The sequence below is a fragment of the Bifidobacterium santillanense genome, from assembly GCF_018555385.1.
GTDB classification, from domain to species: domain Bacteria; phylum Actinomycetota; class Actinomycetes; order Actinomycetales; family Bifidobacteriaceae; genus Bifidobacterium; species Bifidobacterium santillanense.
Map to the genome: position 1 here is coordinate 57672 of NZ_JAFEJS010000007.1, position 57671 is coordinate 115342.

Sequence of the window (57671 nt, forward strand, 5' to 3'; positions counted from 1 at the left end):
GACACCGCCGGGCATGTTATTGATGACACCAGTGGTCACGTAACGGGCATCGCCTTGTTCCGGAAGCTGCTCATAGCCTTCATACCCCACGTAGGGATTCTTCGGGAACAGCTTGTTGGCGTTACCGGCGACCACGTAGTCATAGATACCCGTGGAAGTGATATCGCCGAGGGTACGTCCCGCGTACTCCACATGGAAGTTGACCGACTTGAAGTTGTAGCTGTCCACGCCGGAGATGAAACGGAGATTGTACCTACCGGTCTTGGTGCCCGGAGCCACCTGCACGCCAGTGACCTTGATGGTCTCGTCGCTGACGAAGTGCGGGTACAGAGAGCCCGTGTACTTGTCGGTGCTCACGACCACGGTCTGGCCGTAGGTGCCGTCGAAGGTCTCGTCGGACGGGTTCCAGTTGTGGTGCCTCTCGTCGGACGTGGACGCCTGAAGAGCGTCCTCCTTCTCGAACGCGGACTGGCTGGTGTACCAGCCGGCGAAGAGCTTGGAGGTCTGGGTCGGGGCGTCGCCGTCGGTGCTGTACTTGCCGACCCACGGGAGGCCGTACAGGGTGACGGTACCGGCGGTGCTGTTCTTCACGGCCTCGAACGGGGAGCCCGAAGCGGTGATCACGTGGCGGCCGTAGACGGCGCGGCCGTCGGCGTTCACGTCCTCGAGGTAGGCGGCGGAAAGGCCGTTCTCCGACGAGTAGGTGGACTGGGACAGCTTGGCGGCGGCCGGGGTGGAGCCCGCGGTCTCGGCCTTCACCAGCGCGGCGAGCTGGGCCAGGGTGTTGTCGGTCTTGGCGGCGCCGCTGCTCCACAGCTCGTAGGAGCTGGTGTCCTCACCGGCGACGGAGGCGTTGGCGTTCACCTTGGCGGCGAACTTGGCGCCGCTCTTCTGGGCTTCCCGAATCCAGTAGGACTGGTTCGCGATCTTCACATCGCCGGCTTCGGTGCCACCAGCGAGGATGTTGATCTTGGAACCGGCCTCGGACTCGATGACCTTCGGGGAGTTGGTGTGCAGGGTGTCGTTGATGCTGCCGGCGGTGATGTTGGCCGTGGCCGAACTGCGGAGCTCGAGAGCCCAGCTGTCGGTGGAGGCGGCCTGTGCGTCGGTATCGTTCTCGACTACCTGATCCAGCTGCGCCTTCGGGTTGTCGAGGTTCAGCGTACCGGTGGTGTTGGAGCCATTGTGGTTCTTGTCAACGCCGTTGCCGATCTTGACGCTGCTGATCTTCACGTTGTTGCCACCGGTGATGTTCACCGTCGCGGACGAGGAGACGGCACCGTTGAGATAAGTCTTGCCGAGAACTTCCTTATCCTTCTGGTTGGAGTAGATGCCGTTCGTGATGTTGATGGTCGCATCAGTCACACCCGGCTCCGAATACACAGCCGCATCACGACCCCACACGGTCGGGTAAGCCGCGGTACGCTTGATAGTCAACGCCCCCAGCAAATCATTAAGGGCCTTGACAATCAAGTTACTATCACTAAGTCCCGGAAGAACCTGAATATCCAGTCCTGCTTGCTCGGAACGCTTGTATTCACCAGAGCTGTTCAGATTAACAATGGACTGTCCCGCAGTTACGGCAATCGCGCGCTGCTGATTCAATGCATTCTTAGCACCAGCAGCCACGTGAGCAGTGTCTTCGAGATTCAAAGTACCACCGGCCACATTAATGGCAGTCGGAATGCCCTTGACTCCACCCACCAGATTCAGAAGTCCCTGCAGGCCCAGAAGACCCAGTAGATTCGTGCCGGTAAGGTTGATGTCATCGAGGACGATGGTTCCCGCGAGTGTCAACGTCTGATTCTGGGGAACAGTAAAGATCACATTGCGCAGAATCGCGGAAGAACCTTCACCCGTGATCGTCACGGAATGATCGAGAGTATATTCCACAGGCGTGCCATAGCTATCCGCCAAATCCGTTTCGCCGCCAAAGGCAAGTCCAAGATCGATCAGTGCCTTACCGGCGTTGAACTTGATGGTCTTGTTGACGGTGATGTTGCTGGCGCCGCTGGTGATGCAGGTGTTGAACGTATCCTGATCGGATGCAGCACACGTGCCGTCCGCGGCGTTCGCGGGGGCGATGGCGAAGGTCGACAGGAGCATCGCGGCGGAGGCCACGATGGCGGCCGCGACGGTGCCCTTCGTACGTAGTTTCTTCATACTTTCTCCTTCGTGGGCGCGGCCGTCATGACCGTGCTTTCGAACGATTGTCGGACCCCCGTGCTCAGACCCCGAATGCGAAACTTCCACGATTCCGCGAACCGCTACAAGGCCTACTCACGTATGGAATCCTTTCGGTTGACTAAGATAGCGACACCCCCCCTACCACCCCTGAGACCGATACCACCAATCGGACCGCTTTCACCATCGATACACAGGTGACACTGCGTCAATAAATGCGACATAGTTGCCTAGAATTGCCGAAATTCCAAGCTTTCCGCACCTTCACAACGAGTTCATCGAATCGTAACCTCCCCCGCGAAACGCCGGGGTCTCCGCACGTCCCGCATAACACCGTGGACCGATCATGGTGATTCCGCAGGACCCGTTCCAACCCCGATTTCCGAGCCGTACGCTGCGCTGACGCGAGGTTGAAGTCTCCCATCACCCACCGCGCGCGAGGACTCGCGGGGGCTTCGTCCACATCGGCCGTACGGGTGGAGCGGACGCGGGCGGGTCCCCTACCGTGGCGGCATGATCACCTACGGCTCCATCGAAGACGATGCGGCATCAGCCGCCACCACTCCCCCACCGGGCGCGATGTACGCGTCCGAGCTCGCGCAGCCCACCGCGCAATCGCCCTCCATGCTCGTCTCGCTCGACCAGCGCAGACGCGACGCGATCCGACGCTGCACCGACGCGGCGCGATCGGCCGGCACGCAGCTGCTGTTCGGCATGACCACATCACTCGCCCTGCAATCCGCGCCGATCCCGGACGGATGCGACCTCGACCCGACGCTCCTGCACACGGTGTCCAGCGACCGGACGAAACGCGTGCGGTCGGGCGCGACCGTCACGCACCTGTGGCGGGCGCTGCCGCAGAACGGCAACGTGCGCGTCAACCGGAACGTCTACGCGCTCGACCTGTTCCACACGTGGGCGCAGCTCGCCGACCACCTGCCACTCGAATCGCTGATCGTCCTCGGCGACGCGATCATCACCGCGACGGCGAGACAGCGGGCGCTCGCACGCGGACGGGATGCGGCCGGCGTGCATCGCGACCTGCTCGCGTTCGCCGAGACGCTGCCGCGGTTCAAGGGCAAACGCGCGTGCCTGTCGTCCATCCAACTCATCCGGCCGGGCGCCGACTCGCCGCCGGAGTCGCGCGAACGGCTGTCATTGCTGCGTCACGGACTGCCGGACATGGCGTTGAACCACACGGTGCCGGACGTCGCGTTCCGCTCCGGCGCGGCGATGACGCTGGACATGGCGTGGCCGCAGTGGCGGGTGGCGGTCGAGTACGACGGCGACCAGCATCGCACGGACAAGGCGCAGTGGCGGCGGGACACGGAGAAACGCGACCTGCTGCGCGGGCGCGATTGGGTCATCTTCGTCGCGACCGGGGCGACGCTGGCGGATGCGGGCGCGAGGGCGGAATTCGCGTTCCGTGTGGCGCGGGTGCTGACGATGCGTGGGGCGGAGTTCATGTTCCGGGTGGCCGAGGCGCCGATCGAGACCGTGATTCGGGAGGTGCGGAGGCGGGGATAGATGCGGGCGCGGGGCGAGGCGGGATGCGTCGTTCCGTCCCCGGCACATGTGAAGGTTACCGGGCAAGGGCCGATGCGTTGAAGCCTCCAGCGAGGCTTACACAGGACGGACCGCGCGGGACTCAGCGACGAATTGGCCGGCAGCATCGAATACCGCATCCGGTGGGACTCGATGCGCTCGCAGCCGTGTTTTGTGCTGGATGCCACGGATTCGCGGGATTCAGTGCGTTTGCGGCCGGATTTTGTGCTGGACACGACGGATTCGCGGGACTCGGCATCGGAATCGGACGTGAACACCACGAGCCCCTCGCGCAGGCGGCCTTACGCGCTTTCGACGCGGTCTGGTTCGTCGGGAAATGGCCGATTTGACAATGCGCTGATACTGGCGGAGACCGCGCGAACGAGTGCGGCGTGGTACTCAGCGTCGAGATCAGGCGCGGATGTGCCGAATACCCCATCCGGGGGTACTCAGCGACGAAACCGGGCCGGAATACGCTGAGTACCACGATTCCGCGGGACTCAGCATGCTTTCCGGCTGTTTTTGCACTGAGTACCACGGGCTCCCTGCGCGGGCGGTCTTGCATGCCGGCAACACGATTGCGCTTCGTTGGAAAATAGCCGATTTGACGATGCGTCAATAATGGCGGAGGCCGCGTGCGCGTGGACGTCGTGGTACTCAGCGTCAAAATCGAACCGAAATCCACTGAGTACCCCCGATTCGTGGGACTCGGCATCAGAATCGGGCGAAACCTCACTGAGTACCACGGATTGGGCACGGGGCACGTGAGGCCACGCGGCACATCGCATCGCCCGCGTTCTTACTCCGGGAATTCAACGGAAAAGTGATGCAATCCCCGGAGTGAACCGTGAGAATCCCGGAGCACGATGACAGGAATCCCGAAGTTGGCAGGGGAATCCAGAGCACTATGCAAGGAACCGGGGCCGCATTCCCTCCTCCGGGAATTCCACGGATTACTCCGGGAATTCATACGGAAAAGTGATGCAATTCCCGGAGCGAACGGTGAGAAGCCCGGAGCGAACCACGGGGCCGAGGGATTCTGAGCGAGACGCGGGGCCGACGCCGAGCAATACCGCGCTCCATCCCGGGACTCCTGCGCCTTACTCCGGGAATTCATACGGAAAAGTGATGCAATTCCCGGAGCGAACCGTGGGAATCCCGCAGCACGATGACAGGAATCCCGAAGTTGGCAGGGGAGTCCCGGAGCACTATGCAAGGCACCGGGGCCGCATTCCTCCTCCGGGAATTTCACGGATTACTCCGGGAATTCATACGGAAAAGTGACGCAATCCCCGGAGTGGACGGTGAGAATCCCGGAGTAGACGGCGGGAATCCCGGAGTAAGTGGGGACGACAACCACGGAAGTCGGCGTATGCGTCCCGACCGAGGTGGAGCTCAGCAACGAGGACTGACATGGGAGGGTTATGCCAAGCTAGACCAGACCCAAAGGGTTATGCCAAGCTAGACCAGACCCAAAGGGTTATGCCAAGCTAGGCCAGACCCAAAGGGTTATGCCAGGCTAGGCCAGACCGGGTGCGGGAGGCTAGGCCAGGCCGAAGAGGGTGAGGGCGATGAGGAGGACGTTGAGGGCCACGATCAGGGCGGCGACGGCGATGAAGATCACGTGCTTGACGGTGCCATCGACGTATTCGCCCATGAGCTTGCGGTCGTGGGTGTAGCGCAGGAGCGGGATGATCGCGAACGGGATGCCGATCGAGAGGATCACCTGGCCGATGACCAGCGCCTCGGTGGGGTTCGGCGCGAACCACAGGACGATCAGTCCCGGCACGAGCGTGACCACGCGGCACGCCCACATCGGGGCCTTGATGCGCAGCAGTCCGTGCATGATCTCGGAGCCGGCGTACGTGCCGACCGAAGTCGAGCTCAGCGACGAGGCCAGCAGGCCGACCGAGAAGATCGTGCCGATGACCGGGCCGAGCACGCTCACGATCGCATGCTGCGCGCCCTCGATCGAATCGGTGCCCTTCATGCCGTACAGCGAGTTCGCGGCGAGGATGAGCAGCGCGAGGTTCACGGTGCCGGCGAGCACCAGCGCCCAGAACACGTCGATCTTCGAACCGTGCAGCAGCTCGCGCGTGGTGGGCCGTTCCTCGCCGCCCGCGTAATGATCGTTGACGAGCGTCGAATGCAGGTAGATCGCGTGCGGCATGACCGTCGCGCCGAGCATCGAGGCGGCCATCAGCACGGAATCACGGTTCGAGAACCGCGGCACCAGACCGCCGAGCACGTCGCCTGGCGCGGGAGGCGCGATGAAGAGCCCCGCGATGAACCCGAACGTGATGACCAGCAGCAGCGCGATCACCATCTTCTCGAACAGACGGTGCGTGCGCCCGCCCTCGAACATGAGCAGCACGGTCGAAACCGCGCCGATGACCACGCCGCCGACGAACAGCGGCAGGCCGAACAGCAGGTTCAGGGCGATCGCCCCGCCGATCAGCTCCGCGAGATCGGTCGCGATGGCGATGACCTCCGCCTGCATGAAGAACATGAACCGGCCCGCATCGCTCATGCGCTCGCCGAGCAGCTCCGGCAGGGATTTGCCGGTGACGATGCCGAGCTTGGCGGACTGGTACTGGATGAGCACGCTCATCGCGTTCGCGACGACCAGCACCCACATGAGCATGTACCCGTACCGGGCGCCGGAGGTCACGTTCGCGGCCACGTTGCCCGGGTCGACGTAGGCGACGGCCGCCACGAACGCGGGGCCGAGGATGCTCGCCAGCGAATGTCCGTGCCGCACGACGCCGGCCTCGTGGCGCGCGGCCTGACGTTCCTTCTCGATCTCGGACGCGACGCGTTCCGGTCCGCCCTCGAGCACGAACTCGCGATGCTTCTGGATGCTGTGCCGGCGGCCATAGCCCTTGCCGGCCGCGGTGCCGGGCGTGACGCGCACCGCATGCCCGCGCCCGTAGCCGGGCCCCTGCCGCCGCGGGTTCGCGACGGTCGGATCGTGCGTCGAACTCGCACCGTCGACGACGCGATCGTCGTTCAGCGACTGACGGGACGTCCGGTGGTCCCGGTCGGACCGATGGCTCTCGTCGTTGCCGTTGCCGGCCGCCGGGCCGCCTCCGGCGGTCATGCCGTCCGCATTCGTGACGTTTGCGTTTTCTGCGTTCGTATCCTCTGTCTGCATGCTTCCCCCCGCGTGAATCCACGCAAAGGTATAGCGCGTTCGTGTTACCCGCGCCAGTCGTGGACCGCAGGCGCAAACTCAGCTCTTGGGGAGGTTGGGCGGGGCAGGTGTGGAGGACGGCGAGCATCGCGTCCTTCTCGGCCGACGTGACGGCCAGGGAGCATTTGGTCTTGACACCGATCTGGCGGGCGACGTACTCGCAGCGGTAGGCGGAGTTCGTCGGCAGCCAGTAGGCGGCGGACGCGGAGCCCTTGTCCTGATTGGCGGGACCGTCGACGGCAAGCAGATTGTACGGGTCATTGCCGAATTGGCGCGAAATCGCTCATGAAATAGTGGAATCGGACGAAAAGTCGCTCATGAAATCGCGAATCTTCCGGAAAACTCGCTCATGAAATGTGCAAATCCATGAAAAAGTCGCTCATAAAATCGTATAATCATTGTATTTCCAACGTTTTCAGGAACCACCACAGGAGATGGCGATCATGGTATATCTCAAACGCAAGGCGGACGATTTCCTCACGGCATGGAAAGCCGACCCCGACCGCAAGCCGCTGATCGTCAAGGGACCACGACAGGTCGGTAAGACGGAGACCATCAGAAGGTTCGCCGCGGGTGCCTACGCGAACGTCGTGGAGATCAACTTCGTGGAGGAACCGAAGTACCGTGCGATCACGACGGACGGATACGGCGCCGACGCGATCATCCGCAACATCTCGCTGCTCGACCCGTCCAAGCGGTTCATCCCCGGCGAGACGCTGCTGTTCTTCGACGAGATCCAGTCCCATCCGGACATCGCCACCGCGCTGAAGTTCCTCAGGATCGACGGCCGGTTCGACGTCATCTGCAGCGGATCGATGCTGGGCATCAGCTATCGGGAGATCGAGAGCAACAGCGTCGGCTACAAGACCGACTACGAGATGTACTCGATGGATTTCGAGGAGTTCCTGTGGGCCAAGGGGTACGGCGAGGACGTCGCGGACGGCATGCTGGAGCATCTGACGCAAGCCAGGCCGTTCTCGCAGGTGGAGATGGACGTCTATTCGTCCGCGTTTCTGGACTACTGCGTACTGGGCGGCATGCCGGCGGTGGTCACGCCGTACATCGAATCGGGCACGTTCAGCGGAACGCTGCAGACGCAGCGGCAGCTGGTGGCCGACTATCAGGAGGACATCCGCAAATACGCGACCGGGCTGGATCAGGCGCGCATCCTGAACGTGTTCAGGCACATCCCGGTGCAGCTCGCCCGCGAGAACAAGAAGTTCCAGATCAGCAAGGTCGCCAGCGGCGCAAGGTTCAAGGACTACCGGGGATGCGTCGAATGGCTGGAGACGTCGGGCATGGCGAACGTGTGCCGATGCCTCACGTATCCGGAACTGCCGCTGCGGGGCAACTACGACGAGAACAAGTTCAAGATCTACTTCGGGGACACGGGACTGTTCGTGGCGATGCTCGACGACGAGGCCAGCGACGATCTGCGCGCGAACCGGAACCTCGGCGTGTACAAGGGGGCGATGTACGAGAGCATCGTGGCGGAGGCGCTGCGCAAGGCAGGATACGAGTTGTACTACTACAAGAAGGAGGATTCCACGCTGGAGCAGGACTTCTTCGTGCGCACGCGCGAATGGCTGGTGCCGATTGAGGTGAAGGCGCGCAAGGGCACGGCGAAGTCGATGCGCACGCTCATCGCGTCGGACTCGTACCCGGAGATCCGGTTCGGAATCAAACTGTCCGCGGGCAACATCGGCAGCAGCGAGCATGTGTTCAGCGCGCCGTACTTCACGACGTTCCTGATGCGACGGCTGTTGCGCGCGTACGACGAGGGCGATGCGCCGTTGCTCGACAACCCGGAGCGGTGAGACCGATCGAGGCGAATCCCCGGGAATCGCGTCGATCCCGTCCTCAGCTTTCGGGGAGTTGTTGGGCGGGGCAGGTGTGGAGGACGGCGAGCATCGCGTCCTTTTCGGCCGACGTGACGGTCAGGGAGTATTTGGTCTTGACACCGATCTGGCGGGCGACGTACTCGCAGCGGTAGGCGGAGTTCGTCGGCAGCCAGTAGGCGGCGGACGCGGAGCCCTTGTCCTGATTGGCGGGACCGTCGACGGCAAGCAGATTGTACGGGTCATTGCCGAATTGGCGCCGGCGCGCGGAATCCCAGGAGCTCGTGCCGGACTGCCACGCGTTCTCGAGGGCGACCACGTGGTCGATCTGCACGGCGGTGGAAGTCTCGACGCCGCGCGTGAAGTGGATCGTCTTGCCGGTGTACGGGTCGTCGAGCGTGCCGGATTTGACCTGGCATGAGCCGTGACCGGTCACGGACTTGTAGGTCACGTCTTTGAGGTCGCGGGCGAGGATGTCCTCGCGGATGTCGCAGCCGTTGCCGTCGTCGTCGGTCTCGCGGTAGCCGAACGCGTCGCGGTCGTAGCCGCGGCCGGACTGGGAGTCATCGACCGTGAGCTTGGCGAGCGCGTCGGCGGCGGGGCCGGACGCGGTGGTCTCGCCGGTGACCTTGCCGATCTCGGGACTCAGATTCGGCAGGCCGACACCCGCGCCGACGCCGCCCAGCGCGACGACGACCAGCAGGAGCAGGATGCGTTCGAGCGGGGTCGCGGCGGACGCGCGGCGCTTCGAAAAGCGGGTGGACTTGCCACGGGACTTCGATGGCTTGCGGGACATGCGGTACCATGCTCCTCTCTGGCGTCTGGAATCGGGGGCCATCCGGAAGGTTCGCCTCCATGGACCATAGAGAAAGAGCTCTCCCGGGGGAGAGCCCGTATGGAGGCAACGATGCCGGATCAGGCGTAGGTGAAGGTCAGCGGGTCGTGGCCGGCGCGGGTGGGGCCGTCGAGCTCGTCGATCGCGGCATGCTCGGCCGGGTCGAGGACGAATCCGAACAGGTCGAGGTTCTCCTTCTGACGGTCGGCGTGGACGGACTTGGGGATGATGATCGTGCCGTTCTCGATGTGCCAGCGCAGGATCACCTGGGCCGGGGTGACGCCGTGGACGGCGGCGATGCGCTCGATCGTGCCGTCGCCGGCGTTGAGGTCGGCGCCGCGGGCCATCGGCGAGTACGCCTCGACGGCGATGCCGTGCGCCTTGCAGAACGCGACGACCTCGCGCTGCTGCCACGTGGGGTGCAGCTCGATCTGGTCGACCGCCGGCCATTCGCCGGTCTCCTCGTGCAGGCGCTCCAAGTGCTCGGGCAGGAAGTTGCACACGCCGAGGGTCTTCACGCGGCCCTCCTCGCGCAGCTTGACGAACGCCTTCCAGGTCTCGCCGCTGCGCCAGTCGAACGGGGTGGGCCAGTGGATCATGTACATGTCGACGTAGTCGACCTGCAGCTTGGCGAGGGAGTCGTCGAACGCCCTGAGGGCGGAGTCGTAGCCCTGCTGGGAGTCGCGCAGCTTGGTCGTGAGCCACAGGGATTCGCGGGCCTTGCCGGTGTTGAAGCCGGTGACGGCGAGCGCGCGGCCCACGCCGGCCTCGTTGTTGTAGCCGGCGGCACCGTCGATGTGGCGGTAGCCGGCGGCGAGCGCGTTCTCGACGACGGGCACGACGCCCTCGTCGTCGATGCGCAGCACGCCGAGACCGATCTGCGGGATGAGATGGCCGTCGTTCAAGGTGATGGCGGGGATGTGGATGGTGGGCTTGGTTGCGTTGGTCATGTGGGCTCCTTCGTTGCTATCACAGCACTGTACACGGTGATCGAAGAGGTTTCGAGGCTTGTCGGGGACCGGCGTCGGGCATGGGCGGCGCCTGCGCGGGCACGGTGCCGAAGGAGCGCCGCGCCGGCCAAGGGGGTACCGTGCCACCCGTCTTTTCAGCGGGTGGAGGCGCGCGGGATGACGCGGGATTCGGTGGTGAGCAGTTCGGGGAGGATCACCGGGGATTGCGGTCGTCCGGATTCACCGGGGCCGTGGCCGGCGGGGGCCGCCGATCCGGCGGCGGCACGGCGCGCGTCGATGCGCGTGAGGATGCGGTCGACGGCGGTGGGGGCGGTCCAGTCGAGGCGCGAATCCATCGTGGTCAGGGGGATCTGGAGGTATTCGGCCTCCTCGATGTTGTCGAAGCCGATGACCTGCACCTGGCCGGGGATCGCGATGCCGGCGGCGCGCAGGGCGGCGATCGCACCGATGGCGAGCTGGTCGTTGAGGGCGACGACGCCGTCGAACGGGACGCCGGAGTCGATGAGGCGCTGGGTGACGCGGGCGCCAGCGCCGATCGTCCAGTCCTGGCTGGTGGCGCCGATCAGACGCGGGTCGAGCGTGAGGCCGCGGCGGCGGCTTTCCTCGATGATGCCGCGCATGCGCAGCTGGGCGTTGCCCTCGATCGCGTTCAGGAGGACGGTCTCGTCGTACGCGCCGCGCGCGCCGACCACGGCCAGGCGCGTGGAGCCGCGGTCGTAGAGGTAGCCGGCGGCGGTCGCGGCGGCGGCGACGTCGTCGGGGGTGACGTGATCGGCCTTGCCCCACGTGGTGCGGGCGCCGACCACGACGAGCGGGAAGTCGACGTCGAGGTCCTCGGGGGCGATGGTCTCGACCTCGCTCATCGACAGAATCATGCCGTCGGAGACGGTGGAGTTGAACTTCTGCAGCAGATCGCGCGCGCCCTTCGCGGAGCCCTCCGCGTACGTGGTGACGTAGACCGCGTAGCCGCGGGCACGGGCGGCGTCGATCGTGCGGTTGGCGAGCTCGGCGAGGTAGGGCGGTGTGAGCGAGGGCACGGCGAGCGTGATGAAGCCGGTGTGGTCGCGGCTCAGGTTGCGGGCGGCCACGTTGACCCGGTAGCCGAGGTCCCTGATGACCCTCTCGACCTTCGCGCGGGTCTCGGGGGTCATGCGCCCGGAGCCGTTGATGACGTTCGACGCGGTCTTGAGGGAGACGCCGGCGGTCTCGGCCACCTCGCGCAAGGTGACGCGACGCGGTTTCGCTTCGGGCATCGGCTGCTCCCCCTCTCGTGCGGACGTCTCGGACGTGGTTTTCGACGTCACCATCTTACCCATCCGACGACGTGCCGCCCTCCGCACTCCCCTTGTGGAGGCCCATCCGCGTTACGAGGGGTATTTCCGGGGCTTTGCAGACGTCAAACCGCGTTACGAGGGGTACGTGCTCGTCGATATCCGGGGTATTCCGGTCTCCGGTCCAACGCCGTCAAGCCGTTCTCCGGGCGGGATACCCCGCCCTGGTACCCCTCGTAACGCGGTTTGATGTCTGCGAGGCCCCGGAAATACCCCTCGTAACGGAGTTAGGCGGTTTTCAGCGCACGAGTCTGGTGACGAGGATCGCGTTGCGGCCGAGGGTGTAGGCGGCGCCCGATTGCCCCGAGTGCGACGGCAGGGGGTCGCATTGGTGGGCGATGATCGGCTCGCCTGAGACGCCCTCGAGTTCGACGGCGCGCTTCGAGCGGTTCATGTAGAAGTCGAAGCGGGTCGCGCCGTCGGCGGAGACGCGCACGGTGTGGAGGATGCTCGGGTCGAGACCGCGGGACGCGGCGGCACCGGCACCGGCGGCCATGCCGGGCTCCGGGGCGGCACCGGCGCGGCCCTCGGGGACGGCCGACAGCGCCGTGATGAGGCGTGCGAGGTCGTGGCGGTCGAGGTCGCAGCCGACGTAGACGCCCTCGCCTTCGCCGTAGGGGTGACAGGTGATCGCAGGGGTGCCGCCGAGCTCCCAGTCGGCGGCGGCCGGGCCGTGGTAGGCGGCGAGGACCGTGGTGTCGGGGGCGGTCGAGGTCACGTCAGTCTGCCACAGGCGGGTGGTGAGCTCGCACGCGCCCGCGCCGCCCTGCAGGGTCAGCGCGATCTCCGTGGGATCGCCCTCGCCGGTGTCGCCGAGGATGTTGAACTCCTCGCCTCGGACGCCGAGGACCTCGCGCAGGAGGCCGTCGCCGGCACCCGGGTAGCCGCCGAGCCACGTGCGGAAGTGCTCGTCGACCAGTCCGGTGGCGTAGCCGACGACGACGCGGCCGCCGGATGCCGCGAAGTCGGCGAGGCGGCGTGCGTCCGCGGCGGAGAGCACGAGGACGGTGGGCAGAACGACGGTGCGGTAGGCGGACCAGTCGTAGGCGAGCGGGACCACGTCGGCGCGCTCCCCCGCCTCGAGGAAGGTGCGGTACCAGTCGCGCACGTCGTGCCAGTGGTTGAGCCGCATGCTCGGCAGGGTCTGGGAGCGCGTGGCCCACTCGGATTCGGCGGAGAAGAGAATCGCGGTGTCGGCGCGTTCGAGCTCGGTGCCCTGCACGCCGGCGGCGGACAGGGTCTCGAGGGCCTCGCCGAGCTCGCACACGCCGCGGAAGACCTTGGAGTCCTCCCCCGCGTGCGGGACCATCGCGGAGTGGAACGCCTCGGCGCCGGAGGCGGACTGGCGCCACTGGAAGAAGTTGATCGCGTCGGCGCCCAGGGCCACGTGGGCCAGGGAGTCGCGCAGCAGCTCGCCGTGGCGCTTGCGCGCGTTGAGCGGCTTCCACTGGACGGCGGACGTGGAGTGCTCCATCACGTACCACGGGCGGCCGGCGGCGAGGGACGACATGAGCGCGTCCGAGCAGGCGAGCTCGTCGAGGTGCGACTCGCCCTCGTGGAAGTAGTGGTCGTTGGAGACGAAGTCGACCTCGGACGCCCACTGCGCGTAGTCCATGCAGCACTGGTCGGTGGAGACCATGAAGTTCGTGGTGAACGGCTTGTCCGGGCAGATCGCCTCGATCGCGTCGCGCTCGGCCCTGTAGAAGTCGAGGAGCATGTCGTTGCCGAAACGCTCGTAGTCGAGCTGCTGGGCGGGGTTGACCATCGCATCGCCGCCCATGTGACGCGGCAGGAGGACCTCGTTGAACGAGTTGACGTGCTGCGACCAGAAGGCGGTGCCCCACGCGTCGTTGAGCGCGTCGATGGTCCGGTACTTCCGTTCGCACCACGCGCGGAAGGCGGCGAGGGCGTTGTCGGAATAGTCGTAGCGGTTGTTCCAGCCGTACTCGTTGCCCATGTGCCACGCGGTGACATACGGGTTGTCCTTGTAGTGCTCGGCGAGCGCGCGGCACAGGCGCAGCGCGTACTCCTTGAACACGGGGCTCGTCGGCTGCCAGGACTGGCGGGAGCCGGCGTTGACCGTGTGGCCATATTTGTCGACCGGGAGCACCTCGGGGTGCCTCTCGTACAGCCACAGCGGGGCGGCGGCGGTCGCGGAGGCGAGGTCGACGGCGATGCCGGCGGCGCCGAGGCGATCGATGACGGAGTCGAGCCAGTCGAACGTGTACTCGCCCTCGCGCGGTTCGATCCGGTCCCAGCTGAAGATGGCGAGGGCGACGGTGTTGACGTGCGCCTCGCGCATCAGGCGGATGTCGTCGTCGACGACCTCGTCCGGCCACTGGTCGGGGTTGTAGTCGCCGCCGTACGCGATGCCGCGGCCGTTCGGCGTCAGGAGGGCCGGCCAACGGAATGGTCTACGAGTAGTCATGTTCGAATCCTTATTCAAATGATGGGAAAGCGGTCGCGCCGGCGGGAGGGGAACCTGTCACGCCCGGCACACCGCGTCATGCGACAAACAGCGAAAGCGGAGGGGCTCTGAAGTATTCGATTCATACGCAACATCGCGGCGCAACGGAGGGGCGTGAACGGATATGTCATGTCCGACCGTAGGACTTGGCCGAGCGGCCCGGAGCGTGTCGGATATGACATATCCGTTCACGCCCCGGGCACCGCACGAAACCATGTTCCACGGTCATATGTGGCGGCCGATCACTCCTTGACGGCGCCTGCGGCGAGGCCGGACTGCCAGTACTTCTGCAGGCACAGGAACGCGATGATCAGCGGGATGATCGTGATCAGCGAGCCGGTGATGACCAGGTTCTGGATCGCCTGGCCGCCCGCGGTGGACGCCTGGTCCTTCCACTGGTTCAGGCCGATCGTCAGCGGGTACCAGTTCGCGTCCTTCAACATGATCAACGGCAGGAAGTAGTTGTTCCACGTCGCCACGATGGAGAAGAGCGCGGTGGTGACGATGCCGGGGGCGAGGAGCGGCAGCGAGATGGTCCAGAACGTGCGCCATTCGGAGGCGCCGTCGACGCGCGCGGCCTCGAGCAGCTCGGTGGGCACCGCCTGCTCGCTGAAGATCCACATCAAGTACAGGCCGAAGGTGGACACGAGGCTCGGGATGATCATGGCCCACGGGGTGTTGGTGAGTCCCAGCTTGGCGAAGAGCAGGAACTGCGGGACGGCCAGGGCGATGCCGGGCACGGAGATCGCGCCGATGATGATCGCGAAGACCAGCTTGCGGCCCGGGAAGCGGAACTTGGCGAGCGCGTAGCCGCCCATGATCGCGAGGAGCGTGGCGCCGCCGGCGCCCACGACGACATAGAGGATCGTGTTGATGAACCAGCGGCCGAAGATGCCGTCCTGATAGGTGAACACGGTGACGATGTTGTCCCACAGGGCGAAGGTCCTGCCGAAGCCGAGACCGAAGGTCGAGGTGAAGTCGGCCTGGGTCTTGGTGGCGTTGATCATCAGGTAGACGAACGGGAACAGGCAGTAGACGGCGAAGATCGCGCACAGGAAGGTCAGGGCGACGGACCTGCGCGGGTTGTTGACGTTCGCGAATCCGGCCTTCTCGGCGCGGCGGCGCTCGGCGGCCTCGTCGCGGGCGATGCGCTTCTGGCGCTCCTTCTCGGCCCTGCGGGCGGCCCTCTCCTGCTCGCGCAGCGACTGCGCGGAAGTTGTTGCGGCACTCATTTCACAGCTCCTTACCCATCGGGATGGTCATCGACTTGATCGTCACGGCGTACGTCACTTCATCTGCTCCTTCATGCTGTTGAGCTGGACCGCGTACGCGATCGCCATCGTGATGACCGCCATCGTGATCGCCAGCGCGGCGGCGTAGTTCGACTGGTTGCCGGAGAACGACAGGTTGTAGGCGTACATGTTCGGCGTGTAGTACGTCGTGATCGCATTGCCCGGGACCATGTTCTGCAGGATGGACGGCTCGTTGAACAGCTGGAACGAACCGATGATCGAGAAGATGACGGTGATCGCGAGGCTGCCCTTCAACTCCGGAAGCTTGATGGACTTGACGATCTGCCACTCCGAGGCGCCGTCGATAGACGCGGCCTCGTACAGGGAGTGCGGGATCGTGGACAGGGAGCTGTAGAAGATCAGCATGTTGTAGCCCGTGAACTCCCACGTCACGATGTTGCCGATCGAGGCGAGGAGGATGTTCGGCGCGAACAGGTCGAGGTTGGTGCCCAGCACGTCGTTGAGCGAACCCACGAGGCCGTACTTGGCGCCATAGACGAAGCCCCAGATCAACGTCGAGACCACCGCGGGCACCGCGTAGGGCAGGAAGGTCGAGATGCGGAAGAACTTGGTGCCGTGCAGCTTCATCGAATCGAGCGCGAGGGCCATCATGGCGGCGAGGAAGAGCATGATCGGGACCTGCACGCAGGTGAACAGCGCCACGCGGCCGACGGACGACCAGAACTGGGTGTCGCCGAGGAGGCGGGCGTAGTTCTCGAAGCCGACGAACTTCGTGCCGCCGATCATCTGCTTCTTGAAGAAGGAGATGTAGATCGCGTAGCAGATCGGGATGATGAAGACGAAGATGAAGACGAGGGCGAACGGCCACATGAACTTCCAGCCGCGCCAGTCGGCCTTGTGCTTGTTGACGCGGGCCGTGGCCGAATGACGGACGTCGGGGCCCGTCACGCCTGCGGTGGTTGCGGATGATGCTGACATGATGGATCGGGCTTCCTTTCAGATGGGTTGGGGTTGATGTGGCCTTCGGGCATGCAAAGAGCGGGGACGCCGGGGCATCCCCGCTCCGTGATGCGAAAGAGGTGGAATGAGGCGAGAGGCTACTTGACGGTGACGGTGTAGCCCTGCTGCTCACCCTGCTCGGCGAGCTTCTTGCCGTAGTTGGTCAGCGCCTGCTCGAGGGTGATCTCCTTGGTGTAGGCCTTGGAGACCTCGTCGCCGTAGGTGGACTGGGCGTACGGGTTGTACGGCAGGTACTGGAACTTCTCGGTCGGGCGCTGCGCGGCCTCGGCGAGGACCTCGTTGACGTTCTGGCCGCCGAAGTAGTCGTTGGTCTTCTTGTTGCCCTCGGTGGTCGGGTCGGTGAAGGAGTCGGACTGGAGGATCTTCTTCAGGGACGGGAAGGTGCCGGTGTCGGCCATCTCCTGGGCGCCGTCGCCATGGGTCATGTACTCGACGAACTTGTACGCGGCGGCCTGGTTCTTGGAGAGCTTGACGACGGCGAGCGCGGAGCCGCCGTCCTCGGCGGAGACCTGCTGGCCCTCCTCCCACTGCGGCAGCTGGGCGACGCGCCAGTTGCCGGCCTGGTCAGGGGCGCCGGTCATGAGGTTGATCGGCATCCACGCGCCGATGGTCAGGGAGGCGATGGTGCCGTCGTTGAGCTCGCGGTTCCAGTCGTCGGACCAGTTCGGGGTCTTGGTGTCGACGAGGTCCTCGTCGATGAGCTTCTGGACGAACTTGATGTAGCGCTGCATGCCCGCGTCCTTGGTCATGTTGATGGTGATCTTCTCGCCGTCGACCTTCCACGGCTGGGCGCCGGCCTGCCAGATCTGCGCGGTGAACGGTTGGTAGTCGCCGGAGGTGCCGGCGAGGTTGGTGATGTAGGAGCCGGTGGCGCGGATCTTCTTGGCGGCCTCGTAGTAGTCGTCCCACGTCTTGATGGATTCGCCGTCGACGCCGGCCTTGTCGAACACGGCCTTGTTGTAGAAGAACATCTCCGGGCCGGAGTCGATCGGCAGGGCGTACGGCTTGTTGTTGTACTGCAGCTTGTTCCACGGGCCGGCGGCGAAGTCGTCGGCGAGCTTGTCGGCGCCGAACTCGGAGAGGTCGACGAGGCCGTCGGTGACGGCGAACTGGGTGACGGTCGGGTCCTCGAGCATGACGACGTCCGGGGCGCCGTTGCCGGCGGCGATCGCGTTGGAGAGGGCGGTGGAGGTCTTCTCGGCGGTGCCGGTGTTGTTGAACTTGACGGTGATGCCGGGGTTGGCCTTCTCGAAGTTGGCGATGATCTGCTTCATCGAGTTGCCGGAGTCCCAGCCCCAGAACACGAGCTCGGCCTTGTCGGCGTCGCCCTTGTTCGCGCTCGAGTCGTTGCTGCTGGAGCCGCAGGCCGCGAGTCCGACGAGCGTGGCAACGGCGGCGGTGGCCGCGACGATCCTCTTGATGTTTCGCATGATGTCTCCTCCTGGACTGGGGTCGGAGCTCCTCCTCCGGCCGACGATGTCCTGTTTCCTGATGCCTGGTTGATACAACCGTGTACCAAGCACAGTTACGATGATACACCCGTGTACCACGACGTCGTCACCGCGTGTCGCGGACGGGCATGTCCGCATGTGCGCGCTCACATACGCGTGGACGCCTCTGCCACAAACGGCCCGGATGCGGCTACTATGGCAGATATCCCCCAGAGCTGCATTGAGAGGAAGAAGCATATGGCGGGCCTGTTTCAGGCGGATTCGAAACAGCGAAACCCTTTGGGAACGAGCATCCGTACGCAGGGTTCGGGCAAATACACGTTCGGACTGGCGCTGAGCGCCGGTCTCGCGGGACTGCTGTACGGGTACGACACCGTCTCCATCTCCGGAGCGATCGAGTTCCTGCGCACCAGATACGGACTCGACACGATGATGGAGGGACTCGTCATCTCGTCCATCATGATCGGCGCGATCATCGGCGCCGCGGTGGCCGGATTCCTGTCCGACCGGTTCGGACGACGCAGGATCCTCGTCATCGGCGGCGCGTTCTTCCTCGTCTCCGCGGTCTGGAGCGCGCTGACCTTCGATCCGTTCACGCTGATCGCCGCGCGCATCATCGGCGGCTTCGGCATCGGCCTGGCCGCGGCGCTCGCGGTGACCTACATCACCGAGTCCGCGCCGACCAACATCCGCGGTCTCCTCTCCTTCTCCTACCAGATGCTCGCCGTGTGCGGCATCTTCCTGACGAACGTCATCAACTACGTCATCGCCTCCTACGGCACGAACGGCTGGGACGTCTCCACCGGCTGGCGGTGGATGCTCGGCCTCGGCGCCGTGCCGGCCGCCGCCTTCCTGGTGGCGATGCTGCGCGCGCCGGAGAGCCCCCGGTTCCTCATCCAGACCGGACGGACCGAGGAGGGATTCGAGGTGCTCGAGCACATCCTCGGCACCGAGAAGGCGCGTCTGCGCACCGACGACATCCGCGCGTCGGTCAAGCTCGAGAACGAGATGTCCGAGGAGTTCCACGACCTGTTCCGCCCGGGTCTGCGCCGCCCGCTCGCCGTCGGCATCTTCCTGGCGATCTTCAACCAGTTCGTCGGCATGAACGCGATCTCATACTACGGCCCGGTCATGTTCGCCGACATGGGCTTCAGCGGCGACACCGAGTTCCTCGCGGCCGCGTCCGTCGGCGGCATCGAGCTCGTGTTCACGGTCATCGGCATGTACCTGATCGACACGTTCGGCCGCAAGCGACTCATGGCGATCGGCACCGGGCTCATGTGCCTGTTCGCGCTGTGCATCTCCGCCGCGTACGCGATGGGCAGCTCGCTGCTCATGCTCGTGTTCGTGATGATGTTCGCCGCGTCGTTCGCGTTCTCGATGGGCCCGATCCCGTGGATCGTCATCCCCGAGCTGTTCCCCACCTACCTGCGTGGCCGCGCGACCGGCCTGTGCGTGACGTGTCTGCTGTGCGCGAACTTCATGATCGGCATGTTCTCCCCGATGATGATCGACGGGTTCGGCGGCGGGTTCACGTTCGCGCTCTTCGGCATCCTCGACCTCGTCGGACTGATCGGCATCATCGCGATCGTGCCCGAGACGATGGGACGCACGCTCGAGGAGATCGAGCACCTGTGGCGGCCGAACACCGAGCTGGCGGCCGCGAAGTACGCGCTGAGCTCCGCGGACGCGAACATCCGCCACGCGGAGGCGACGATGATGCGCGTGGAGAACGAGCGGCTGCAGGCGATGGGCATCATGTCCGCCGCGGAGCGCGCGCGGGTCGCGGCGCAGAAGCGGATCTTCGAGATCGAGGCGGAGCAGCGGGCCGCGGCCGAACGGGCCGCCGCGCAGAAGGCCGCCGAGGAGGCGCGCCTGGCCGCCTACACACGCAACGCCTCGGCGTACGCGACGCCGGCCGAATCCGCCGCGGTGGATCTCGCGACCGAGTTCGCGCGTCTGTGGCCCGCCGGCGTGCACGCCGCCCTGCATGCGTCGCGTCTGCACGGCGAGGATGCGACGGCGGTCGAATCGATCGAGGTCGCCGGCGCGGCCCCGGCGCCCGCCGCCGACCCGCGACGCGACGTGGACGACGAGGAACGTCCGGTCGTGCTGCCGGACTTCGAATCGCTGCGCGCGGACGCCGCGAGGGACCGCGAGCGGCCGCGCGTGCTGGAGTACGGCGAGGCGACCCCGCCGCGGCCGATCACGCCCGATCCGGAGCTCTCGCGCGGCGTGCTGCTGCCGCGCGCGGACGACGCCGCATCGGCGCGTGCCGCCGACCTGCTGCGCGCCAAGGCCTTCGACCCGTCCGGCGCATACGATCCGGACGAGGACAGACGCGAGGCGCAGGCCATCGACCGCGCGCTCGACTCGCTCGACGCGCTGATCAAGGCGTAGGCGCCCGGGGCGCGACCCGGCGCGCTAGAACGAACGCACCTCGTCGGCGATGCGCATCGCGGATTCGCGGTGGGAGACGAGCACGACGGCGCGGTCCCCGTCCGCTAGCGCGCGGATCGAACGGAGGATGACGGCCTCGTTGAGGGCGTCGAGGCGACTGGTCGGCTCGTCGAAGAGGACGAGGTCGGCGTCGCGCAGGAACACGCGGGCCAGGCCGATGCGCTGGCGCTCGCCTTCGGACAGGCGATCGCCGAGCTCGCCGACGGGGGTATCGAGTCCGTCGGGCAGCGAATCGATCAGGTCGAGGACGGAGGCCCTGCGGCACGCCTCGCGCAGGACGTCGTCGGACGGGGCGTCCGACGTCTCGGGCAGGGCGATCAGGAGGTTGTCGCGGATCGTGCCGTCGAACAGGTGGGTCTCCTGACCCATCAGGGCCTGAACGCGACGGCGGTGGTGCGCGTCGACCTCGGGCAGCGGTGTGCCGGAGAGCGTGACCTCGCCGTCCTGCGGGTCCCAGTAGCGCATGAGGAGCTTGAGCGTGGTGGATTTGCCGCGGCCGGACGGCCCCTGAATGCCGAGGATGCCGGCGCGCGGCACGTCGAGGGAGCAGTCGTCGAGCACGGGCGTGCGGGAGGCGGTGGCCGGGTCGCGGTCGTCCGCGGCGTCGGCCGGGTAGGCGAAGACGACGTGGTCGAGGCACATGCCGGCGTAGTCGGGCTTCGCCGTGCCGGTCTCGGTGACGGCCGGCGTCTCGTCCATCAGAGCGAAGAGACGACGGGCGGAGGCGAAGGTCTGCGTGAGGTTCGCGGGCAGCGCGCTCAGAGCCATCGTGGGGCCGAAGGAACTGGCGAACAGGACGAACGCGACGACGATCGGACTGGAGTAGGCGCCGGCCGCGCCGAACACGGCGAGCAGAACGCCGGCGGTCGTCAGGAGGAGGACCAGCAGGCCGCCGATCGCGGCGAACCGGCCGTTCACGCGGCTCAGGTCGGCGTGACGGCGCCACAGTTCGCGCGTGCGCGAGACGATCACGGCGACGCGGTCCTCGCCGCGGCCGAAGCGGATGATCTCGTCGAGGCCGCGCATGTCGTCGAGCATCACGTCGTCGAGGGCGGAGGCCTGACGGCGGATCGCGGGGCCGAGGCTGCGCACGCCGGTGGCGAAGAAGCGCGGCACGAGGACGCCGATCACGAGGTGCGCGGCGACGAGCAGCGCGGCCATCGACGGGTCGAGCGTCAGGAGCGCGAGCGCGTAGGCGATCGAAGTGACGACGGCGATCGCGACCGGGCTGATCGTGTGCGCGAAGAAGATCTCGAGCAGTTCGACGTCGGTGGTGATCAGGGCGATGAGGTCGCCCTTGCCGTGGGACGCGAGCTTGGCGGGCGCGAGGCGGCGCAGCGCGGCGAACGCCTTCGAGCGGAACAGGGCGAGCAGGTGGAACGCGACGTTGTGGTTCAGGTACTGCTCGACGTAGCGCATGACGCCGCGCAGGAGGGCGCACACGGCCATCGCGGCGACAGCCGGGGCGACGCCCATCCCCCACACCGGGCGGCCGGCGAGCGCGAACGCGGCGATCATGCCGAAGACCGGCAGGAAGGTCGCGGCGAGGTGGCCGATCGCGCCGGTGACGGAGGCCGCGGCCATCAGGGGTGCGAGGGGTTTGGCCTCGTCAAGGAGTCGGGCGATGAGCTGCGGGGTGGTCATCGGCTTGGGGGCAGCGGGTGCGGAGGTAGTGCGGGCGGCCGGAGCGGCGACGGAATCCGGGGAGGTCGTGCTCTCTGCGGACTCGGCGACGGAGACGCGCTGCGTCGACACCGCGGTGGCCGCGGCCGCGCGGGAGACGGGTCGTTCCGCGGATCGGGAGGCGGCGCGGGCGGCGCGACGGTCGCGCTCGGAGACGCGGTGGCCATGGTGGCCACGGTGACCATGATGGCCGTGACGCGTATGGGTCTCGGTGGGGGACTCGTCACGCCCGTCCGGGGTCTCGCCGGACGCTCCCCCGATGGCCTCGATATCGGCTTGGGTGCGGAAGAGCTCGGCGTAGCGGCCGCCGCGGGCGATGAGGTCGGCGTGGGTGCCGGATTCGACGGTCTCGCCGTGGTCGAGGACGACGACGCGGTCGGCGTGCGCGGCGTTGGCCATGCGGTGCGTGATCATGATGACCGTCCTGCCGTGGGTGCGGGCGAGGTCGCGGATCGCGTCGAGGATGAGCGTTTCGCTGTCGACGTCGACGCTGCTGGTGGCCTCGTCGAAGACGACGATCGGCGCGTCGTGCAGGAGCGCACGGGCGATGGCGATGCGCTGGCGCTGGCCGCCGGAGAGGTTGGCGGCGTCCTGTTCGATGGTCATGTCGAGTCCGGCGGGCTGGTCGCGCACGAAGTCGGCGATGCGCGCCTGCTCGAGGGCGCGCCACAGCCGCTCGTCGACGTCGCGACCGGAGTCATCGGCGGGCAGAGCCATCATCAGGTTGTCGCGCAGGGTGCCGGCGAACAGGTGGCTGCGCGCGCCGATCAGCGTGACCGCGCGCGAGAGCGAGTCGGCGGCGAGGCGCGAGACCTCGACGGCGGCGTCGGTCTCGAGGTTCTCGAGCGTGATCGAGCCGGTGTATCCGGCGATCGTGCCGGCGAGGAGCGCGGCGGCGGTCGACTTGCCGGAGCCGGACAGGCCGACGATCGCGGTGACGTGGCCGGGCGTCGCGGTCAGGGACGCGTCGCACAGGGCGGGGGCGGCCTTGCCGGACGCGGCGTCGGACGGGTAGGCGAAGCCGACGTGGCACAGGTTCACGGCGAGCGCGCGGGCGCCGGCGGGCAGGACCTCGCCGCCGTGCGGCGGTTCGGGCGCGTCGAGGAGCGCGAAGATGCGCTTCGTCGAGGTCATGCCGTTCATCGCGACGTGGAAATATGAGCCGAGCTGGCGCAGCGGGATGAAGAAGTCGGCGGACAGCAGGACGACGAGCAGCAGTCCGGAGAGCGTGATCGAGCCGCCGAGACCGAACGGGAAGACGTAGGAGATCAGGTAGCCGACGTACGCGAGGGGGCCGGGCAGGGTGCCGGCCCACGCGACGAGCGAGACGCCGGGCGCCGGACGGCCGGACGCCGAGGCGTACTGCCACAGGGCCGTGCCGATGCCGGCCGCGGTGCCGCCGTACGCGACGATGTCCATCGCGGACAGGGAGCGCAGCTGGATCTGCAGGACGCGCATCGTCATGACGCGGAAGTTCTCGGCCTTCTCGTCCATCTCGCGGGCGGCGCGCTCGTCGGCGTCGAACGCCTTCAGGGTCTCGAGGCCCTGCAGGTCGTCGAGGAAGGCGGCGCCCATGTCGGTGTAGCGGCCCCAGTATTTCTTGAACACGCGGGCGGCGCTCATCGCGACGAGACCGACGATCACGACGATCAGCGGCGCGCACACGAGCAGCGTGAGCGAGGTGGGCAGGTTGATCGGGGCGATCACGAGGAACAGGGTGAGCGGCGCGAGGACAGCGTAGAACAGCTGCGGGAGGAACAGCTCGAAGAAGCTCTGGATCTGCTCAATGCCCTCGCCGGCGGACTGGACGACGTCGGCGGTCCTCACGCGCGACGAGTAGGAGGGGCCGAGCGCGAGCATCTTGCGGTAGAGCCGCTCGCGCAGGGCGAGCTTGACGCGTTCGGACGCCTCGGTGCCCAGGCGTGCGGCGAGCGTGGTCATCGCGAACCGCACGACCGCGCATACAGCGATCATCGCGAGGTAGAAGAGGAGGTCGCCGGCCATCGGGGCGCTCGCGGCCGTGGCCTGTGCGAGCGCGTCGGACAGCAGGGCGACGAGGGCGATCATGAAGCCGATGTTGGCGGCGAGCGCCACCCACAGGCAGGCGACCTTGCCCGCCACGAGCCGGCCGATGCCGGGCGCCAGCTGGAACAGTCGTTTGTCGAACATGAATCCCCTTCTCTATGCCGTCAGAACCTTTCCAACCGTAGTCGAAAGGCGGCTCACACGCCAGAGACGCCGATCTCGCGCGCAGAGACGCCCCTGCGCGCGAGGTCGGCGACGTGGGGCACGCGTATCGGGTCCGCGGCGAACGCGACCTCGGGCGCGGGGCCGTCGAGGCCGATGATGCGCGCGTTGGTCTCGGTCGCGGCGCGCCAGGTCTCGGCGCGGGTCAGTCCGCAGGATTCGAGCGCGTCGAGCTCCTCGAGGTTGCGTCCGAACAGGTACGGCGTGCAGTAGTCGGTGCCGACGCCGATCGTCACGCCGGCGTCGCGGGCGAGGGCGACCGCGCGCGGGTGCGCGTCGGCGGCCCGGGCGGCGCGCTCGGAGACGACCGCGGGCACGTCGAGTCCGCCGGGGCCGGCCTGGGCGCGGTCGGCGAGGATGCGGTAGATGTTGACCGTGGGGACGAGCGGGATGCGCGCGGCGGCGAGGCGCTCGGCCTGCGCGCCGGTCAGGTACACGCCGTGCTCGACGGTGTCGACGCCCGCGTCGATGGCCCAGTCGAGCGCCGAACCGCCCCACACGTGCGCCATGGCCCGGCGGCCGGAGGCGTGGATGCGGGCGATGATCGCGCGGATGGTCTCGCGCGTCATGAGCGGGTCGAGCACGTGTTCGGGCGGCGCGCCCATGCCGCCGGTGAGGAACAGCTTGACCCATGGGGCGGCGGGCGGCCGGGTGCCGAGTGTCAACGCGGACGGGTCGCCCATGGACGACGGTCGGGCCGACGACGGAGCGGCGGCCGGTCTGGTGCCGACGGAGAGCGCCGGTCTGGTGCCGACGGAGAGCGCGGAAAGAGTCGCATCGAGCGAGGCCCGGTCCCGCGCCTCGGCGGCGCCGATCATCGCGGCGCAGCCGACGACGGTCAGGCCCGGAATGCGTGACGGGTCGCTCGCGCCGCCGGCGTCGCGCATCGCGGTGAAGCCGCACGCGCGCATGAGCCGGGCCTGTTCGGCGATGAGCCGCACGGTGTCCTCGGGCGTGCGGCGCCCGCGGTCGGCGGCGTCGAAGTCGGTCCAGGAGATGTGCGCGTGCGCGTCGATCAGGCCGGGCGATCGCCAGATCATGCCGCACCTCCGGGCAGGGCGACGGACCGGGCGGCGTCGAGGAGTTCGCCGGAGTAGCCGGCGAGCGGGCTGTGGAAGAACGTCGCGGCCGGGCCGTTGGCGACGATCTCGCCGCCGCGCATGACGGCGACCTCGTCGCAGATCTCGTTCACGACGCCGAGGTCGTGGGTGATGAGCATGAGCGTGAGCCCGCGCGTGCGGCGCAGCGTGGCGAGCAGGTCGAGGACGTCGCGCTGGACCGACACGTCGAGCGCGCTGGTCGGCTCGTCGGCGATGAGCACGTCCGGTTCGACGGCGAGCGCGCGGGCGATGGCGATGCGCTGGCGTTGGCCGCCGGAGAACGCGTGCGGACGGCGGTCGAGGATGTCGTCGAGGTCGGCTCGGGGCGCGAGGTCGGCGGGGCCGAGTCCGAAGCCGGCCGCGACCGCGGTTCCGAGCCCGTCGGACTCCCCCAGCCCGACCATGTGCAGGAGCTCGCGGCAGCGCGCGTCGACGCGTTCGTGCGAAGGATGCGGGCCGAGCGTGCCGTGCAGGAGCATGCCCTCGGCGAGGATGCGTCGGACGGTGTGGCTCGGGTTGAGCGAGGAGTCGGGGTTCTGGAAGACCATCTGGATGCGCCGGCGCTGGGCTCGCGTGCGGCGGATCGGCGCGATCGGCATGCCGTCGAGCAGGATCTCGGCGCGGGGCGCGGGGTCGCGGTCCGGACCCACGCCGTGGCGATCCGAGCCCATGCCGCGGTAGCCCGAACCCGTGCCGGGCCGGGCCGACCCCGTGCCGGGCGCGGTCGGGGCGATAAGTCCGGCGGCGACGCGGGCGAGGGTCGACTTACCGGCGCCGGATTCGCCGACGATGCCGAGCGCGACGCCCTTGGGCAGGGCGAGCGAGACGTCGTCGACGGCGGTGAAGTCGCCGTAGCGCACGGTGATGTGGCGCAGTTCGAGGATGGGGGTGGGTTCGTCGATCATCGCGCCTCCCTGTCGATGGTTCGGCCGGCGTCGGGCCGGGGGTCAACGGTCCGACGGTCTTCGGACTGAGAGCCGTCGGACCGGGGGTCGTCAGGCGAACGACCGTCGAGCCGGGGGTCGGACGACGGCCGTCCGGCCGGGGCGTGCACGGCGGAGGGGACCGCCTCCCCGGCCGATTGCGCGGATGGTTCCGCGGCGACGCCCGGGATGGGCAGGATCGCGTCGATGAGTCGCTTGGTGTACGCGTCGTGCGGGTCGGCGAGGACGCGCGCGGTCGGGCCGGTCTCGACGACGCGGCCGTGGCGCATGACGACGAGCCGGTCGCACAGGTGCGCGGCGACGCCGAGGTTGTGGGTGACGAACAGCATGGTGAGTCCGAGCCGGGCGCGCAGGTCCGCGAGCAGGTCGAGGATCTGGCGTTGGACGGTTACGTCGAGCGCGGTGGTCGGCTCGTCGCACAGGAGGATGTCGGGGCGCACGGCGAGCGCGATCGCGATGCCGACGCGCTGGCATTGGCCGCCGGAGAGCTGGCCCGGGTAGCGGTCGCGGTCGCGCAGCGAGGCGGGCAGGCCGAGCGAAACAAGCAGGTCGGCGGCCGCGCGGCGGGACTCGCGCCGGGCGCGCAGGCCGAGGATGTCGGGGCGGGCGTCGTCGACGTCGGACGACGGGCGCGCGTCGCGGCCATTGGCCGATTCATCGGACGACGGACGGACGCCTGATGCGCCGGACGCCGGACGCGACGAACCGTCCGTCCGGGAGGCGAACCAATCGACCGTGCCGTTGGCGCGCATGACCTCGGCGACCTGTTTCACGACGCCGCACAGCGGGTCGAGCGAGGCGACCGGATCCTGGAAGATCATCGCGAGCCGGGGCGCCCCCGTCAGGGTGATCGCGCCGGGGGCGGCGACGCGCACGCCGTCGGGCGGCAGGCCCAAGATCGCGCGCAGGGTCAGGCTCTTGCCGGAGCCGGATTCGCCGACGATGCCGACGGTCTCGCCGCGGGAGACGTCGAACGAGACGCCGTCGACGAGCGGAGCGCCGGTCGCCTCGGCCGTGACGCGCAGGTCGCGCACGCGGATGATCGGGAAAGCGTCCGCCGGCTCGGGTCGAACGCCGCGGGTTCCGGAGAGGTCCGGGATCGCGTCCGTCGAACGGGCCGGGGCGCCCGGGATGCCCGGAACCGGCGAAACGAACGGATCGATCATGCGTCCCTCCTTGCGTCGTTGAGGCCGTCGCCGATCAGGGCGAGCGCGATGCCGACGAGCACGACCGCGCATCCGGGCAGGGTCGACACCCACCAGCGGGTGGCGAGGAACGACTGACCGTCGGCGATCATCGTGCCCCAGTCGGGAGTGGGCGGGGCGATGCCGAGGCCCAGATAGCCGAGCGTGACGATCGCGACGAGCAGGGCGACCATGTCGCTCACGAGCACGGCCACGGCCTGCGAGAGCACGTTCGGCAGCATCTGACGGGTCAGGATGGACCAGTCGGAGAAGCCCATGACGCGCGCGGACTCGACCCATTCGGCGCTCGCGAGCGAGGCGGTCGCTCCCTTGACGGTGCGCGCGAAGATGATCCATCCCATGATGAGGAACGTCAGGAAGATGCCCTTCATGCCGGTGCCGGTCACGAACGCGACGACGGCGACGAGCAGGTAGAACGGGAACGCGATGAGCGCGTCGGATAGGAGCGTGATCACGCGGTCGGGCCATCCGCCGTAGAAGCCGGCGACGAGTCCGGCGGCGGTGCCGATGACGAACGGCGCGGCCTCGACGCCGACCATGAGCGCGAGGTCGATGCGTCCGGCGGCGGCGACGCGCGTGAGGATGTCGCGGCCGAGCTGGTCGGTGCCGAACGGGTGGACGGGGGACGGCGGCTGCAGCATCGCGGCGATGTCCTCGGCGATGGGGTCGTAGGGCGAGAGGATCGGGATGAGCGCGACCGCGAGCACGATGAGCGCGAGCAGGACGAGGCCCGCGACGAGGGTGCGGGGCGGACGGCCGGCCCGGTCGCGGGCAGGAACGGCGGATGATGCGGATGATGCGGTACGGGTCGTCATCTCACTCCTCTCCCCCGCGGCCCTCGCGCACGCGGTAGTCGATGAGTCCGCCCGCCACGCGCACGAGCGTGGAGACGAGGACGACGCCGATCGCGCAGTACATCGCGACGGCCTGGATGAGCGGGAAGTCGCGCGCGGTGATCGCGGCGAACAGGAGCGTGCCGACGCCGCGCAGTCCGAAGACCTGCTCGACGACGAGCGTGCCGCCGATGAGGAACGAGACCTTCATGCCGTACAGCTGCAGGGCGGGCAGCAGCGCGTTGCGCATGACGTGCCGGCGGATCGCGCGGCGGGACAGTCCGGCGGCGCGCAGGGTCGTGACGAAGTCGGCGCCGAGCACCTCGAGGATGCGCGTGCGCAGGGATCGCACGATGAACGGGGTCTGCGCGAGCGCGATCGTGAGGCTCGGCAGGGCCATCGAGTAGAGCATGCCGTCGATGCCGGGCTGCGTGCCGCCGACCGGGAAGATCCGCAGGGTCACGGCGAGGACGAGCACGAGCACGAGTCCGACCCAGAACTCGGGCATGCCGAGGGTGACGGTCGGCACGATGCGCACGAGCTGGTCGATCCACGAGCCGCGATGGAGCGCGGCGGTCATCGCCAGCGGCAGCGAGATCGCGACGACGAGCGCGGCCGAGCAGCCGACCAGCCACAGCGAGACGGGCAGACGGTCGAGGACGAGCGCGCGCGACGAGACGTGATAGGCGATCGACTCGCCGGTGTCGCCGGTGGTCAGGAGCGTCGTGACGAACGACGTGAACTGGCGTCCGATCGGCTGGTCAATGCCGAGCCGATGGCGCATATCGGCGATCTGCGCGGGGCTTGCCTTGAGTCCGAGGACCATCTGCGCGGGGTCACCGGGCACGAGGCGGACGATGAGGAACACGCCGACGGTGACGAGCGCGAGGACGAGCGCGGCGTGTACGACGACGCCGCCCAGCCATCTGGCGAGGGCGGCGTAGCGTGGTTTGGTCATGGAGGTCATTGTACGACGTACGACCGGATGCGCGACCGGGATCAGCCGAGCGTGACGTCCTGGAAGCGCACGGAGTCGTTCGGCAGGACCTCGAGGCCGTTCACGTTCTTGCGCACGGCCTTGACGATGTCGGAGGAGTACAGCGGGATGTACGGGACCTCGTCGGCCAGGGTCTGCTGGATCTTCTCGTACAGGGCGGCGCGCTCGTCGCCGTCGGGCGTGACCTGCGCCTGCTTGAGCTCCTTGGTGACCTCGTCGTTGGAGTAGCTGGTCCAGTAGGACTTGCTGAAGCCGTCGGGGTCGGCCTGGAAGTCGATGATCGAGTCGGCGTCCGGGTAGTCGGCCTGCGCGGAGTTGATCATGATCTGATAGTCGAACGCCTTGAAGCGGGAACGGAATGTCGCCATGTCGACCGAGTCGATGTCGAGCTTGACGCCGATCTTGGCGGCGGCGGACTGCAGCAGCTGCGCGGTCTGCTGGTAGGCGTTGTTGCCGGAGGGCACGAGGATCTTCGCGCTGAAGCCCTGCGGGTACTTCGACTGCTCGAGCTCGCTCTTGGCCTTGGCCTGGTCGTTGTTGAGCGGCTTGATGGAGTCCTGCGTGCTGTAGCGGATGGCCTTGGGCAGGACGGTGTTCGCGGTGACCGCGTGGCCGAAGGTGACGGCCTTGGTCACGTCGTCGCGGTTGAGTGCGTAGGCGAGCGCGCGGCGCACGTGCACGTCGGAGAAGTGCTCGTCGGCGGTGTTGAAGAAGAGCTCGTCGGTGACCCAGCTGCCGGTGGTCTCGATCTTGGTGTCGGCGCCGTCGGCGAGCTCGTCGATGTTCTCGAGCGCGGGGCTCTCGATGCCGTCGACCTCGCCGGTCTTGAGCTGGTTGACGGCCTGGGTGCCGTCCTCGACGACCTTGTAGACGAGCTTGTCGATGCCCGGCTTGCCCTGCTGCCAGTAGTTCTTGTTCTTCGCGAACGTGAGGTCGCCGGACTTGTCCCACTTCGAGACGACGAACGGGCCGGTGCCGACCGGGTTCTTGAAGAAGGCGGATTCGCTCTTGCCGCCGAAGTCCTTGGGCACGATGCCGTTGGAGAAGTTGGCGAGCTCGGCGAGCAGCGGCGTGTAGGCGCTGTTGAGCTTGATCTCGACGGTCTTGTCGTCGGGCGCGTCGACGGAGGCGATGTCGGCCGTGAGCGGCAGGGCGGCGTCCTTCTCGGCCTGGTGCTGCTTGATGGAGAAGACGGCGTCGGCGGCGGTCACGTCGGTGCCGTCGGAGAACTTGAGTCCGTCGCGCAGCGTGAACGTGTAGGTCAGGCCGTCGTCGGAGATCTTGTGGGACTTGGCGAGCCAGTCGATGATCTTGCCGTCCTTGTCGAAGCTGACGAGCGGCTCGAAGACCTTGTCGATGGCGAACGCGTTGTTCGAGGTGATCTCGGTCCACAGGTTGAACGAGGTCACGGCGGCGGAGCGCGCGTAGGTGAACGTGGTCTGGCTCTGTCCGTTCGCACCGGATTCGCCGGTGGCGGAGGTGGTCTGGCCGCCGGTCTGCGAGCAGGCAGCGAGCGAGAGCGCGAGCACGGCGGCGATTCCGGCCGCGAGCGCGCCGCGCAGTCCCTTCTTCAGGTTCTTCGTTGTCATGATGCTGTTTTCTTCCTCTTTGTGTTCGACGTCGTTCGACGCGAATGATCACACGTAATGGTAAACGCCCATCTCGCCGCGGTGCAATCGCGACGCGATAGGCGTTGTTTCTAGCGGGTTATAGCGGCCCGTGCCGGATCCGAGGCGGACCCCGCAACGGGCCCGCACCATTCCGGCACCCCACTCGCGTCGTCCCACGCGTCCGATCCTATAGGAATGGACGAAACGGGGACCTAGCGCGGCCGGAAACGTCCGATCCTATAGGAACGGACGTAATGGCCCCCTTCGAAGAGGCCGGAAACGTCTGATCCTATAGAATCGGACGAAAACGGGGACCTGGAGCGGCGAGAAACGTCCGTTCCTATAGGATCGGACGGGAACGGGGACCTGGAGCAACCGGAAACGTCCGGTCCTATAGAATCGGACGTTTGGTTTGCCGGTTGGCGGGTATGGGCGGGGCTCGCAGGTGGGACGACCAAGACAGCCGCTCAGGACTGCCGCTCAGACGGCGGCGTCCGCGATGGCGCGGCGCTTGGCGAGCTCGGCGCGGATGGCGGGCTCGTTCTTCTCGAACCTGCGGTAGAAGAGCATGATGAAGATGCAGATCGCGTAGACGATGACCGGCAGCCAGATGAAGCAGAACTGGATGGCGTTGAGGGCCTGAGGGGTCTGCTGCGCGTTGGCGACGTAGCCGGCGGCGGCCATGATCTTGGACGGGATCAGGTTGCCCAGGCCGGAGCCGAACTGGATGCAGAAGGAGGCGCCGACGGCGGACAGCAGGCCGGCCGCGCGGATGCCGTTCTTCCACTCGCCGTAGTCGACGGTGTCGGCCAGCATCGCGAACGGCATGGCGAGGGCCATGGCCGCGCCGAGGATGGAGATGGCCCAGAAGGCGACGAACAGGGCGAAGTTGTCGGAGGCGGTGAGCAGGAGCAGCTGGCCGATGATGGACATGGCCATGCCGAGGATCATCGTGTCGGTCTTGCCGGCCCTGCCGAGGCGCTTGGAGATGAGCGGGATGAGGAAGGTGGTCACGAGGCCGAGGATCTGCATGCCGTTGAGCACGGTGGCGAGGTTCTCGTCGTTCAGGTTGTACTTCGCGTAGTACACGGCCACGGACATGCGGTCCTCCTGCGCGATCCAGAAGATGACGAACGCGATGATCAGGGTGATCCACGGCCAGTTGCCCTTGATGACGTGCAGGCTCTCCCTGAACGGCAGCGGGTTCTGGGTCTTCGGGTCGTAGTTGTGCTCGCGGATGTTGCGGAACGCGAACCACAGCAGGGCGACGGCGATCACGCCGTAGAGGGCGAAGGTGACCATGAAGCCGACCTTCTGGTTGGCCTCGCCGGTGATGGCCTTGCCGGCCCAGTTGACCAGCGGGATGGTGCACACGGCGGTGATGAAGGTGCCGAACAGGCCGCCGGAGAGGCGGAAGGTGTTGGCCTTGACACGCTCGGCCGGATCCGGGGTGAGGTTGGACAGGATCGCGGTGATCGGCGTCTGGATGCCGGTGTAGACGAGGCCGGCGGCGAGGATGTACGTGACGGTCGCGTAGATGACCTTGCCCGTCGGGGACAGGTCGGGGGCGGTGAACGCGAGGAACACGGTGATGGCGAACGGCACGGCCATCCACAGGAAGAACGGGCGGGACTGGCCCCACTTGGTCTTCGTGTGGTCGACGATCGAGCCCCACACCGGGGCGGAGATGCAGTCGCCGATGCGGGCGACGAGCAGGATCCAGCCGGCGGCCGCGGCGGTGATGCCGAAGACGTCGGTGTAGAAGAACATGATGTAGGTGCCGAGCGACGAGTACAGCAGGTTGCCCGCCATGTCGGTGCTCAGGTAGGAGACCTTCTCCTTGAGGGGCAGGACGCCGTCGAAGGCCTTCTCCCCGGATGCCGTCGCTGTTGCGGTCTTGAGGCCGGCCGGGGCGAATCCGGTCGTGCGCTCGGTAGCGGTAGCAGACATGTTTCTTCCTCTCGTGATGTCTGACCTTGGGTCTGTGTTGTTCCTTCGGGCGGCTGTTTTATCGAAAAGATTATCGATATAACATTCATGAGCGAACATAACGCATCATGAAATGCATATATTCGATAAGTTTCGATCACCCGAACCGCGGATAAGCATACTCCGGATGAGAGCGCTAACATCCGGACACGCCGAATCGTTGCGGAATCGTTATCTTCGCGTTGCCGAATCGTTATAGACGCCGCCGGGTTGTGGGCATATACAAAAGCGCGCCCCGGGCTTGTGGCATTGCGCACAATACGCGCGAACCTACGGACGCGTAACGTCGCCTAACAGAATGGCCGGAATCGTCAACGGCGGGCGCGGGAAGCGCCGCGCCGGGCGAGGCCGCGCGATCGCCCGACCGCGCGAAACGGCCGTCGCACACGTCACGCAAGTCATGTCAAGCCATGTAAGGAACGCGGAACACAGCATGCTCACCGAATACACCACCCCCGGATCGTCCATCGAACTCAAGGACGACCAGACCATCTACTCCCTGCTCACCTCGCGCATCGCCCGCACCGGCGAGGACACGGTCGTCGCCGAGAAGAAGCTCGGCCCGGGCCGCTGGCAGAACGTCACCACCGGCGAGTTCCACCGCATGGTCGTCTCCGCCGCGCGCGGCCTGATCGCCCTGGGCATCGGCAAGGGCGACGCGGTGACGATCTTCTCCTCCACCCGCCTCGAGTGGGGCGTGCTCGACTTCGCGATCGCCGCGATCGGCGCGGTCAGCGTGCCGATCTACGACACCGACTCCGCCGCGCAGGCGCAGCGCATCATGAACGACGCCGACGTCAAGCTCGCGTTCGCCGACGACCGCACGCGCTTCGACCGCCTCGACTCGGTCAAGGACCACTGCCCGGCCCTGAAGCAGATCCTCATGATCGAGGGCAACGCGCTGGGCGCACTCGAGGGCCTCGGCGTGACGGTCTCGGACGAGGAGCTCGACGAGCGCATCGCGTCGGTCCACGTCGACGACCTCGCGACCATCGTCTACACGTCCGGTTCGACGGGCGCGCCGAAGGGCGTGGAGCTCACGCACCGCAACTTCGTGTCGATCACCATCGCCGCGAGCGAGGCGCTGCACGAGATGATCCTCGACGACCACCCGCGTCTGCTGCTGTTCCTGCCGCTCGCCCACTGCTTCGCGCGCTTCATCCAGTACGCGTCGATCGCCTCCGACGACGGCGTGGTCGGCTACCTGCCGGACACGAAGTCCCTGCTGCCCGACCTGCGCTCGTTCGAGCCGACGTACCTGCTGGGCGTGCCGCGCGTGTTCGAGAAGGTGTACAACGCGGCCTCGCATCGCGCGGGCTCCGGCTGGAAGGGCCGCCTGTTCGTGCGCGCGGCCGAGGCCGCGATCGCGTGGAGCAGGAAGGAGCAGGCCGGCGAGAAGCACACGCTGGGCGAGATCGCCGAGCACGCGAAGTACGAGACGCTCGTCTACCGCACCGTGCGCGGCGCTTTGGGCCCGCGCATCAAGTACGTCGCGTGCGGCGGTGCTCCCCTGTCGCTCGACCTCGCGCACTTCTACAACGGCATCGGCCTGCCGATGATCCAGGGCTACGGCATGACGGAGACCGCCGCGCCGTTCGCCGCCACGCGCGTGAGCGACAACGTGATCGGCACGGTCGGCCAGCCCGCGCCGGGCTCGTCCGTGCGCATCGCGGAGGACGGCGAGCTGCAGGTCAAGGGCCCGAACGTGTTCCGCGGCTACCACAACCTGCCCGAGAAGACCGCCGAGGCGTTCACCGAGGATGGATGGCTCAGGACCGGCGACCTCGCGTCGATCGACGACGAGGGCCGCATCACGATCACCGGCCGCAAGAAGGACATCATCATCACCGCCGGCGGCAAGAACGTCTCCCCGATCCCGCTCGAGGAGGAGATCGCCAAGTGCCCGATCGTCGAGCACGCAGTCGTGGTCGGCGATCAGCGTCCGTTCATCGGCGCGCTGGTGACGCTCGACCCGGAGGCGCTGGCGCTGTGGCTGCCGGCACACGGCCTGTCCATCGACACGCCGGTGGACCGACTCGCGACGAACGCGGCGGTGCACGACGAGATCCAGCAGTACGTCGATCGCGCGAACGCGACGGTCTCGCGCGCCGAGTCCGTGCGCAAGTTCGTCGTCCTCGACACGCAGCTGACGCAGGAGAACAAGTGCCTGACGCCGTCCCTCAAGGTCGTGCGCCCGGCCGTCAACCGCGTCTTCGCCGACGTCATCGAACACGACCTCTACGCCGGCAAGCGCTGAGGCGCGGGTCCGGCGGCCACACGTGCGCGGGGCCGCCGGAGTCGGGCGTGGAAGCGCGCCATGCGAGAGATGCGGGTGGCTGCACGTGCGCGACCGCCGGGACCACCATTGATCCCGGCGACGCCGCCGATGGCGACGACCATCACACACATTCGGGCCGCACCCCATTCCCTCAGGGAGCCGGTTCGAATCCCGGTCTCGATGGTCGCACGCCGGCGGACGTCGGTGCGGGCCGGCTCGGCATGGTCCGGGGTCGGATTGTCGTCCGCGGCGTCGGAAGTTGGCGGGCGCCATCGCGGTCCGTGGCACTCAGTGCGGATCACGGCCATTCCCGTGCTGAGTACCCCACTCGTGGTACTCAGCACGAAATACAGCCATCCATCTGCTGAGTACCGCAATTTCGTGGTACTTAACGTCATTCGCCTCGATTTTTATGCTGAGTACCACGCTCGCCGCGCGAATCACCTCGCACACGGATTTGACGTGTTGTCAAAACGTTGGAAAATCAACATTTTGACAACACGTCAATATTGCTCATGATTTCCGGCGTGGTACTCAGCACGAAAATCGCCCGAATATCCGTTGAGTACCACATGCGGTGCCACACTCGCGCAAGTTGCAGCCCGGTAGTCCACATCACACGAGCCGCATCGTCACCGCGGCGCGCCGTACGAGTAGAGCACCTCGTCGCGCCTGACGATGACGGTGGTGTCGGGCTTGGTCTTGGACTTCGCCGTTGTGCCGTCGGACGCCTTCGCGTTTTGCGGCACCTGCGGCTGATGCCTGAGCACATAGGTCGCGCCGAGTGAGTCGTCCCGCCCGATGCCGCGCGAGAACCGCTTGTCGGAGGTGACGACCTCGCCGTCGCGCCACCACCATTCGCGGATCTGGCCCTTGCCGTCGTGGTGGATAATCGCCGGTTCGGCGCCGCTCGGCTTCTCGGCCCACGTCGCGTCCGCATCGGGGTCGTACCATAGCACGCGCACCGATACGCCCGGGGTACCCGACACCGAGGCTCCATCGGCGGTCGTCCCGCCTCCGGCAGCGCCATCGTCAGCAGACCCGTCCTGCAGGGTGCGGTACGGCCCCACGCCCCTGACGTACAGTTTCAGCACCGACTCGCGCCCGGCCTTCACGTCGGCGATGAACTTGTCGATCCTCTCGTTGCCGCCGGATTCGCCGTAGAGATACCACGGGTAGGCGTCATCGTCGACTCCGGCCCAGCCCTCCACGGCCTCGCCGCCGTAGACGTATCCCCTGTCCTTGAGCTGGTCGGCGGTGACGGACGGGTCGAGCGCGACCAGTTCGCCGTAGATTCTCTGCGCGGTCATGCGCGTGGCGCGCTGCCAGACGAACGCGCCGGTCACGATCACCGCGAACGCGAGGAACGCGGCGAGCAGCCACCACCATGTCGGCCGTGCGGGAGTCGGCCAGGCCGCGCCGACCCGCCGGTCGTCATTACGCACCCCGATGCCCGACGACCCGTTCCGCAGTCCGTCGTCCGACCGATCGTTCGAACGTCCATCGACCCGCGCATCGAACCACCGGGCACCCGGCATCCGCATCCTCCCGTTCATCGCGATCACTCCTTTCCGATGACGTCGTTACGACCCCGCACTCCACCGTATAGTCCGGCGGGGCGCCCCTCCCGGAGAGGGACCGGCGGCGAAGCCCGACAGTCAATCGTCGAACCCGGCTTTCTCCCCGGACATGACCCGCATGACGGTTCCTCTCGGCGAGGAACCCGACGGGACCATCCTTGCCGGAACGGAGACACCGTCCCCGGTTCCTCAACGGAACGAGCCAGGGACCATGTCCCTCATCCGGTTCGTAGTGATTTCAGATTATGACCCGAGACCCGCTCCGCGCCAGCGCGCGACATGCGCCGCATGACATCGGTTCACGCGACGCTCCCCCGCGCCCCTACACTGGCCTCATGAGTCTTACTGGAACGGATTCGGGGCGCGCCGCGGCGCATCGCACCGGGCAGCCTCGACGCCCCGTCATCGCGCTGGTCGACAACGACCGCATGGCGCTGCTGGCGTTGTCGTCACTGCTGACGCACGCCGGATTCACGATCCCCTGGACCGCGCAGCTGGGCGCGGCCGCGATCCAGCGCTGCATCCGCGAGCGCGACCGGCCGGACGTGCTGCTGGTCGACATGGCCCTGACCGACATGACCGGCGTCGACGTGTGCCGCGCGGTGCGCCGGTGGACGCCGACCCTGCCGATGATCGGCATGACCGCCTACGATCCGGCCGTCTACCGCGACGCCGCCATTACCGCCGGCGCGACGACGGTGATTCCCAAGGACGATTTCGACGGACTTGTCGCGGCGATCCGCGAGGCCGCGATCGAACCCGGAACCGACGATTCCGGGGCCGAGACTCGCGCGCCTCTTCCCCATCAGGCCGCGACGCCCCGCGATCCGATTCCCATCACCGCGTCTCGTGGTCCGATTTCCCGTCACAACGGTCACGATGATGCCGGCGTCATACCTTCCGTATCTTCTGCGTCATCGTACGCACCCTCATCCACCCCGCGCGCGGACGCCGCGACGCCGGCACGCTCGTTCGCGTTGTCGCCGGGGCAGGCGGCCATCATGCGCCTGTACGCGGACGGACGGTCGACCGACGAGATCGCCGCGACGCTCGGCATCTCGAAGGGCACGATCTTCTCGCAGGTCGCCCGCGTACGCGACAAGCTCCACGCGCGCGACCGCGACGAGGCGGTGGCCCTGTGCCGCCGGTACCTGCGGATGTGAGGATGGGACCATGTTGCTGTCGGATTGGCGCACACGCATGCTGCTCGCCTGCTCGTCGCTGCCGGTGACGGTCGAAACCGTGTATCTGCATCACACCGGCGAGGCGGATGACACGACGCTGCTGTGCTTCCTGCTGTCGGTGACGTGTTGTCTGCTCATGGCGCTGCTGCCACGCATCGGCGCGTGGGCGATCGTCGCGTTGTGGGTCGCGCGATGCGTGATGCCCGGCACCACGCCGCTGTCGGTGCTGTTCTGTCTGCTCATGGCCGTGACGGTCATGGCGTATCGGGACATGCGCATTGCCCTGCCCGCCGCAATCGTCGCCGAGACGGCGACCGCGGCCCGCATCCCGCTCTATCCGTGGGATTCGTCGACGTTCACGATGCTGTGCGCGACCGCCGCGTTCCTGCTGCTCGCACTGTGGCTCGGTTCGATGATGGACCGCCAGGAACGCCGTGAGACCGAGGAGCGCGAGCGGGCCGGGTTGCTGCGCCGGCTGGCCGATCAGCGGCTCGCGACCCAGCTGCATCATTCGGTCGCCAACGATCTGGCCACGATCCTGCTGCTCGCGCGGCAGCTGGCATCGGATGAGAAACGTCCCGACTTCCGCACCCCGATTCCCCGCGATTCCGCCTCCCGCGCGTCCACTTCCCGGGGCACTGGCACTACGACGGACATCGCCGATGAGCCGGATCGCGGGATCCCCGATGACGCGACGATCGACGCACGGACCGTGGCGCTCATCGAACGGACCGCGTCCGAGTCGTTGGCCAAGGTGCGTGCCCTGATTGCGGGCCTGGATCGACAGACCGGCACCACCGACTCATCCGGATCCGCCGATGCCGTGTACGCCCACGGGACCATGACCGGGACCACGCTCGAGGACGCAGTCGAAGTCGCCTCGGGGCCGGAATCCGCCTCCGGAAACGTCACCGCACCACGCCCCACGACGGCTCCGACGCAAGCCGGACCGTCATCGGCGAAACCCCGTGACCTGCGTCTCACCTCCGTCACGGCGGACGAATTGCGCGCCTTGGGCGAGTCCTTCGACGAGCGCCTGCATGCGATCGGACTCGACGGCGAAACCATCATCGGCGGCGAACGATCCGTGACCTGCACAGTCGAACGGCGGGACGTCCTGCTCGAGATCCTGCACGAGATCGTCGGCAACATGATGAAATACGCGGATCCGGAGGCCGGCTACTGCATCGCCATCACGCTCGCCCCGGGACTCGCCACGGTGTCGGAGTCCAACGGCGTACGCCCAGACGACACACATGCGGGCGACGGGGCCGGCACGGCACAAACCGCGGCGAATACCGGTGCGGATACCGCGTCCTCTTCCCCGCTGATGGGCGGCGGCACCGGACTCGACCGCTGCCGCCGGACCGCGGCCGATCTCGGCGGCGAGTACGCCGTATCCGGGGACGACGGAGCTTGGACCGTCCTGCTCAGACTTCCCCTGACATGACGGCGTGCAGCGGCCCGGGTGCGCACCGGCCCGGGTTTACATCGGTCCGGTAGAGTGGCGGCATCGCGCGGGTCGCATTGCCGCCCGCCTGCAGGACGACGGAAACGGAGGTACGTGATGACCGATCGGCCGATGATCGCGGTGACGCCGCTGATGGACTACGGACGGGACAGCCTGTGGATGCTGCCCGGATACATGGACGCGGTGCTGCGCGCGGGCGGCACGCCGGTGATGCTGCCGCTGACCGATGATGCGGACGCGATGGAGCAGTGCGCCGAACGGTTCGACGCGTTCCTGTTCACGGGCGGTCCGGATGTGGGGCCGTCGGTGGGCGACGATGCCGGAGCCGGCGCCGTCGACACCGGCGAACCGGCGGACGGCGGGAACGGGGCTACCCACGCAGACGACCGCACGTCCAACGGCGCGAACGGCCACACGCCCAACGGCGCGGATGATGACGCGGGCGACGATGCGACCGGGCGCAGCGAGGCGCTCTCCCCCGAACGCGACCGGATGGAATCGCGGCTGCTGCCGGCCGTGATGCGGCTGGACAAGCCGATTCTCGGCATCTGCCGCGGCATCCAGTTCATCAACCGGTATCTGGGCGGCACATTGTGGCAGGACCTGCCCACCGAGCATCCCAGTGGGGTCGAGCACCACATGAACCCGCCGTACGACGCGTTCGGGCACACCGTGACGCTGACACCCGGCACGCCGTTGGCCGGACTGTTCACGGGACGGCGCGAGATCGCGGTGAACAGCTACCACCATCAGGCCGTGCGTGAACTCGCGCCGGGACTGCGCGTGATGGCCACCGCCCCCGACGGGGTGATCGAAGCGCTGTGGCGGCCGGCGAGCCGGTTCCTGTGGGCCGTGCAATGGCATCCCGAGTTCCTGTACAAGGTGGATCCGCGCTCGCAGGCCATCTTCGACGCGTTCGTGGCCGCGGCGCGGGGCGAGTAGGCGCACACCTCCTCATCATCCGGCTCCCTCGCGGGAGCTATCGACCGCCGGATGGCGTTAACGGCTTGCCGGGAAGACTCCGGGAGAGATGCGGGACAACCGGCGGCGTCAAACTCTCCTGGAAGCGGCATCCGCGAGAGATGCGGGCCGGTCGATGGCAGAAATCTCTCGCCAAGAACCCGCCAGCGAGAGATCGGCGCCACCAAGTGGCGGAACCGGACCTCCGGGAAGGCACCGGGAGAGATGCGCGCTGCCAGGTGGCAGAAATCTCTCGCCAAGAACCCCGCCAGCGAGAGATTGGTGCCACAAGACGGCGCGGACATCTCGCATGGGACGCATTGCGAGAGCTATCGACCGCCCGCTGGCAGGAACTTCTCGCCGAGAACCCCGCCAGCGAGAGATTGGTGCCGCCAAGTGGCGGGAACGGATCTCCGGGAAGACTCCGGAAGAGATGCAAGACAGCCGGTGGCAGGAACCTCTCGCCGAAAACCTCCCCAGCGAGAGATCGGTGCCACCAAATGGCGGGAACGGACCTCCGGGAAGGCACCGGGAGAGTTTTGTGCTGCCCGGTGGCAGGAATCTCTCGCTGAGAACGGTGCATGCGAGAGATTGGTGCCACCGAGCAGCGAGAATCTCTCGCCGGGAGGCATCGGTGCCGGTTGTGATGACGCGGCACGTCTCGGCATGGCGCGTGGTACGAGACGGCCGGGGCGGCATGGTGGTGTATGGCGCGGCATGGCCTGCGAACCGATATAGGCAGGACCTTGCAGTAGGCAGGACCTTGCAGCCGAACGCCCGCGCGGCATCATGTCCCCGGCACAACGCACGTGAGGGCCCGACTCCCGTTGGGGAATCGGGCCCTCACGCTGCTAATAACGCGCACCGGCCCATCAAGGGCCGATGACAATTCAGTACCGCCGATCAGTGACGGCTTGCCGGCGCTGACCGACGTGTGCAACTCCAAGGCGCGGGAGACGAAGGCGTACGAAGGTACGTCGAGTCTCCCGCAACACGGGGAGGCGCTCCGTCGATCAGTGACGGTTGTCGAGACGGTGGACCATCTCGGAGAGCTCCAGCTCCTTCTCGAACTGGCGGGCGGTGGTGTTCTCGTCGATGACGGCGAGCTCGACGCCGGCCATGCGGGCGAAGTCCTCCCAGGCCTCACGACCGACGGAGGTGGTCATGCAGGTGTGGTGGGAGCCGCCGGCGGTGATCCAGCACTGGACGGCGGTCTTCAGGGACGGCTGCGGCTTCCAGACGGCGCGGGCGCACGGCAGCTCCTTGAGGGAGCCCTGCGGCTCGACGACGTCGACGACGTCCATGAGCAGGCGGAAGCGCTCGCGCACGTCGGACATGGAGACGACGACCGCGTCCTTCTTCGGCTTGCCGGAGAAGACCAGACGGACCGGGTCGGCCTTGCCACCGATGCCGAGCGGGTGGATCTCGAGCTTCGGCTTGGCGATGGTGCCGATGGACGGGGAGACCTCGAGCATGTGGGAGCCCATGTCGAGCTCGTCGCCCTCGGTGAAGTTGTAGGAGTAGTCCTCCATCAGGGAGGCGCCACCCTCGAGGCCGTAGCCCATGACGGCGCCGATGCGCACGAGGACGGCGGTCTTCCAGTCACCCTCGGCGGAGAAGCCCCAGCCGTACTCGGACGGGAAGCGCTGCGGGCCGACGCCCGGCAGCTGCGGCAGGGCGCCGAGGTCCTCGAAGTTGTCGACGCCGGCGGTGCAGCCGTTGGCGCGCATCATGTTGACCATCGCGGCCTCTTCCTTGGCGGCGATGAACAGGGAGTCGTACTTGGCGTCCAGCAGGGCCGGATCGACGTCGTACTTGGCCTTGTAGTCCTCGATGATCTCCTTGACCTGGTCGTCCTTGACGGCGTCGTACGCGGCGACGAGCTCGTTGACGGCCCAGGTGTTGATGGAGGCGCCGAAGACGCGCTCGGCCTCGGTCTTGTCGCCCTCGGTGACGGCGACGTTGCGCATGTTGTCGCCCCAGCGCATGACCTTCATGTTGTTGGAGGCGTCCCAGCCGGCGGCGGCGCGGGCCCAGGTGCCGACCTTCTCGGCGACCTCCGGGTCGGTGTAGTGGCCGACGACGATCTTGCGCTTGATGCCGAGGCGGGAGACGATGTAGCCGAACTCACGGTCGCCGTGGGCGGCCTGGTTCAGGTTCATGAAGTCCATGTCGATGGTCTCCCACGGGATCTCCTTGTGGTGCTGGGTGGCCAGCTGCAGCAGCGGCTTGGTCAGCACCTCGAGGCCGCGGATCCACATCTTGGCCGGGGAGAAGGTGTGGCACCAGGTGATCACGCCGATGACGTTCGGGTTGGCGGACGCCTCGACCATGAACTCCTTGACGCCGTCGGAGGACTTCAGGGTCGGCTTGAGGACGATCTTCGCCGGGATCTTGCCGGTCTTGTTCAGGTAGTCGACCATCTCGGCGGAGTGGATGGCGACCTGACGCAGGGCCTCCTCGCCGTACAGGTCCTGCGAGCCGACGCCGAACCAGATCTCCTTGCCCTCGAACGGGTTCTCCATAACCATGAGTTACTTCCTTTACTTCGTTGTGTTGGTTGTTTGGGTTAAGTGTGCTTCAGTGCTGGCCGTAGACGTTCTGGTAGCGGTCGTTGAGCTTGTCGATGTCGGCCTGCGGGATCTCGATGATGTCGCCGAGCTGGTGGGCGGCCCACATGGTGTGCGCGACCTCCTCGGTCATCGCCGCGGCCTTGACGGCGGCCTCCGCATCCTTGCCGATCGTGAACGGACCGTGGTTCTGCATGAGGACGGCCGGGGACTTCGGGTACTTGGCCAGGGTCTCGACGACGCCCTTGCCGATCGCCTCGGAGCCGATCAGACGGAACGGGCCCACCGGCACCGGGCCGCCGAACTCGTCGCCCATCATGGTCAGGCCGCACGGGATGTTCTGGCCGGTGGCCGCCCACGCGGTGGCGTAGGTGGAGTGGGTGTGCACGACGCCGTACACGCCCGGCATGTTGCGGTAGATGTACGCGTGGGAGGCGGTGTCGGAGCTCGGGGCCTCGGAGCCGTCGACCACGTTGCCCTCAAGGTCGGTGACGACCATGGAGTTCGGGGTCAGGTTCTCGTAGCGCACGCCGGACGGCTTGATGACCATGAGGTCGGCGGTGTGCAGACGCTGGGAGACGTTGCCGGCGGTCCACACGACCAGGTTCCACTTGATGAGCTGCTGGTGCAGGTTGGACACGACCTCGCGCACCTGCTTGACCTCGGCGCGCACCTCGGGACCGTAATCAGCCAAAGTTGCCATTGTTGGTTTTCCTTTCGGGTTGGGAGGGAAGATTATCGAAAAATCACTTGTCCTCGAGATCGATGGACTCGATCGCGGTGTGCTCGATGGGCAGGCCCTTCGAGAAGCGGGCGAAGAAGTCCTCGAAGCCGATGACGTCGCCGGCGGCCGGTTCCTCGGTGGTGGACTGCGCGTCCTTGAACACGCGGCCGTCGAGGTAGTCGGCGAGGTTGGTGTGGTCCTCGTTGGTGTTCCACAGGTAGTCGGCGAGCACGGCCATGCCCCAGGCGCCGCCCTCGGCCGCGGTGGACATCACCTTGATCGGGGTGTTGAACGCGGCGGCGAGGATCTTCTGCGCGACCTTCGGCGTGGTGAAGATGCCGCCGTGGCCGACGAGGGAGTCGATCTGGACGTGCTCCTGCTTGGTCATGACGTCCATGCCGATCTTGACCGGGGAGAACGCGGAGAACAGCTGGGCGCGCATGAAGTTGCCGAGGGTCATGTTGGCCTCGGGGCTGCGGGCGAACAGCGGACGGCCCTCCGGCAGACCGGCGAGGAACTCGCCGGAGCGGAACGGGTAGTTCAGCAGGCCTCCGCAGTTGGCGTCGACGTCGTCGGCGATGGCGGCGCGGAACAGCGTGCCGTAGAGCGTGCCGGCGTCGACCGGGTTGCCGATGGCCTTGGCGAACTGGCCGAACAGTCCGACCCAGGCGTTGAGGTCGGAGGTGAAGTTGTTGGCGTGGCTCATGCCCGCGAGGTCGCCGGCCGGGGTGGTGACGAGGTCGACCTCCGGGTGCAGGGCCTTGAGCTTGTGCTCGAGCACGACCATCGCGAAGATCGAGGTGCCGGCGGAGACGTTGCCGGTGCGCACGCGCACGGAGTTGGTGGCGACCATGCCGGTGCCGGCGTCGCCCTCCGGCGGGGCGAGCACGATGCCCGGCTGGAGGGTGCCGGACGGGTCGAGCAGGGCCGCGCCCTCGGCGGTCAGCTCGCCGGCCGGGGTGCCGGCGACGAGCGGACGGGGCAGCAGGTCCTCGAGCTTCCACGGCTGGGCCGCGACCTCGGGCAGTGCGTCGAACTGCTTGATGAACTCGGTCTCGTAGGTGTGGGTGGTCGGGTCGATCGGGAACATGCCGGACGCGTCACCGACGCCGAGGACCTTCTCGCCGGTGAGCTTCCAGTGGACGTAGCCGGCGAGGGTGGTGAAGTACGCGACCTTGGAGACGTGCTCCTCCTTGTTGAGGACCGCCTGGTAGAGGTGGGCGATGGACCAGCGTTCCGGGATGTTGTACTGGAACAGCTGGGAGAGCTTCTCGTGCGCCTCGGAGGTGTTGGTGTTCTGCCAGGTGCGGAACGGCACGAGCAGCTCGCCGTCAGCGTCGAACGCGAGGTAGCCGTGCATCATGGCGGAGAAGCCGATGTGGCCGATGTGGGTGAGCTTCTCGCCGTACGCGGTGGCGACGTCGTTGGCCATGGACGCGTAGGCGGACTGCAGACCCTTCCAGATCTCCTCCTTGGAGTAGCTCCACAGGCCGTCCTCCAGATGGGAGGCCCAGCCGTAGTCGCCGGAGGCGATGGTCTTGTAGGTGTCGTCGATGAGGACGGCCTTGATGCGGGTGGAACCGAACTCGATGCCCAGCGAGGTCTTGCCCGCACGGATCTTCTCGGCGATCGCGGCGACCTGTTCGGAATCGTTGGTTGCTGCCATGGTGTTGTGAACTCCTCACTGACCGGCCGGTCCTCGCCGCCCGATCGTCGTCCCGCGAACGTTTTCAGTCACCCCTCGTCGGGCGAGGCTGTTAACGCTCACAATTTCCGTGGTCCATTGTACAGACGGGGGCGGGTGAGCACAACCCCGACGTGTCTCGGTTTATAACGGTTTGATAACAGGCCATAATCCCGCCTCATATCCCCGCCGTTCCGGGACCCGCGCCATGTCCGCCGTCGGACGGGCGCGGGAACGCTCACGCCACGCGCGGCACCGGGCCGAGCGAGGTGCGGTCGCACACCGTCGCCGGCACCAGTCCGACGCCGTGCTGCGTGTTGGGCAGCTGCGGCGCCGACCCCTCCCCCAGCAGGCGCAGGGTCTCTCGCATCGCCGCCGTGCCGAGCCCCTCGAAGTCGGGGCGCACGGTGGTCAGCGGCGGGTACATGTTGTCCATCGCGGTCATGTCGTCGAACCCGACGAGACTCACGTCCTGCGGGATGCGCAGGCTGTGCTCGTGCAGCGCGCGCGCCACGCCCACCGCCTGGCTGTCGTTCGCCGTGACGACCGCCGTCGGCAGCCGCGCGCCGGTCACGCCGGCCGTGTCGATCAGCCGGTTCATCTTCGCGTACGCCTCGCTCGACTCCCACGTCTTGCAGCGCATCACCTGCGTCTGCACCGACTCGCGCGCCGACAGCGTCTCCCACGCGGTCAGTCGCGTCGCGGCGTCGCGCCATTCCGCCGGTCCCGCCAGATACAGGACGCGACGATGCCCGGCAGAGGTGACCAGCCGCATCACGCGCTCCATCGCGCCCCACTGGTCGATGCCGACGAACGACGTGCGCGACAGGCCGTCGTCGGGGATCAGCGAGCGCGCCTCGCGCATGCTCATCCCGCCGTGCGTCGACGTGACGATGACGCGCGGCTGGCTGACGCGGGCGCGGCAGGCGACGTCGAGCATCACGTCGGTCGGGGTCAGGAAGATGAACGCGTCGACGTTCTGCTCGTTGAACGTGTCGATGAGATTGTCGAATTCGCGCTGGGTGCACAGGGCCTCGTGCACCATCATCACGCTCATGAACAGGCCGTGGCCGCGGGCGATCGACTCGATCGAGGAGATCGCGGAGATCGGGCCGTAGAACTTGAGGCCGCCGGCGATGAGTCCGATCGTGCGCGAGCGGCTCGAGGCCAGGGCGCGTGCGGAGTTCGACGGACGGTAGCCGAGCTCGCGGATCGCGGCCTTGACGCGGGCGCGCGTCGCCTCGGAGACGTCCGGCGAATTGTTGATCACGCGCGAAACCGTCTGATGGCTGACCCCCGCGAGCTTGGCGACCTCGAACATCGAGGGACGTTTGTTCGTATTGCGGCTGGAACCCATACCTCTTCTCCTTCCGCGCGGCACTGCACTTATGGGTTCCAGCTTATCGCGAACACGCGTCCGACACGTGAGCGCTCACAGTCACATTCTCCGTGTCAACTTATGGATTTTATGGATTGCATCCGGCTCCAGGTGACCGCGGGCGGTCGTCGGCCTCCGTTCCGGACACGCTCAAGGCCGCTCGGCCAAGCCTACGGTCCGGAACGGAGGCCGACGACCGCCCGCTCTGTTTCGGCGATGTGTTGCGTTGGGCATTGCGTGCCGTGGCTGGACCGGGCGCTTCCGCCGGCAGCGTGGCATCCACGGGACGGGGCCGGGCGCCGTGCCTACACGAGCTTCCAGCTGAGGCGGTGGAGGTCGCTGGGGCCTTGGGCGAAGATGGCGGCGCGGTGGGTCTCGGTGCCGTAGCCCTTGTTGCGCTCCCATTCGTAGGGGGCGTATTTGGGGTCGGAGGCGGCGAGCTCGGTCATGAGGTGGTCACGGGTGACCTTGGCGATCACGGCGGCGGTGGCGACGACGGCGCAGTGGCGGTCGCCCTTGACCTTGGTGACAACGTGTGCAGGAATCGGCACGTCGGGGGCGTCGAAGGTGTTCATCGCCTTGGTGATGTAGTCGCTCGGGCCGTCGAGGATCGCGCCGACGCGGATGGGACGATCCGGACGCTCACCGCCCGGAGGGGTCGTCAGTCCGAGCTTGCGCTCGACCTCGGCGAGGGCGCGCAGGGCGGCGACGCCGAGGGCGTAGGTGATGCCCCACTCGTCGATCTCGGCGTTCGACGCGGAGCCGACGGCGTAGGCCGCGCACCACTCGGTCAGCTCGTCGTAGATGGCCTCGCGGCGGTGCTCGGTCAGCAGCTTGGAGTCGGCGACGCCGGCCGGGACGGCCAGCGGAGCGCGGCGGACGGCGGAGTCGGACGTCGACGGGGAATCGACCGTCGATGCGGAACGGGTCGACGGCATGGAGTCGGACGCCGTGCCGAAGTCCGCTCCCAGCAGGTCGCGCGACCACACCGCCGCGCAGCCGACCATCACCGGGCCGGCGAGCGCGCCGCGGCCGACCTCGTCGAAGCCGCACACGAGGTCGTACCCCTGCGCGGCGAGGTCGCGTTCCATATCGAGTGTCGGCGTGATCATCGTGGACTTCCTTCGGGCCGTCGGCGGACGCGGCAGGCCGTCACTTCGAGGCGCTCGACGCGTCGGGCACGTTCTCGAAGACCTCGTGGTGGGCGTCGAGCGTGCTCATGCGGTCGAGCGGCCAGTAGCGGACGAGGCCGACGCCGACGACGTCGGAGATGGGGACCAGGCCGTGGTCGCCGTCGTCCTGATGGTAGCGGGAGTCGGAGGAGTTGGCGCGGTTGTCGCCCATGACGAAGACGTGGCCGGCGGTGACCTTGACGCTGAATGGGAAGGCGCTGGGGTCGACGCCCTCCTTGAGGTAGGCGCTTTCGTCGATGGCCACGCCGTTGACCGTGATCGGCTGGCCGGCGCCCTCGCATTCGACGGTGTCGCCGGGCAGGCCGATGAGGCGCTTGATGAGGTAGTCGCCGGCCAGCGGATTGCCCGACTGCTCACCGGAGAGCCAGTCGGCGGGGTCATGGAAGACGACGACGTCGCCGCGCCGGAGGTCGAAGACGCGCGGCGTGAGCTTGGAGGTGACGACGCGGTCGCCGGGTTCGATCGTGCTCTCCATCGAACGCGACGGGATCTCGTAGAAGCCGACGAGCAGGATTCGGATCAGCAGGACGATGAGGATCGGGATGCCGCACCAGATGAGCGTGTCGCGCCAGGAGAACCCACCGTCGGTATGGCCGTCGGACTTGGCGGCGCGACCACCCACCGCCGGATCGACCGGTTCGTCGACGACGCCGACGACTTCGGCGGTCACGGGCATGTCGGACGGATCGACGCCGTGGTTGGCCACGTCGATGGTGTACTGGTCGCGTTCGTCGGATTCGTTGAGTGCCATGGTTCCCTTCCTGTGCGTCGCTTCACGGCTCGGCCCATCATAGTGCGTGGGTATGGAAACGGCCCGGAGAACCAGTGGTCTCCGGGCCGGATTTCACGCTTTCCGCTCTTCAGCGGATCGACGTCACTTGGCGCGACGCTCGACGATACGAGCGGCCTTGCCGCGCAGGGCGCGCAGGTAGTACAGCTTGGCGCGGCGGACGCGGCCCAGACGCACGACCTTGATGGAGTCGATGGACGGGGAGTGCAGCGGGAAGCGACGCTCCACACCGGTGCCGAAGCTGATCTTGCGGACGATGAAGGTCTCGCGCACGCCGGCGCCCTTACGGGCGATGACCACACCGGTGAAGGTCTGGATACGGGAGTTGTTGCCTTCCTTGATCTTGACGTTCACGTCGACGGTGTCGCCCGGACGGAAGGCCGGGATCTCCTCGGCCGGCTTCATGTGCTTGGCGTCGAAAGCCTCGATGGCGTTAACCATGATTGATCCTTAGGTGCCGCCGCATATCGGCCACCGGTCAGGGCGGGCGTTTCACGGCCACGATCCGGGCATCCCGCCCGCGCGGCTCCACGCCTGCCGATTTTCTTTCCCTCGCGGGTCTGCCCGGAGGGGGTGCCAATCCGCCGGGAATCGCGCCTCACGGCAGCCCGGCTGGACCTTGAGCGACACGGGTTTATGCGGCGACCCGCGTCACGACACAGCAATCATCCAGAATATTGGAGTGTGGGGACAAGGACCCGCGCGCAGAGAACGGTTCTCAACAACGAACGTGTGAGCCTACCGCACATGAACACACAACCGCACATCGCCGAAAAGCCCAATATTCCAAGGATTCGGAGGTGCGCGTGTGCGATTGGCGCGCGTCTGGGGCTCACACGTTTCTTAATGAGAACCGTTCTCTGCGCGCTCACCGCGCCATGAGACGGGCGACGGCGGCGCGGATGGCGGTTTCGGCCGCGTCGAGGTCGTCTATGGATGCCACGGATCGCTCTATCGGACACATGCCGGTCCCGTCTCTGTTGAGGATGACGGGCACGAGCGTGCCGTAGGACGCCTCGATGCCGTGCGCGCGCAGGGCGGCGAGCCCCGCCTCGCTCATCGTCGCGGCCCAGACGGCTTTGACGCCGAGCTTCGCGTAGAGCAGCGCCGCGCCCTTGCCGACCACGCGGTCGGCGGCCGAGAACCCGTCGAGGCGTGCGCCCGCGGCCAGCCACTGCAGCAGCGGGCGCACGCCGCGGCCGGAACCGGTCAGGGTCTCGATTGCGTCGTCCCTGTCAGCACCGCCATCCCCCGGCCCGCCGGCCGGAGTGCGGCAGGCCGCGACCCCGAGCGTATCGTCGCCCAGCAGCACGGCCTTCGCACGTTCCAGATCATCCATACGGCACCTTCCCCTCACTTCTTAGGCAGTTTTTGCGTTTCCTAGGCACATCGTCCGTGAATCTCCGCCGAAAACGGCCGGATTCCCGAGGGTCACGCGGCGGATGCCGCAGGGCACCTGCCTAGGAAACGCACAATGTGCCTAAGAAACACAGTCCGGTCTCATTCAGACGAAACAACACGTTGCGGTGGCCATCCCGACGGCATTCCGTCCACGATCAGTCGCGATGGCGGTCGACGGCGGCCATGACGACCGGGATGAGCACCCACTGCAGGATGAGGCCCGGCAGACCGGTGCCGACGGCGGCCCACACGCTCGCGACGGACATGCTCGCGTTGCCGAGCAGGTAGACAGCCACGGCGATGGCGAGGGCGTCGACCAGACGACCGGCGACCTGCGCGGCGACGAGCTTGCCCAGCCAGCCGAGCGGCGAGGGCACGGCCGCAGGCAGTTCGACCCCGCGAAGAAGCCCCGCGAACAGGCCGTAAGAGGCAAGCTCGATGACCATGAACGGGACCATCGGCGCCATCGGCATGCCGGTCAGCACGAAGCTGATGATCGGCGCGAGCGCTCCGGTGGCAAGGCCCGCGAACGGGCCGGCCAGCAGGCCCACGAGCAGCACGGGCAGGTGCATCGGCAGCAGGGTCTGGCCGATCATCGTGCCCAGGCCCATCGCCGCGCCGGCCACATGGAAGACCTGCGGCAGGGCGACGGCGGCGACCACGGCGAGGACCGCCGCGATGGACTGGAACCTCACGGACGGCAGCGCGTAGGCGCGCGTCGCGGATTCGGATGGTGATTGCATGACGAATTCCTTTCACGGGTATGATGCGGGGATTGCTCCCCCGGTTAGCTTCGCCGGCGGCCCCTGTACCGGAGGGGGCGGCGTGAAAGCGGGCCGGCCGGCTTCGCCCATGGTCTCTCGGGCTTCTCGGCGGGGAGGGCCGGCCCCGGATGGCTTCAGCGCTTGTCGAGGTCGACGAGCTGGTATTCGCGGCTGCCGAGGCCCATCTCGACGGCGTGTTCGATGGTGTGGATGCCGTGGCGCGACTCGATACGCTCGATGAGCGGCTCCTTGTTGTCCTTCGAGACGTACACCATGTCGACGCACGCCTGGTCGACGGCCACCGGGTCGAGCGAGCCGCAGATGCCGATGTCGTCCATGACCGGCGCGTGCGGATGGCCGTCGCAGTCGCAGTCGACGGAGAGGTTGTTCATCACGTTGATGAAGAGCATCTCGCCCTTGAGCGTGTTGAACACGGCGGTCGCGGCCTCGGCCATCGCCTCGAGGAACGCGTCCTGATCGCCGCTGAACGGGTTCGGGAGGATCTCGTCCTGGCCCGAGTGCAGGCGGCGCTTGCCGTTCGACGAGGCCATGCCGATCGAGATGTTCTTCAGGGCCCCGCCGAAGCCGCCCATCATGTGGCCCTTGAAGTGCGAGAGCACCGCATAGTAGTCGTAGTTCGGGAAGTGCGAGCCGACGATGTCGCCGCTGATGCGCCGGCCGCCCTCGACCGGGATCTCGATCTCGCCCTCCTCGTCCTGGATGTCGCACGGGGCGATGTCCATGAACCCGTGCTCCCTGATGGTCCTCCAGTGGTGCTCGGACGTGTCGCGCGTGCCGGCGTACGCCGTGTTGCACTCGACGATCGTGCCGTTGAGCCGCTGCACCAAGTCCTTGATCAGCGCCGGCTGCAGGTAGTGCGTGTTGCCGCCCTCCCCCGAGCTCAGCTTGACCGCGACCCTCCCCTGCGGATGCGCGCCGAGCGCCTCGTACACGCGCATCAGCCCGGCGGGGCTGATATCGCGCGTGAAGTAGACCTTCGCCGCCATTGGATAGTCGGTCCGGTATGTCCTGACTGCTCCCGTCATGCGTTGCCTCCTTGCGTCGCGATTGACGTTTCCTTCCCCTCCCAAGGATAGTCGCGCCGGGTTACGCGGCCAAGACCGGGACGGAGAACGACGCGCAACGCGAAAGGGCGCCCGACGCCATCGGCGAACGATGACGCGGGCGCCCAGCCGCTACCGTGACAGGCGACGATCGGATCGGACTCAGACCTCGGTGGAGGCGCTCACCTCCTCGGGCGTGCGCACCGGCTCGAGGCCGCACTCGCGCAGGACGGCGGCCACGGCCTCCACGTTCGCGCCCTTGAGCGGCTGGACCGGGTTGGGCATCTGGTTGGTGTCGAACACGCCGAGCAGCGCCATGGCGGTCTTGAACGCGCCGACGCCGGCGCCGAAGCCGGAGACGCCGGAGGTGACGTTCACGATGTTCATCAGCGCGGCGAGCTTGTCCTGCTCGGTGCGCACGGTGGCCCAGTCGCCGGCCTCGCAGGCCTTCCACATGCGCACGTAGCCGGTGCACTCCACGTTGCCCAGGCCCGGCACGCTGCCGTCGGCGCCGGCCATATAGGCGCCGTCGACGACGACCTCCTGGCCGGTGAGCAGGATCAGCGGATGGCCGGCCTTGCGGTTGGCGTCGACGAGGAAGCGGAAGGCGACGTCGTCGTTGGAGGAGTCCTTGACGCCGGTGAGCACGCCGTCGAGGCCGAGGCGGATCAGCAGGTCGCCGGGCAGCTTGACGTGGACGCACACGGGGATGTCGTAGGCGAACAGCGGCAGGTCCACGGCCTCGTGGATCAACCTGAAGTGGCGCTCGATCTCGGGCAGGCCGCCGAGCGCATAGAACGGCGCGGTGGCGACGATCGCGTCGGCGCCCAGTTCGGCGGCGACCTTCGCGTGCTCGATGACGCGCTCGGTCTCCGTGTCGATGCAGCCGACGAGGACCGGCACGCGGCCGGCGACGAACTCGACGGCGGCCTCGATGATCTCGCGGCGGCGCGCGTCGGTGCTGAAGACGACCTCGCCGGACGAGCCGAGGAAGAACAGGCCGTCGACGCCGGCGTCGATCAGGCGGTCGATGGAACGCTTGAAGCTGGCGCGGTCCAGTTCGCGTTCGGCGGTCAGCGGGGTGACGACCGGCGGGATGACGCCGCGGAAGGTGTGGTTCATGATGGTTCCTTTGCGCTTTCGATGCTTCGGGGCTTCCGTGCCCCGTGGGTTCGTGGATTGGGTTGGATGGAATGTCGGCGGGGCACGCCGGGGGGTGGCGCGCCCCGGGCGGGTGCGTCAGATGCACTCGTCCTTGGTCGGGTGCAGCAGGGACGGCGCGGCGCCCAGCAGCAGCTTGGTGTAGTCGTCCTGCGGGTTGTACAGCACGTCCTTGGCCTCGCCGTGCTCGACGATGGTGCCGTGGTTCATCACGACGATCTCGTCGGAGACGTAGCGGACCGTCTGGATGTCGTGGCTGATGAACACCATCGACAGGCCGAGCGACTTCTTGAGGTCGGACAGCAGGTTGAGGATCTGCGCGCGCACGGACACGTCCAGGGCGCTGGTCGGCTCGTCGGCGATGATCGCGTCCGGGTTGAGCGAGAGCGCTCGGGCGATCGCGACGCGCTGGCGCTGGCCGCCGGAGAGCTGGCCGGGCAGCGCGTTGAGCGCCGACTTGGGCAGGCCGACCATGTCGATCAGCTCGTAGGCGCGCTTGCGACGGGCCTCGGCGGAGCCGAGCTTGTGCACGATCAGCGGGTCCATGAGCTGGTCCTGCACGCTCATGCGGGCGTTGAGCGCGGTGGCCGGGTCCTGGAAGACCACGGAGACCACGCGGCCGATGTCCATGCGCTCCTTGGCGGTGCGCTTGGTGACGTCCTGGCCCTTGAAGAAGACCTTGCCGCCGGTGACGGACTGCAGACCGCACATCACGTTGGCGGTGGTGGACTTGCCGCAGCCGGACTCGCCGACGATGCCGATGGTCCGTCCGGGCATGAGCCGGAGGTTCACCTTGTTGACGGCGGTGACCTTCTTCGGGTGGAAGAGGGTGCCGGCGCGCGTGGTGAACACCACCTCGGCGTCCCTCAGCTCGATGATCGGGGTGTCGTTGCTGCTCATCGCTGTACTCCCTTCAGGGTCTCGGCCGCCTCTCGCGCCGCGACTTCGGGGCTCGGGGCGAACCAGTCGTAGGTGAAATCGGGCGCGGGCGCCGGCTCCGGGTCGTCGGGCTGGCAGGCGACCCAGTGCTGGGTGCCTGGCACCTGCTTCATCACCGGGCGGGTGTCGAGGCCACGGTCCGGATGCGAGGAGCGCGGCGCGAAGCGGTCGCCCTTCGGGAAGTCGGCCGGGGAGGGCACGGTGCCGGGCACCTGGTGCAGACGTCCCTGACCGGCCTCGATGGAGGTGACGGAGCCGAGCAGGCCGCGGGTGTACTCGTGGCGGGGGTCGGTGAGGATCTCCTTGATGGAGGCCTGCTCGACCACCTGGCCGGCGTACATGACGGTGACCGAGTGCGCGACCTTGGCGACGAGCGCCAGATCGTGGCTGACGAAGATCATCGCGAAGCCGAGCTTCTCGCGCAGCTCGTTGAGCAGGTCGATGACCTGCTTCTGCACGGTCACGTCGAGCGCGGTGGTCGGCTCGTCGGCGATGATGAGCTTCGGGTCGCGGGTCAGGGCCATGGCGATGAGCACGCGCTGGCGCTGGCCGCCGGACAGCTCGTGCGGGTAGGACTCGAGCGTACGCTTGGGGTCGAGGCCCACCAGCTCGAGCAGCTCCTCGGCGGTACGGGTGCCGCCGCGCTTGGTCAGCTGCTTCATCTGGGCCTTGATGAGCATGGACGGGTTGAGGCTGGAGAGCGCGTCCTGATAGACCATGGCGATCTCGTGGCCGCGCAGCGCGTTGTGCTCCTTGGGGCTCAGGCCCACGAGGTTGCGGCCGTTGAACAGGATCTCGCCGCTGATCTCGGCCTTCGGATCGAGCAGACCCATGATGGCCAGGGACGTGATCGACTTGCCGCAGCCGGACTCGCCGACCAGGCCCATCGTCTCGCCGGGGCGCACCGCGAAGGACAGGTGGTCCACCACGTTCACGTCGCCGTGGCGCGGGAACTTGATGCACAGGTCCTTGACCTCGATGACCGGCGGCTCCTGGGAGAGCGGGATGAAGCGGTCCTTGCGCTTGAGCTCGGCCTCGCGCAGCTGGGCGAGACGCAGTTCGAGGCTCTCGTGCTGGGCGGCGTAGGCGGCCACCGGGTCGACGAGCAGGCGGTCCTCCTTGCGGCTGAGCTCCTTCTCGTCCTCGCTCTGGCGGATCGGCGCGGTCGGCGCGGCCACCATCGCGTCGGTGATGCCCTCGGAGAGGATGTTGAGGCACAGCACGGTGATCATGATCGCCAGACCCGGGAACATCGCCTGCCACCAGTAGCCGTAGAGCACGCCGGCCTTGGCGGACGACAGGATGTTGCCCCAGGTCGGGGTCGGCTCGGGGATGCCGGCGTTGATGAAGGACAGCGAGGCCTCGAAGACGATCGCGTCGGCCACGGACAGGGTGGTGAACACCATGACGGGGGCGGCGATGTTGCGCGTGACGTGCTTGAACAGGATCCACGGGGCGCGGGCGCCGGAGACGATGACCGCACGCACGTAGTCCTTGCCGTACTCGCTGATGATGTTCGCGCGCACGATGCGGGCGATCTGCGGCACGTAGAGCACGCCGATCGAGATGATGATGCCGATCATCGACTGGCCGAGGATGGAGACGAACACCGCGGCGAGGGCGATCGTCGGCACGGACATGACCACGTCGATCAGTCGCATGATGATCTCGGAGATCCACGTGCGGGACACGGCGGCGACGGCGCCGATGATGGAGCCGACGACGAGCGCGAAGAAGATCGAGCTCAGGCCGATGACGAGCGAGTAGCGGGCGCCGTAGATGACGCGGGAGAAGACGTCTCGTCCGAGGTTGTCGGTGCCGAACCAGTGGTCGGCGGTCGGCGCCTGGTAGCTCAGGGTGATCTCGGTGGGGTCATGCGGGGTGACGACCGCCGCGAACACGGCGGCGAGCGCGAGGAGCGCGATCACGATGACGGAGATGCGGGTGCCGATGGTCATGCTCGACCAGCGGCGCACCTTCACCTTGACTCCGGGCTTGCTGAACTCACGGGTTGCGTTGTTGCTTCCGAGCATCGTCACACCGTCCTGATTCGCGGGTTGATGAGGACATAGAGCAGGTCGACGATCACGTTGACCACCATGAAGGCGAGGGCCACGACCAGCGCAACGCCCTGCACGAGGGTGGGCTGGTTGTTGTTGATGCCGTCGAACATCGCGGTGCCCATGCCGGGCAGGGCGAAGATGACCTCGATGACGATGGCGCCGCCCATGAGGTAGCCGATCTTCATGCCGAGCATGGTGACCGGGGTGATCAGCGCGTTCCTGAACACGTTGCGGGCCACGACGACGCCCTTGGGCACGCCGGCGCCGATGGCGGTGCGCACGTAGTCCTTGTCCAGCTCCTCGACCATCGAGGTGCGGATGATGCGGGTGAGGGAGCCGGCCACGGGCAGGCCCAGCGCGAAGCTCGGCATGGCCATGCGGGCCAGGTAGCCGGCCGGATCGGTGCCGAAGGCGGGCAGTTCGCCGGCGCCCGGCAGCCAGGCCATCTTGATCTGGCACACGTAGATGAGCAGGACGCCCAGCCAGAAGGACGGGGTGGCGATGGCGATGATGGAGACCACGCGGATGGCCTGGTCGACCCAGGTGTCGCGGTAGAGGGCGGCGAGCACGCCGAAGATGACGGCGAGGACCACGGCGATGATCAGGCCGATGAAGGTCAGCTGGAGGGTGATCGGGAAGGCCTGGCCGATGCGGGCGGCGACGGAGTCCTTGTTGACGCCGTACACGCCGAGGTCGCCGTGCAGGAGGCCGCCGAGGTAGGAGAAGAACTGTTCCCACCACGGGCGGTCGTAGCCCATTTCGTGGCGGTACTGGGCGAGGGCGGCCGGCGTGGCGTTCTCGCCGAGCGCGGCGACCGCGGGGTCGTACTGGGAGAAGGACATCAGGAAGTAGACCAGCAGGGTCACTCCGAACGCCATGAAGGGCAGGGCGATCAGTCGTCTGCCCAGGAGTCGTAGCAGATTGTTCACTTCGGTTTCCTGTGTGGGTTGACGGATGGATGGATGCGGGATGCGGGATGCGAATGCGGACGGGCGGTTCGGCGGGTGCGGGCGGGCATGGCAAGGCCCTCCCGTCCGGGTCCACCGACGCGGGAGGGCCGGTGCCGCGCGAGGCGCGGGTCGCGGGGGCCGGCGGCGTGCGCCTCGCGTTTGGGGACTGGCGCACGCCGCCGGACGGGTGTCAGGCGGTCCGCGGGACCGCCGGGATCACCGGGATCACTGGGCGAGCTTGGCGTCCACGAGGTTGATGCCGGTGGAGCCGATCGCGTCGACGCTCTTGAACACGCCCTTCTTGAACGCGGTGGTTGTCTTGCGGTGGAAGAGCGGGTAGAGCGGGACCTCCTCGCTGAGC

The 57671-nt window shown here is 67.3% G+C and carries 40 protein-coding genes and 1 pseudogene (2 of these 41 cut by a window edge); 7 read left to right on the forward strand and 34 right to left on the reverse strand.

Annotated elements, in window-relative coordinates:
• Window positions 1-2163, reverse strand: the 5' portion of a protein-coding gene (locus JS528_RS07435) for a hypothetical protein (protein ID WP_214358454.1). The gene continues 99 nt to the left of window position 1, outside the view; 2163 of the gene's 2262 nt are visible here — the first part of the coding sequence; the start codon lies at window positions 2161-2163; the stop codon falls past the left edge of the window.
• 534 nt (window positions 2164-2697) lie between these two features.
• Here JS528_RS07435 and JS528_RS07440 point away from each other — a divergent pair.
• Window positions 2698-3711: a hypothetical protein gene (locus JS528_RS07440; protein ID WP_240541397.1), complete on the forward strand. Its 1014-nt coding sequence runs from the start codon at window positions 2698-2700 to the stop codon at window positions 3709-3711.
• 1561 nt (window positions 3712-5272) lie between these two features.
• Here JS528_RS07440 and JS528_RS07445 read toward each other — a convergent pair.
• Both JS528_RS07445 and JS528_RS07450 read right to left on the reverse strand, forming a co-directional pair.
• Window positions 5273-6532, reverse strand: a complete 1260-nt coding sequence (locus JS528_RS07445) for an Nramp family divalent metal transporter (protein WP_338069782.1) — start codon at window positions 6530-6532, stop codon at window positions 5273-5275.
• A 445-nt stretch (window positions 6533-6977) separates the two neighbouring features.
• Window positions 6978-7193 (reverse strand): annotated as a pseudogene (locus tag JS528_RS07450) (HNH endonuclease family protein); the annotation flags it as partial.
• Between the two features lie 172 nt (window positions 7194-7365).
• Between JS528_RS07450 and JS528_RS07455 the strand changes: the two are divergent.
• Complete coding sequence (locus JS528_RS07455; protein ID WP_214358455.1) at window positions 7366-8739, forward strand: ATP-binding protein; 1374 nt, start codon at window positions 7366-7368, stop codon at window positions 8737-8739.
• A gap of 43 nt (window positions 8740-8782) precedes the next feature.
• Here the strand turns inward: JS528_RS07455 and JS528_RS07460 are convergent, their stop codons facing one another.
• The 7 genes from JS528_RS07460 to JS528_RS07490 form a co-directional block, all read right to left on the reverse strand.
• Window positions 8783-9556, reverse strand: a complete 774-nt coding sequence (locus JS528_RS07460) for an HNH endonuclease family protein (protein WP_214358456.1) — start codon at window positions 9554-9556, stop codon at window positions 8783-8785.
• Window positions 9557-9675: 119 nt separating this feature from the next.
• Entirely contained in the window at window positions 9676-10545 is an 870-nt protein-coding gene (locus JS528_RS07465) for an aldo/keto reductase (protein ID WP_214358457.1), read from the reverse strand.
• Between the two features lie 155 nt (window positions 10546-10700).
• On the reverse strand, window positions 10701-11819 hold the full coding sequence (locus JS528_RS07470) for a LacI family DNA-binding transcriptional regulator (protein ID WP_214358514.1): 1119 nt from the start codon (window positions 11817-11819) through the stop codon (window positions 10701-10703).
• Between the two features lie 316 nt (window positions 11820-12135).
• Window positions 12136-14325 carry a beta-galactosidase gene (locus JS528_RS07475; RefSeq protein ID WP_214358458.1) on the reverse strand — a complete coding sequence of 730 codons (2190 nt, stop codon included), beginning with the start codon at window positions 14323-14325 and terminating at the stop codon, window positions 12136-12138.
• Between the two features lie 281 nt (window positions 14326-14606).
• Entirely contained in the window at window positions 14607-15596 is a 990-nt protein-coding gene (locus tag JS528_RS07480; protein ID WP_214358459.1) for a carbohydrate ABC transporter permease, read from the reverse strand.
• A 54-nt stretch (window positions 15597-15650) separates the two neighbouring features.
• Window positions 15651-16595: a carbohydrate ABC transporter permease gene (locus JS528_RS07485; protein WP_217626160.1), complete on the reverse strand. Its 945-nt coding sequence runs from the start codon at window positions 16593-16595 to the stop codon at window positions 15651-15653.
• 119 nt (window positions 16596-16714) lie between these two features.
• A complete protein-coding gene (locus JS528_RS07490; protein ID WP_214358460.1) occupies window positions 16715-18067 on the reverse strand; it encodes an ABC transporter substrate-binding protein in 1353 nt (450 codons plus the stop codon).
• 300 nt (window positions 18068-18367) lie between these two features.
• Between JS528_RS07490 and JS528_RS07495 the strand changes: the two genes are divergently transcribed.
• Window positions 18368-20488, forward strand: coding sequence for a sugar porter family MFS transporter (locus JS528_RS07495; protein ID WP_240541398.1), 2121 nt, complete (start codon window positions 18368-18370; stop codon window positions 20486-20488).
• Between the two features lie 24 nt (window positions 20489-20512).
• On the opposite strand, the gene JS528_RS07500 is transcribed toward JS528_RS07495, so the two are convergent.
• The 8 genes from JS528_RS07500 to JS528_RS07535 form a co-directional block, all read right to left on the reverse strand.
• Complete coding sequence (locus JS528_RS07500) at window positions 20513-24400, reverse strand: thiol reductant ABC exporter subunit CydD/CydC (protein ID WP_214358462.1); 3888 nt, start codon at window positions 24398-24400, stop codon at window positions 20513-20515.
• Window positions 24401-24453: 53 nt separating this feature from the next.
• A complete protein-coding gene (locus JS528_RS07505) occupies window positions 24454-25518 on the reverse strand; it encodes an amidohydrolase family protein (protein ID WP_214358463.1) in 1065 nt (354 codons plus the stop codon).
• Window positions 25515-26483 (reverse strand): ABC transporter ATP-binding protein, encoded by a 969-nt coding sequence (locus JS528_RS07510; protein ID WP_214358464.1) that lies wholly within the window; start codon window positions 26481-26483, stop codon window positions 25515-25517. Before JS528_RS07510 ends, JS528_RS07505 begins: the two co-directional genes overlap by 4 nt.
• Window positions 26480-27688 (reverse strand): ABC transporter ATP-binding protein, encoded by a 1209-nt coding sequence (locus JS528_RS07515; RefSeq protein ID WP_214358465.1) that lies wholly within the window; start codon window positions 27686-27688, stop codon window positions 26480-26482. The genes JS528_RS07510 and JS528_RS07515 overlap by 4 nt, the downstream gene beginning before the upstream one ends.
• Window positions 27685-28542, reverse strand: coding sequence for an ABC transporter permease (locus JS528_RS07520; RefSeq protein ID WP_214358466.1), 858 nt, complete (start codon window positions 28540-28542; stop codon window positions 27685-27687). The genes JS528_RS07515 and JS528_RS07520 overlap by 4 nt, the downstream gene beginning before the upstream one ends.
• A gap of 1 nt (window position 28543) precedes the next feature.
• The gene (locus tag JS528_RS07525) at window positions 28544-29518 is read right to left on the reverse strand and encodes an ABC transporter permease (protein ID WP_214358467.1); all 975 of its coding nucleotides are present in this window, start codon (window positions 29516-29518) and stop codon (window positions 28544-28546) included.
• A 41-nt stretch (window positions 29519-29559) separates the two neighbouring features.
• Entirely contained in the window at window positions 29560-31146 is a 1587-nt protein-coding gene (locus JS528_RS07530; protein ID WP_214358468.1) for an ABC transporter substrate-binding protein, read from the reverse strand.
• 501 nt (window positions 31147-31647) lie between these two features.
• Window positions 31648-33117 (reverse strand): glycoside-pentoside-hexuronide (GPH):cation symporter, encoded by a 1470-nt coding sequence (locus JS528_RS07535; protein WP_214358469.1) that lies wholly within the window; start codon window positions 33115-33117, stop codon window positions 31648-31650.
• A gap of 472 nt (window positions 33118-33589) precedes the next feature.
• Between JS528_RS07535 and JS528_RS07540 the strand changes: the two genes are divergently transcribed.
• Window positions 33590-35413: an AMP-dependent synthetase/ligase gene (locus JS528_RS07540; protein ID WP_214358470.1), complete on the forward strand. Its 1824-nt coding sequence runs from the start codon at window positions 33590-33592 to the stop codon at window positions 35411-35413.
• A gap of 653 nt (window positions 35414-36066) precedes the next feature.
• Here the strand turns inward: JS528_RS07540 and JS528_RS07545 are convergent.
• Window positions 36067-36990, reverse strand: a complete 924-nt coding sequence (locus JS528_RS07545; RefSeq protein ID WP_214358471.1) for a hypothetical protein — start codon at window positions 36988-36990, stop codon at window positions 36067-36069.
• 359 nt (window positions 36991-37349) lie between these two features.
• On the opposite strand from JS528_RS07545, the gene JS528_RS07550 reads away from it, so the two are divergent.
• The 3 genes from JS528_RS07550 to JS528_RS07565 all read left to right on the forward strand — a co-directional run bounded on the left by JS528_RS07550 (window position 37350) and on the right by JS528_RS07565 (window position 40611).
• The gene (locus tag JS528_RS07550; protein ID WP_214358472.1) at window positions 37350-38177 is read left to right on the forward strand and encodes a response regulator transcription factor; all 828 of its coding nucleotides are present in this window, start codon (window positions 37350-37352) and stop codon (window positions 38175-38177) included.
• A 10-nt stretch (window positions 38178-38187) separates the two neighbouring features.
• Complete coding sequence (locus JS528_RS07555; RefSeq protein WP_214358473.1) at window positions 38188-39648, forward strand: hypothetical protein; 1461 nt, start codon at window positions 38188-38190, stop codon at window positions 39646-39648.
• Between the two features lie 114 nt (window positions 39649-39762).
• Entirely contained in the window at window positions 39763-40611 is an 849-nt protein-coding gene (locus JS528_RS07565; protein WP_338069779.1) for a gamma-glutamyl-gamma-aminobutyrate hydrolase family protein, read from the forward strand.
• A 1031-nt stretch (window positions 40612-41642) separates the two neighbouring features.
• Here the strand turns inward: JS528_RS07565 and araA are convergent.
• The 15 genes from araA to JS528_RS07640 all read right to left on the reverse strand — a co-directional run.
• On the reverse strand, window positions 41643-43160 hold the full coding sequence (gene araA / locus JS528_RS07570) for an L-arabinose isomerase (RefSeq protein ID WP_214358474.1): 1518 nt from the start codon (window positions 43158-43160) through the stop codon (window positions 41643-41645).
• 49 nt (window positions 43161-43209) lie between these two features.
• Window positions 43210-43902 carry an L-ribulose-5-phosphate 4-epimerase gene (locus tag JS528_RS07575; RefSeq protein WP_214358475.1) on the reverse strand — a complete coding sequence of 231 codons (693 nt, stop codon included), beginning with the start codon at window positions 43900-43902 and terminating at the stop codon, window positions 43210-43212.
• Between the two features lie 43 nt (window positions 43903-43945).
• The gene (locus JS528_RS07580) at window positions 43946-45589 is read right to left on the reverse strand and encodes a xylulokinase (RefSeq protein WP_214358476.1); all 1644 of its coding nucleotides are present in this window, start codon (window positions 45587-45589) and stop codon (window positions 43946-43948) included.
• Between the two features lie 256 nt (window positions 45590-45845).
• Window positions 45846-46964 (reverse strand): LacI family DNA-binding transcriptional regulator, encoded by a 1119-nt coding sequence (locus JS528_RS07585; RefSeq protein WP_214358477.1) that lies wholly within the window; start codon window positions 46962-46964, stop codon window positions 45846-45848.
• Between the two features lie 326 nt (window positions 46965-47290).
• A complete protein-coding gene (locus tag JS528_RS07590; RefSeq protein WP_214358478.1) occupies window positions 47291-48097 on the reverse strand; it encodes a ribonuclease HII in 807 nt (268 codons plus the stop codon).
• Window positions 48098-48137: 40 nt separating this feature from the next.
• Window positions 48138-48929 (reverse strand): signal peptidase I, encoded by a 792-nt coding sequence (lepB, locus tag JS528_RS07595; RefSeq protein ID WP_214358479.1) that lies wholly within the window; start codon window positions 48927-48929, stop codon window positions 48138-48140.
• A gap of 123 nt (window positions 48930-49052) precedes the next feature.
• A complete protein-coding gene (rplS, locus tag JS528_RS07600) occupies window positions 49053-49409 on the reverse strand; it encodes a 50S ribosomal protein L19 (RefSeq protein WP_214358480.1) in 357 nt (118 codons plus the stop codon).
• A gap of 427 nt (window positions 49410-49836) precedes the next feature.
• Window positions 49837-50307, reverse strand: coding sequence for a DUF1893 domain-containing protein (locus JS528_RS07605; protein ID WP_214358481.1), 471 nt, complete (start codon window positions 50305-50307; stop codon window positions 49837-49839).
• A 217-nt stretch (window positions 50308-50524) separates the two neighbouring features.
• Window positions 50525-51112, reverse strand: a complete 588-nt coding sequence (locus tag JS528_RS07610) for an ECF transporter S component (RefSeq protein WP_214358482.1) — start codon at window positions 51110-51112, stop codon at window positions 50525-50527.
• A 155-nt stretch (window positions 51113-51267) separates the two neighbouring features.
• Entirely contained in the window at window positions 51268-52179 is a 912-nt protein-coding gene (locus tag JS528_RS07615; protein ID WP_214358483.1) for a DUF362 domain-containing protein, read from the reverse strand.
• A 180-nt stretch (window positions 52180-52359) separates the two neighbouring features.
• Window positions 52360-53319 carry a dihydrodipicolinate synthase family protein gene (locus JS528_RS07620; RefSeq protein WP_214358484.1) on the reverse strand — a complete coding sequence of 320 codons (960 nt, stop codon included), beginning with the start codon at window positions 53317-53319 and terminating at the stop codon, window positions 52360-52362.
• 117 nt (window positions 53320-53436) lie between these two features.
• Entirely contained in the window at window positions 53437-54258 is an 822-nt protein-coding gene (locus JS528_RS07625) for an ABC transporter ATP-binding protein (RefSeq protein WP_214358485.1), read from the reverse strand.
• Window positions 54255-56330, reverse strand: a complete 2076-nt coding sequence (locus JS528_RS07630; protein WP_214358486.1) for a dipeptide/oligopeptide/nickel ABC transporter permease/ATP-binding protein — start codon at window positions 56328-56330, stop codon at window positions 54255-54257. The genes JS528_RS07625 and JS528_RS07630 overlap by 4 nt, the downstream gene beginning before the upstream one ends.
• Before the next feature lie 2 nt (window positions 56331-56332).
• Window positions 56333-57289: an ABC transporter permease gene (locus JS528_RS07635; protein ID WP_338069780.1), complete on the reverse strand. Its 957-nt coding sequence runs from the start codon at window positions 57287-57289 to the stop codon at window positions 56333-56335.
• A 246-nt stretch (window positions 57290-57535) separates the two neighbouring features.
• Window positions 57536-57671 carry the 3' end of an ABC transporter substrate-binding protein gene (locus JS528_RS07640; protein WP_214358487.1) on the reverse strand. 1427 nt of this gene lie beyond the right edge of the window, so only the last 136 of its 1563 coding nucleotides appear in the window; its start codon lies beyond the right edge, outside the window; the stop codon is at window positions 57536-57538.

Bases quoted from the DNA above. Each gene is read 5' to 3' on its own strand.
- JS528_RS07440 (WP_240541397.1), top strand. From the start codon at position 2,698: ATGATCACCTACGGCTCCATCGAAGACGATGCGGCATCAGCCGCCACC.
- JS528_RS07455 (WP_214358455.1), top strand. From the start codon at position 7,366: ATGGTATATCTCAAACGCAAGGCGGACGATTTCCTCACGGCATGGAAA.
- JS528_RS07460 (WP_214358456.1), bottom strand. From the start codon at position 9,556: ATGTCCCGCAAGCCATCGAAGTCCCGTGGCAAGTCCACCCGCTTTTCG.
- JS528_RS07465 (WP_214358457.1), bottom strand. From the start codon at position 10,545: ATGACCAACGCAACCAAGCCCACCATCCACATCCCCGCCATCACCTTG.
- JS528_RS07470 (WP_214358514.1), bottom strand. From the start codon at position 11,819: ATGCCCGAAGCGAAACCGCGTCGCGTCACCTTGCGCGAGGTGGCCGAG.
- JS528_RS07475 (WP_214358458.1), bottom strand. From the start codon at position 14,325: ATGACTACTCGTAGACCATTCCGTTGGCCGGCCCTCCTGACGCCGAAC.
- JS528_RS07480 (WP_214358459.1), bottom strand. From the start codon at position 15,596: ATGAGTGCCGCAACAACTTCCGCGCAGTCGCTGCGCGAGCAGGAGAGG.
- JS528_RS07485 (WP_217626160.1), bottom strand. From the start codon at position 16,595: ATGTCAGCATCATCCGCAACCACCGCAGGCGTGACGGGCCCCGACGTC.
- JS528_RS07490 (WP_214358460.1), bottom strand. From the start codon at position 18,067: ATGCGAAACATCAAGAGGATCGTCGCGGCCACCGCCGCCGTTGCCACG.
- JS528_RS07500 (WP_214358462.1), bottom strand. From the start codon at position 24,400: ATGTTCGACAAACGACTGTTCCAGCTGGCGCCCGGCATCGGCCGGCTC.
- JS528_RS07505 (WP_214358463.1), bottom strand. From the start codon at position 25,518: ATGATCTGGCGATCGCCCGGCCTGATCGACGCGCACGCGCACATCTCC.
- JS528_RS07510 (WP_214358464.1), bottom strand. From the start codon at position 26,483: ATGATCGACGAACCCACCCCCATCCTCGAACTGCGCCACATCACCGTG.
- JS528_RS07515 (WP_214358465.1), bottom strand. From the start codon at position 27,688: ATGATCGATCCGTTCGTTTCGCCGGTTCCGGGCATCCCGGGCGCCCCG.
- JS528_RS07520 (WP_214358466.1), bottom strand. From the start codon at position 28,542: ATGACGACCCGTACCGCATCATCCGCATCATCCGCCGTTCCTGCCCGC.
- JS528_RS07525 (WP_214358467.1), bottom strand. From the start codon at position 29,518: ATGACCAAACCACGCTACGCCGCCCTCGCCAGATGGCTGGGCGGCGTC.
- JS528_RS07530 (WP_214358468.1), bottom strand. From the start codon at position 31,146: ATGACAACGAAGAACCTGAAGAAGGGACTGCGCGGCGCGCTCGCGGCC.
- JS528_RS07535 (WP_214358469.1), bottom strand. From the start codon at position 33,117: ATGTCTGCTACCGCTACCGAGCGCACGACCGGATTCGCCCCGGCCGGC.
- JS528_RS07540 (WP_214358470.1), top strand. From the start codon at position 33,590: ATGCTCACCGAATACACCACCCCCGGATCGTCCATCGAACTCAAGGAC.
- JS528_RS07545 (WP_214358471.1), bottom strand. From the start codon at position 36,990: ATGAACGGGAGGATGCGGATGCCGGGTGCCCGGTGGTTCGATGCGCGG.
- JS528_RS07550 (WP_214358472.1), top strand. From the start codon at position 37,350: ATGAGTCTTACTGGAACGGATTCGGGGCGCGCCGCGGCGCATCGCACC.
- JS528_RS07555 (WP_214358473.1), top strand. From the start codon at position 38,188: ATGTTGCTGTCGGATTGGCGCACACGCATGCTGCTCGCCTGCTCGTCG.
- araA (WP_214358474.1), bottom strand. From the start codon at position 43,160: ATGGTTATGGAGAACCCGTTCGAGGGCAAGGAGATCTGGTTCGGCGTC.
- JS528_RS07575 (WP_214358475.1), bottom strand. From the start codon at position 43,902: ATGGCAACTTTGGCTGATTACGGTCCCGAGGTGCGCGCCGAGGTCAAG.
- JS528_RS07580 (WP_214358476.1), bottom strand. From the start codon at position 45,589: ATGGCAGCAACCAACGATTCCGAACAGGTCGCCGCGATCGCCGAGAAG.
- JS528_RS07585 (WP_214358477.1), bottom strand. From the start codon at position 46,964: ATGGGTTCCAGCCGCAATACGAACAAACGTCCCTCGATGTTCGAGGTC.
- JS528_RS07590 (WP_214358478.1), bottom strand. From the start codon at position 48,097: ATGATCACGCCGACACTCGATATGGAACGCGACCTCGCCGCGCAGGGG.
- lepB (WP_214358479.1), bottom strand. From the start codon at position 48,929: ATGGCACTCAACGAATCCGACGAACGCGACCAGTACACCATCGACGTG.
- rplS (WP_214358480.1), bottom strand. From the start codon at position 49,409: ATGGTTAACGCCATCGAGGCTTTCGACGCCAAGCACATGAAGCCGGCC.
- JS528_RS07605 (WP_214358481.1), bottom strand. From the start codon at position 50,307: ATGGATGATCTGGAACGTGCGAAGGCCGTGCTGCTGGGCGACGATACG.
- JS528_RS07610 (WP_214358482.1), bottom strand. From the start codon at position 51,112: ATGCAATCACCATCCGAATCCGCGACGCGCGCCTACGCGCTGCCGTCC.
- JS528_RS07615 (WP_214358483.1), bottom strand. From the start codon at position 52,179: ATGACGGGAGCAGTCAGGACATACCGGACCGACTATCCAATGGCGGCG.
- JS528_RS07620 (WP_214358484.1), bottom strand. From the start codon at position 53,319: ATGAACCACACCTTCCGCGGCGTCATCCCGCCGGTCGTCACCCCGCTG.
- JS528_RS07625 (WP_214358485.1), bottom strand. From the start codon at position 54,258: ATGAGCAGCAACGACACCCCGATCATCGAGCTGAGGGACGCCGAGGTG.
- JS528_RS07630 (WP_214358486.1), bottom strand. From the start codon at position 56,330: ATGCTCGGAAGCAACAACGCAACCCGTGAGTTCAGCAAGCCCGGAGTC.